The sequence below is a fragment of the Pseudomonas sp. NY15354 genome (genome assembly GCF_048068075.1).
Lineage (GTDB): Bacteria > Pseudomonadota > Gammaproteobacteria > Pseudomonadales > Pseudomonadaceae > Aquipseudomonas > Aquipseudomonas guariconensis_C.
In genome coordinates, this window is record NZ_JBLUPV010000022.1 from 1 (window position 1) to 56,184 (window position 56,184).

A 56,184-nucleotide genomic window follows, 5' to 3' on the forward strand; every position below is an offset into this window, starting at 1 on the left:
CGGCTGGCCGTTCACCGGGGAGGTGTTGGTGAAGTATTCACCCTTGACCGGAGGAACGAACTCACCGCCGATGTAGTTGCCATAGCGGCTCTTGAAGGAAATTTTCGCGCCGTCGGTACCCGGATGTGCGTAACGCATGGTGTGTCTCCTGGCTCTAGCTTGTAGGGGTTGCGAGTGTCGTGTCGTTAGGTACCGCTCAACAGGCTTGCGGTGTTTCACCCCGGGCCAGACGCTGGTTGATGTCATCGATCACCGCCGGCAGGTCCGCGATGGTGTCGATCAGGTAATGCGGGCGGGACGGCTCGAACATCTTGACAATGCGCGCGCGTTCCTCGGCCAGTTTGTCCGCTGGCAACGACTTGTAAGCCGGGTAAGGCAAGCCCAGAGCGTTGCCCGAGCAGGTCAGGGCCACGGTCCACATGCCGGCGCGACGACCTTCGAGGATGCCCGGCCAGGTGTCGTCGACCTTGACGCAGGCGGCGACGTCATCGATGCCCAAGGCGATCACATTGGCCAGTGCCTGGGCCGGCCATGGACGACCGTTGGGGGTCTCGTCGGTGGCCACCACGTGATCGGCGACGTAGCCGTTGTGCTTGGCAAGCTCCACCACTTTGTCCATCACCACTTTCGGGTAACCGGAGCAGGAGCCGACCTTGAGCCCCTTGTCGCGCACCGCAGCGATGGCCTCCAGGGCTCCCGGGATCAACGCCGAGTGCACAGCGATCTTCTCGATCTGCAAAGGCATGAAGCGCTCGTAGATAGCGGTGACATCGTCATCGGTCGGGGTGCGGCCGAACACCTTGCGGTAGCGCTCGGCAATCTCGGGCACATCGCACAGGGTACGGATATGGTCCCACTTGCCCATGCCCATCGGGCCGCGGGCTTCTTCCAGGGAAACGCTCACGCCGAACTCGGCGAACGCTTCGACGAAAATCTGGGTGGGCGCGAACGAGCCGAAATCGACGACGGTACCGGCCCAGTCGAGAATTGCGGCTTGCAGCGAGGAAGGCTGTTCGTAGTGCATCGTGATGGCTCCAGAAATCGCTAATAAGCACCCGGACTCCGCGCGCGGAATCCGGCTCAACGGTAAGGGGGAGCGTCGAGGCGACAAGGCCTGCCGCCTCGACAGGACCGACTCAGGCGGCTGGGCGCTGCATGTCCACGTCCATCAACAAAAGGGTGTCGGCGATGGCGCGCAGCAGTTGGTGAACGATGTGTTCGTCGATCTGGCCGATGCAACCGATGCGGAAGCTTTCGGCCACGGTCAGCTTGCCTGGGTAGATGATGAACTGACGGGCCTTGAGCTCGTCGTAGAAGCGCTTGAAGTCGAAGTTCGGATGTTCGGGGCTGAAGAACGTGGTGATGATCGGCGACAGCCAGCAGTCTTCCAGCAGGGTCTTGAAGCCCAGCTCGCGCATGCCGGCCACCAGCACATCGCGATTGCGGGTGTAGCGCGCCTGCCGGCCCGCCACGCCGCCTTCGGCACGGTGCTGCTCCAAGGCCTTGTGGAAGGCCACCACGCTGTGGGTCGGCGGAGTGAAGCGCCATTGCCCGGTGCGCTCCATGTAGGCCCACTGTTCGAACAGGTCTAGGCTCAGGGAGTTGGCGCGGCCCTTGGCGGCCTCCAGCACACTGCGGCGGATGATCACGAAGCCAAAGCCCGGGATGCCTTCGATGCATTTGTTGGCCGAGGACACCAGCACGTCGAAGGCGATGTCCTGAACGGTCAGGGGCACGGCGCCGAAGGAGCTCATGGCATCGACGATCAGGCTCTTGCCGTGGGCCTTGACCACATCGGCGATGGCGCGCAGCGGGTTGAGGATGCCGGAGCTGGTTTCGCAGTGGACGATGAAGACGTTGGTGACGTCCGGGTTGGCCTTGAGCAGCGCATCGACTTCATCAGGCTCGGGCGGTAGGTAGTCGCCTTTGTCCAGGGTGATGTAGGCGCGATTGAGGTATTCGAGGGTCTTGCTGGCGCGCTGGCCGTAGGCGCCATTCATCAGTACCAGGGCCTTGCCGTCCTTGGGGATGGCCGTGGCCAGGGCGGCCTCCACCGAGTAGCTGCCGCTGCCTTGCAGCGGGACGCAGGCAAAACTGTCATCCTCCACGCCGGCCATGCTCAGCAACTGCTGGCGAACCTCGGCCGTGACCCGATTGAAATCGCCATCCCATGAGCCCCAGTCGCGCAGCATGGCCTCCTTGGTGGCCTTGGAGGTGGTGAGCGGGCCAGGGGTCAGCAGATAGGGCTCACCCAAGGCAGGCTGGGCAAGAGGGAGGGCTTCGGCTTTGGTCATGATCTTCTCCGGCGGTTTTGTTTTTGTGAAGGAGTGATGCATGAGGTGCATGGAAGCAATTCGCGCTAGATAAGAAAAATCGATTTATCGTATTTCACAAATAAGTCCTGTTTATTTGTAGCGATTTTGACTCGCCGCCAGGCCATGGACCGATCGCATTTCGCGATCATCGCCGGGCATATTCTCGATTGCTCCAAACACTCGTCTGCTGCAAGCTGCCCTGCCCTGTCTTTGTACCGAGGAGCCCGTACGTGTCCGCCTGGATTCCCACGCCGTTACGTCATTTGCGAAAGCGCCAGCGCGCCATGGCGCCCGCTGACAATGCGCTGCTGGCGTTTTTCCAGGACAAAGCTGACAGCCGCGGCTACCAACTGAGCGAAGGGCAGCGCCGTGTCATCCAGGCCATGGCCGATCAACTGGCCCTGCTGGAACAGGGCCAGGCGCGCAGCCTTTACCTGCATGGCTCGGTGGGACGCGGCAAGAGCTGGCTGCTCGACGGGTTCTTCGAGGCTGTGCCGATCGAGGCCAAGCGCCGCCTGCACTTTCATGATTTCTTCGCCCGTCTGCACCAAGGGATGCACCGCAACCGAGCGCTGGACGATGCCCTGGGCACAACGCTGAATGAATTGCTCGAACAGTGCCAGATACTGTGTTTCGACGAGTTCCACGTCCACGACATCGGCGATGCCATGCTCCTCACCCGCCTGTTCAACGCCCTGTTCGACCGGGGTGTATTCTTGCTGGTGACCTCGAATTACGCCCCCGAGGGCCTGCTGCCCAACCCGCTGTATCACGAGCGCTTCCTGCCGGTGATACGCCTGATCCGCAGCCGTATGCAGGTGCTGGAAGTGGGCGGCGACACGGATTTTCGCAGCCTGCCGGCCAACCGCGAGCAGCAACGCTTTACCCAAGGGCATTACCTGTGGCCAGGCGATGCCGACCAGCGCCAGGCCCTGGCGCTACCGGTCGCGCAGCCGATCTGCCTGGAAGTGAACAAACGCAACCTGCCCGCGCTGGCCAGCCAGGGACGCCAGGTGATGTTCGCCTTCGCGGACCTGTGCGAACGGGCCACGGCGGTGATCGACTATCTCGCACTGGCCGAGCGTTTCGACCAGTGGATCATCGATGGGCTGGATGACCTGTCCGAATGCTCGCTGGCGGCGCAGCAACGCTTCGTCAACCTGGTGGACGTGCTGTACGACCAGGACAAGACCGTGACAGTGATTGGCAAGCGGCCGCTGGCCCAGAGCCTGGGCGGATCGCTTGCCGACCTGATGCGCACCCGCAGTCGGCTGGGGCAGTTGCATCAGGTCGGGCCGATCTGACCCTGGTGCCCGGCGGGGCTGCTATGCAACCCATCGCCTGTAGGAGCGGCCTTGCGCCGCGAAAGGGCCGCATAGCGGCCCCCGGATCAGACCTGACGCGGCATCAACAAGCCCTCGGCAGATCCGCCAACACCTCTTCAATTTCAACGAGTACCGCCGGATCGTCCAGGGTCGAAGGCGGCACATAATCCTGCCCGTCAGCGATCTTGCGCAGCACCGCGCGCAGGATCTTGCCTGAACGCGTCTTGGGTAGCCGCTTGACCAGGCGCACGCGGTTGAAGCACGCCAAGGCGCCGATGTGCTCGCGCACGCTGGCCACCAGCTCCGCCTGCAACTGCTGCTCGCCAAGCCCCTCGCCGTCCTTGAGCACCACCAGCGCCAGCGGCACCTGGCCCTTGATCTCGTCATGGACACCGATCACCGCGCACTCGGCCACCGCAGGATGGCGGGCGACCAGGTCTTCCATCTCACCCGTGGACAGGCGGTGGCCAGAAACGTTTATCACATCGTCGGTGCGCCCCATGATGTAGACGAATCCGTCTTCATCCAGGTAGCCGCCGTCGCCGGTGTGGTAATAGCCCGGGTGCGGCTGCAGGTAAGCCTGCAGGTAACGTTCGTGGTCGCCCCACAGGGTCTGGCTGCAACCGGGCGGCAAGGGCAAGGCGATGACGATCGCGCCCTGCGCGTTCGGCCCCAAGGGTCGGCCCTCATCGTCGAGCACCTGCACGTTGTACCCCGGCACCGCGCGATTGCTCGAGCCCGGCCGCGCCGCACTGCCCTCCAGGCCCACGCAGGGCGCGGTGACCGGCCAACCGGTCTCGGTCTGCCACCAGTGGTCATGCACCGGTTTGCCGCTGACCCGCTCCAGCCATTGGTGGGTGCTCGAATCCAGCTTCTCGCCGGCCAGGAACAGTTGGCGCAGCGAACTCAGGTCGTGGCGACGGATCAGCTCGCCTTCGGGGTCTTCCTTGCGGATCGCCCGCATGGCGGTGGGGGCGCAGAACAGGCCATTGACCTGGTACTGCTCGACCACCCGCCAGTAGGCCGCAGCGTCCGGGGTACGAATGGGCTTGCCCTCGTAGAACACCGTGGTGCAGCCGTTCATCAAAGGCCCGTAGACGATCAGCGAGTGCCCGACCACCCAGCCCACATCAGAGATGCCCCACCACACATCGCCGGCCTGCATGCCGTAGATATGCCGCATGGCATAGCACAGGGCGACCGCGTTGCCGCCGTTCTCGCGCACGATGCCCTTGGGTTTCCCGGTGGTGCCAGAGGTGTACATGATGTACAGCGGATCACCCGCCTCCAGCGCCACAGGCGGTACCGGGTCGACCCCGGCCAGCGCCTGCTGCCAGTCCAGATCACGGCCCGCTTGCAGGCTGGCGAGGGCTTGCTGGCGCTGCAGCACCAGCACATGACGCGGCTGGTGCCTGGCCAGTTGCAGGGCGCGATCGACCAAGGGTTTGTATTCGATCACCCGGTCGAACTCCAGGCCGCAGGAGGCGGTGAGCAACAGCGTCGGACGGGCATCGTCGATGCGCAGGGCCAGCTCGTTGGCGGCAAAGCCACCGAACACCACCGAGTGCACGGCACCAATGCGCGCGCAGGCCAGCATGGCCATGGCGGCCTGGGGCACCATGGGCATGTAGATGATCACCCCATCGCCCTTGCCCACGCCCAGTTGCCTCAGCAGCCCAGCCAGGCGGGCCACTTCGTCACGCAACTGATGGTAGGTGAAGGTCTGCTGCACGCCGGTCACCGGCGAGTCGTAGATCAGCGCCAGTTGGTCGCCGCGGCCCTGCTCGATCTGGTGGTCAAGGGCCAGGTGGCAGCTGTTCAGCCGGCCATCGGCGAACCAACGGTGGGTGCCGTCAGGGTTCTCCTGCAGGGTCATTGAAGGCTTACGGTGCCAGGCCAAGTCTTCAGCCTGTTCGGCCCAGAAGGCGGCGGGATCGGCAATGGAGCGGGCGTAGCTGTGCTGGTAGGTCATGTCGATGTGCAACCCGGTACTTGTTGTTATTGAAGGGCGAATCTCGAGTATGGACCGGCACCCTGCGCTCGCCATCGGACTTAAGTCGCAACCGATATGCAAGATTGCACGGGGCTGTCGCCCCGCTGCATGGCAAAGGCCTAGAATAGGGCTCCCCGTCAGCCACCGAGCCGTCTCAATGGATATCGATCAGGCCCGTACCTTCCTGGAAATCGTGCGCTGCGGCAGCCTTGTCGCCGCCGCCGAACGCCTGTTCGTATCACAGACGGCCATCACCGCACGGGTGCAACGCCTGGAGCAGCAACTGGGCTGCCAGCTGTTCATCCGCAGCCGCAACGGCGCGACCCTCACCAGCGATGGCGAGGCGTTCGTCGTCTATGCCAACCAGATGGTACAGACCTGGGAGGCTGCCCGACGCGACCTGCCGCTGCCCCAGGGGTGCCAGCAGGTGCTGCATGTAGGCGGCGAGGTGAGCCTGGCCAACCCGATGATGCTCAGCTGGGTCAGCACCCTGCACCGCGAACTGCCCAGCCATGCCATCCGCAGTGAGGTGAGCGATGGCGAGTCGTTGCTGCGCAAGGTAGAAATGGGCTTGCTCGACGCGGCGCTGGTGTACCAGCCGACCTATGGCCCGGGGCTGCAGGTAGAGCAGTTGATGGAAGAAAAGCTGATCCGCGTGCGCCGGGTCGATCAGCCCGAGCCCTATATCTACATCGACTGGGGCGAGGCCTTTCGCCGCCAGCATGATGCCGCCCTGCCCGACTGCGCGCGCCCAGCGCTGAGCTTCAACCTAGGCCCGTTGGCGTTGCAGTTCATCCTCGAGCAAGGGGGCAGCGGCTACTTCCGTACGCGGGTGGTGCAGGCTTACCTGGAAAAAGGCGTGGTCGAACGGGTGCCACAGGCGCCGGAGTTCACCTACCCGACCTTCCTGGTCTACGCCCGCAAGCGCGACAGCGAGGCCTTGCAGCAAGCCTTCAGCGTGCTGCGCCGGCTGGTGGCCGCCGGCGACAGCGATTGGTCACAACGCTGGGACCCGATTATCTGAACGTTGCGCAGCGGCATTGAGCAGGTGCCGCTTCAGGCCGGCGATCAGATCGGTCTGGGTGATCACACCGACCAACTTGCCGTCCTCGAGCACCGGCAGGCAATGCAGGCCCTGCTCGCTCAGCAGCGGCAGCAGGCGATCGAGCGGATGCTGGCTGCTGACGCTGATGACCCGACGGCTCATCACCTGTTCCATGCGCACCACGGGACGACGAAATAGCCCACGCCAGCTGAAGCGCGCTCGGGCCATGGCCGGGCCGACCAGGTCGCTGAGGCTGACGATGCCCACCAGGCGAGCGCCTTCAAGTACCGGCAAGGTCTTGAGGTGGTGGTTGGAAAGCATCTTCCAGGCCTGCTCCAACGTGGTGGCCGGCGAGGCGAACTGCACGTCACGGGACATCACCGACGCCGCGGTGATACCACCCAAGCTACGTTGCAGGGCGTGCTGCTCGGTGGCCAGGATGATGCGCTCGAGCTCATCGCGCGTGACGTCGACGAACTCGCCCAACTCTTCCAGGGCGACATCCAGGTCTTCGCTGTTCACCCCTACCCGCTCGCTGGGCAGTGGGTCGTGAGTGTGGTGCAAGTCTTTGCGCGGCAAAGGTCCCTTGGGGTAGCGCACGCCGGTCAGGCGGTTGTAGAACACCGCCACGGTAACCAGGATCAAGGCATTGAGCACGATCGGCTCGAGCAGGTGATTGCCCAGCGCCGTCAGCCCCGGGTCGGCCAATACCGCACCTGCCGCCACCCCGCCACCGGGCGGGTGCAGGCAGCGCAACAGGCACATCACCACGATCGACAGGCCCAACGCGGTGGCAGCGACCCACAGCTCGGTGCCCAGGTAATGGCGCATCAACAGCCCGACGATGCAGGCCACGGCATAGCTGCCCAGCACGGGCCACGGCTGAGCCAAGGGCCCAGAATGCACCGCGAACACCAGCACCGCCGAGGCGGCCAGGGGGCCCAGCAAGTGCAGGGCGACCGAAGGGCCATAGGCCATGCTGACGAGGGTCCCGGCGAGCAGCAGGCCAAGCAGCGCGCCGATACCGGCACGCAGCCATTCTTTGGGAGGGATGTTCAGGGGCGCAGGCAACAAGCGCTGCAGACGGCTTTCGGGACGCGAGGCAGACATCGGGGCAGTCAATCGTGTTCTTCTGATTTAAAAAGAAAGCCCAGCCAAAGCAGCCTGGGCTTGTATTGCGAATGCAATAGCTTAATGGCTCCGTCCATGGAGATGGAAACACGAAGTTTCATGGCGGCGATTGTGCCGGGTGCGGTGGCCAGGGGGCCAATTCAAAAAAGTGCCGCTGAACTGCAATTTTTTTGCAGTGCCAGGCGCTGCGCTGACCTTGTGACAGTGGGTTTACTTGCAAATACAGGCCTGCGGCGATTCGCGTGGGAGCCTGCGATGGGTCGCAAAGCGGCCCCACTCCCCAGAGCCGATGATGAGTTAATCGAGGTGCGGCCTCATCAACGCCCCTTGCGCGGCAGCGAGATACTCACCCGCAAACCACCCAACGGGCTTTCCAGCAGCGCCAGCGTCCCCTCCCAGGCCTCGACGATATCGCGCACGATGCCCAGGCCCAGGCCATGCCCATCGACCTGCTCGTCCAGTCGCGAGCCCCGCTCCAGTACCTGCAGGCGCGCCGCTTCGGGAATGCCGGGGCCATCGTCGTCAACCCACAGCTGATAACCCTCGACTGTCGGCGCGATGCCCAGGCGCACCTCGCTGTCGGCCCATTTGCAGGCGTTGTCCAGCAAGTTGCCGAGCAGCTCCAGCAGGTCTTCGCGATCCCAAGGCAACAACAACCCCGCAGGCACGTCGCGCTCGAGCAGCAGCCCTTCGCCATGGATCATGCCCAGGGTGCCGAGCAAGCCCGGCAGCTCGGCATCACAGTCGAACTGTGCACCGGGCAGCGCATCACCGGCCAGACGCGCGCGGTTGAGCTCACGGGCCAGGCGTTGCTGGATCTGCTCGAGCTGCTCGCGCAGTTGGTCGCGCACTTCCGGCATGTCTTTCAGGCGCTCGCTGGCGGCCAGGCTCAGGAGCACCGCCAAAGGCGTTTTCAAGGCATGCCCCAGGTTGCCCAAGGCATTGCGCGAGCGACGCAGGCTGTCCTCGGTGTGCGCCAGCAGGTGATTGATCTGGTCCACCAACGGTTGCAGCTCACTGGGTACCTGGGCATCGAGTTGTGAGCGCTGGCCTTGCTGCAACTGAGCGATCTGCTGGCGTGCCCGCTCCAGGGGACGTAGCGAGCGGGTCACGGTCAGGCGCTGCAACACCAGCACCAGTACCAGCGCCACCAACCCCATGCCAAGACCGATCTGCTGCATGCGACGAAAGCCATCACGCACCGGGGAGTAATCCTGGGCCACACTGATCGAGATGTCCTGGCCCAGGCGCCGGTAGTCCGCACGCAAGGTCAGCAATTGCTGGCCCTCCGGCCCAAGTTCAAGGCCGTCCTCAAGCCCTGGAGCCGCAGGCTTGGGCATGTCCAGGTCCCACAGCGAGCGTGAGCGCCAAGTGCCCTGGTCGAAGTCGATGCGAAAGTAATAGCCCGAAAACGGGCGCTGATAGGCCGCCGATATGCGTCGCTCATCCAGCTGCAATCCCGACGGGCCGCGCACCAAGGCCACCAGCAGGTTCTCGCTTTCCTTGCGCAAGCCGGCTTCCAGGTAACGCTGCAAGCCGACCTCGAACAGCCACAGGCTCAGTTGGGCCAGGGCCAGGCCAACCACCACCAGCACGGCCACCAGGCCAAGGCTCAGGCGTGCCTGGATCGACCTCACGCCGCGCTCCCGGCATACACGTAACCCTGGCCGCGCCGCGTCTCGATCACGCTGCGGCCGAGCTTGCGACGCAGGTGGTTGACGTGCACTTCCAGCACGTTGGAGTCGCGCTCGGTCTCGCCGTCGTACAGGTGCTCGGCCAGGTGGCTCTTGGACAGCACCTGCTGCGGGTGCAGCATGAAATAGCGCAGCAGACGAAACTCCGCGGCCGTCAGCTGGATATCGACGCCTTCGCGGGTCACGCATTGACGGCCTTCATCCAGGTGCAGACCGGCCGCCTCCAGCGTCGGCTGGTTGGCCAGGCCCCGGGCCCGACGCAACAGCGACTGAATACGCAGTTGCAGTTCCTCGGGGTGGAACGGTTTGGTCAGGTAGTCGTCGGCACCGGCCTTGAGCCCTTCGATCCGTTCGGCCCAGGAGCCGCGCGCGGTGAGGATCAGCACCGGTGTGGCCAAGTTGGCGGCGCGCCACTGGCCCAATACTTCAAGCCCTGGCAGGCCGGGCAGACCCAGGTCAAGGATGATCAGGTCATAAGGTTCGCTCTGGCCCTGGTACACCGCATCACGGCCATCGGCCAGCCAGTCCACGGCATATCCCTGGCGCTGCAGGCCGGCGATCAATTCGTCGGCCAGAGGGACATTGTCCTCGACAAGCAGCAGGCGCATTCAGTCGTCTTCCTCGTCTTTGAGCAGCTCACCGGTACGCGCGTCGAGCTTGATCTCCCGGACCACGCCAGCCGGCGTCAGCAACTCGACCTCGTACGCGTAGCGGTCGTGTTTTTCCTCAAGCTCCGCCTCCAGCAAACGCGCCCCGGGATAGCGTCCCAGGGCGGATTCGAGCAGGTGTTCCAACGGTAGGATGATGCCCTTCTGGCGCAGCTCGAGGGCTTCATCCTGGTCCAGGTCACGGGCACCTGCCAGCGAACAGGCGGCCATCAGGGCCAGGGCCAGGTAGCGCGCCGTTCGCGGGAGTTCACGCATCAGTTGTCTCGTTCGTCCTTGAGGACTTCACCGGTCTTGGCGTCCAGGTCCACGTCCCACTCGACGTTCTGGGTATCGCGCAGCTCGACCTTGTAGATGTAGCGGCCGTATTCGTTTTCCAGCTCCGAATCGGTCACGGTGGCGCCTGGGTGCTTGGCCACGGCGGCGGCCTTGAGCTCGTCCAGGGACTTGATGGTCTTGGCGTTGACCAACTTCACCACTTCATCAGGTTGCACGTCCTTGGCGAAGGCGGCATTGGCACCGAAAGCGAGGGCGGCGGCAGTGAACAGGGCAGTCAAAGTTTTCATGGGTTCTCTCTCCATCGAGATCAGCAAGTTGTCTACGGGGTTAAGATTACCCCGCGGTCCTTAATCCAACCTGAAAACAGCAGGCGCCATGATAGCGCAGCTTGGGCGCCCGCTTCGCGGGTCTATCCGCGAAACGGCCGGCACGGACAATCCTCTCTATAATCACCCGCTTGTTGCCTGCGAGATCCGTCATGAGCGCCATCCACATCAAGTACCCTGCCCTGACCTTCAAGGCTGGCCAACGCGCCTTGCGCCAGATTCGCGAACGCGGCCTGCGCGCGGCTGATGTGGGCGTACTGCCAGGCGCCGCTGGCGGGCCCAAGCCTCTGGGCATCCAAGGGCTGGACCTGGCGCTGTTCGGGCAGTGGCTGCCCTCGGCTGCGCGCCAACGCGCGCTGATCGGCGCCTCGATCGGCGCCTGGCGCTTCGCCAGTGCCTGCCTAAACGATCCGGTCGATGGCCTGCGTCGCCTGGGTGAGCTGTACACCGAACAGGATTTTGCCAAGGGCGTGACGCCAACCCAGATCAGCCAAAGCTGCACGCGCATGCTCGATGAGCTGCTGCAAGGCCGCGACGGGCAGATCCTCGCCAACCCGCATTACCGCCTGAACATCTTGGTGGTCAAAAGCCACGGGCTGCTCGCCGACGACCATCGCGCTCGCCTGGGTGTGGGCTTGTCTTCGGTGATCGCCAACAACTTGCTCGGCCGGTCACGCCTGGCGCGGTACTTCGAGCGCGTCATCCTGCACGACGGGCGCGCCGCGCCGCCGCTGGACGCGCTGACCGATTTCCCGTCGCGCTGCCTGCCCCTGGACCTCGCCAACCTGCGCCATGCCCTGCTCGCCTCGGGCTCGATCCCCATGGTGATGGAAGGCGTGCGTGACATTCCCGGCGCAGGTGCCGGCACTTACCGCGACGGCGGCCTGCTCGACTATCACCTGGACCTGCCCTATCAGGGCGATGATCTGGTGCTCTACCCGCACTTCACCGACAAAGTGGTACCCGGCTGGTTCGACAAAGCCCTGCCCTGGCGCCGCGGCGATGCCAGGCGCCTGCACAATGTACTGTTGATGACGCCCTCACCCCAGTACCTGGCCGCACTGCCCTACGGCAAGCTGCCGGACCGCAACGACTTCAAGCGCTTCATGGGCGATGCGCCCGCACGCAAGCGCTACTGGTACAAAGCCATTGCCGAGAGCCAGCGCCTGGGTGATGAACTGCTGGAGCTGATCACCACCGGGCGGCTGCACGAACAGCTGCAAGCCTTGTAACGGGCATGCTGATAAACTGCACGCCAGCATTGTTTTCAAGAGTCTCTACAGCGTGGAAATTTTCAAGGAATTTACATTCGAATCGGCCCACCGCCTGCCCAACGTTCCCGTCGGGCACAAATGCGGTCGCCTGCACGGTCACTCGTTCAAGGTCGGCCTGCACCTGACCGGCCCGCTCGACCCTCACACCGGCTGGATCCGCGACTTCGCCGAGATCAAGGCGATCTTCAAGCCGATCTACGAGCAACTGGATCACAACTACTTGAACGACATTCCGGGCCTTGAGAACCCCACCAGCGAAGTGATCGCCAAGTGGATCTGGGACCAGGTCAAGCCTCTGCTGCCGGAGCTGTCGAAGGTCCGTATCCACGAAACCTGCACCAGCGGCTGCGAGTACAGCGGCGACTGACCTCGGTCAACCGGGCGCCTGCAGGGCGCCCATGGGCAAGGCGCTCGCTTAGCCCAGCGCCTGCTTGAGGAAGGACGGTGCGATGTAGCGCTGGTAATGCGCCTCCGACAGCAGGAAGAACTCCCGGTCAATGGCGTCGCGCAGCTGCGGCAGTTCCCAGTCGCGAAATTCCGGAAGCAGGGCCATGCCATAGGCTTCCAGATCCCGGATCATGCGCGCGCCTCGGGCGATCAACTGGTAGGCCCAGCAATATTCGGACTGGTGCGCCAGAAAGCGAATCGAACGCTGCTCCAGTTGCTGGCGCAGGCGTTCTTTGTCGAACACTTCCAGCTTGGCCATCATCACCTGCACCAGCAGTTGCTCCAGGCGCTGCCAGACGGCACGTTTTTCGTCCTCGTCGTAGCTGTTCCAGTGGATCACTTCGTGGTGGAAGCGCTTGCAGCCCCGGCAAACCAGGTCGCCATAGACCGTGGAGCAGAGCCCTACGCAAGGGGTTTTGATGGACTGGTTGGACATGTACAGACAACGGCCTGGCGGTGGAACACCTGGCAATGTTAGCCCTTTGTCTAACCAGGGTCACTCGTTAAAGTCGTGTGTGCCGCCTTACGTTCGCTCTTTTTTTGCCGTAGAATCACACCGCCTTTTCAAGGCACCAATGTCCGTTGGAAGCTGTTTTCAAAGCGTCACGAGCACAGTTCATCCGGTAGAACGGCGTTGGCCGGGGCATGCCACCGTGCATGGCCCGCGCCAGCCCTCATCAGCTCACCGTTCTACAGGCGTAAAACTTTGAAAGCAGCTTCTGTAAGGATTCTCTGCGACCCTGGCTGGGCGGCCCACAAAGCCGTCATTGCGCATGGGTGCAAAGAATGCTGGATGAGCGTCCCGGACTCCCCTTTAGGGACCACTGATGAGGGTAATAACTGTGCTTGAAGCCTACCGCAAACACATCGAAGAGCGTGCCGCCCTGGGCATCGTCCCCCAGCCGCTTAACGCCGAACAAACTGCAGGCCTGGTCGAGCTGCTGAAAAACCCGCCGGCCGGCGAAGAAGCCTTCCTCGTAGACCTGATCACCAACCGCGTTCCCCCAGGAGTCGACGAAGCCGCCTACGTCAAGGCCGCTTTCCTCTCCGCCATCGCCAAGGGCGAAGCCAAATCCCCGCTGATCGACCGCAAGCATGCCACCGAGCTGCTGGGCACCATGCAAGGCGGCTACAACATCGAGACGCTGGTCGCGCTGCTGGATGACGCCGAACTGGGCGCCGTCGCGGCCGAACAGCTCAAGCACACCCTGCTGATGTTCGATGCCTTCCACGACGTGGCTGAAAAAGCCAAGGCCGGCAATGTTCACGCCAAGGCCGTCCTGGACTCCTGGGCTGCTGGCGAGTGGTTCACCGCCCGCCCGGCAATCGCCGAAAAGTACACCCTGACCGTGTTCAAGGTGCCTGGCGAAACCAACACCGACGACCTGTCCCCTGCCCCGGACGCCTGGTCGCGCCCTGACATCCCGCTGCACGCCCTGGCCATGCTGAAAATGGCCCGTGACGGCATCGAGCCGGAGCAACCTGGCTCCGTCGGCCCGCTCAAGCAGATCGAAGCGGTCAAGGCCAAGGGCTTCCCGGTCGCCTACGTCGGTGACGTGGTCGGTACCGGTTCCTCGCGTAAATCGGCCACCAACTCGGTGCTGTGGTTCTTCGGCGACGACATCCCTTACGTGCCGAACAAGCGCGCCGGTGGCTTCTGCTTCGGCACCAAGATCGCCCCGATCTTCTACAACACCATGGAAGACGCCGGCGCCCTGCCGATCGAATTCGACTGCACCAACCTGGCCATGGGCGACGTCATCGACGTCTACCCGTTCAAAGGTGAAGTGCGCCGTCACGGCAGCGACGAGCTGGTCACCACCTTCGAGCTGAAAACCGAAGTCCTGCTGGACGAAGTCCGCGCTGGCGGCCGTATCCCGCTGATCGTCGGCCGTGGCCTGACCGAAAAAGCCCGTGCCGAATTGGGCCTGGGTGCTTCGGACCTGTTCAAGAAGCCAGAGCAGCCTGCCGACAGCGGCAAGGGCTTCACCCTGGCACAGAAGATGGTCGGTCGCGCCTGCGGGCTGCCGGAAGGCCAGGGCGTGCGCCCAGGTGCCTACTGCGAGCCGAAGATGACCACCGTCGGTTCCCAGGACACCACCGGCCCGATGACCCGCGACGAGCTCAAAGACCTCGCCTGCCTGGGCTTCTCCGCCGACCTGGTCATGCAGTCGTTCTGCCACACCGCTGCCTATCCGAAGCCGATCGACGTCAACACCCACCACACCCTGCCAGATTTCATCCGCACCCGTGGCGGCGTGTCCCTGCGTCCAGGCGACGGTATCATCCACAGCTGGCTGAACCGCATGCTGCTGCCTGACACCGTCGGCACCGGTGGCGACTCGCACACCCGCTTCCCGATCGGCATTTCCTTCCCGGCCGGTTCCGGCCTGGTCGCCTTCGCCGCTGCCACTGGCGTCATGCCGCTGGACATGCCGGAGTCGGTACTGGTTCGCTTCAAGGGCAAGCTGCAGCCTGGCATCACCCTGCGCGACCTGGTCCACGCCATCCCTTACTACGCCATCCAGCAAGGTCTGCTGACTGTCGAGAAGAAGGGCAAGAAGAACATCTTCTCCGGCCGCATCCTGGAGATCGAAGGCCTGAACGAGCTGACCGTCGAACAAGCCTTCGAGCTGTCCGACGCCTCGGCCGAGCGTTCCGCCGCCGGTTGCACCATCAAGCTGCCGGAAGAGTCGATCGCCGAGTACCTGAAGTCCAACATCACCCTGCTGCGCTGGATGATCAGCGAAGGCTACGGTGACGCCCGTACCCTGGAGCGCCGTGCCCAGGCGATGGAAGCCTGGCTGGCCAAGCCTCAGCTGCTGGCTGCCGACGCCGACGCCGAATACGCCGCCGTCATCGAGATCGACTTGGCCGACGTCAAGGAGCCTGTGCTCTGCGCGCCGAACGACCCGGACGACGCCCGTCTGCTGTCGACCGTTGCCGGCGACAAGATTGACGAAGTGTTCATCGGTTCGTGCATGACCAACATCGGCCACTTCCGCGCTGCCGGTAAGCTGCTGGACAAGGTCAAAGGTGGTATTCCAACCCGTCTGTGGCTGGCCCCGCCAACCAAGATGGACGCCCACCAGCTGACCGAAGAAGGCTACTACGGCATCTACGGCAAGGCCGGTGCGCGCATGGAAATGCCAGGCTGCTCGCTGTGCATGGGTAACCAGGCTCGCGTACAGACCGGTTCTACCGTGGTCTCCACCTCGACCCGTAACTTCCCGAACCGCCTGGGCGACGCCACCAACGTCTACCTGGCTTCGGCCGAACTGGCCGCGGTTGCCTCGATCATCGGCAAACTGCCGACCGTCGAAGAGTACCTGCAGTACGCCAAGGACATCGACAGCATGGCTGCCGACGTCTACCGCTACCTGAGCTTCGACCAGATCGCCGAGTTCCGCGAAGCGGCGGCCAACGCCAAGATCCCAGTGGTCCAGGCGTAATGAGCGGCAAGCTGTAAGCTACAAGCGGTAAGAAGAAGCCCCGGCAGAGATGCCGGGGCTTTTTTGTGGGCCTTGCATTCACTGTCTTGCCCTCTTGACGGGCTTACCCGCAAAGGGGCCGGCATGGCACGCTCAAATCACAAAGAGATCGACAAACCGCTGCACCGCCGTGCCTTCCAGCCTCGCCTGATCCTTGCACAAGGCAAAGATCTCGTCACAGCGCTGACGCACGAATCGCGTCGCCAGGTTCTCCCAGAACTTGGCCTCCAACAGTGGTATGCCCTCCCCGCGCCGCCGCCGGTGGCCGATCGGGTACTCCACCACCACCTGCGCGGTATGGGTCCCGTCCTTGAAGAACACTTGCAGGCTATTGGCAATCGAGCGTTTGTCGGCCTCCAGGTATTCACGGCTGAAACGTGGCTCTTCGACCACTTCCATCTTCTCGCGCAAACGATCGATGCTGGGATGTGCCGCGTGGAACGCATCCTCGTAATGCTCGGCCACGAGGTTGCCGAAGATCAGCGGCACCGCCGTCATGTACTGCAGGCAATGATCGCGGTCGGCAGCATTGGCCAACGGGCCGACCTTGGAGATGATGCGGATCGCCGACTCATTGGTGGCGATGACGATGCGATCGACTTCGTGCAGACGATTGCGTACCTGCGGGTGCAAGGTCACGGCCGCCTCGCAGGCCGTCTGTGCGTGGAACTCCGCCGGGAAGCTGATCTTGAACAGCACATTCTCCATCACATAGCTGCCAAACGCCTGCGGCAGGCGCAACGTGCGCTGGTCGGCAGGCTTGAGCGCCAGATCCTTGTTGGTATGGCTGAACGAGACATCGTAAAAACCCCATTGCGGCGCCGTGAGCACTCCGGGCACACCCATCTCGCCACGCAGGGCGATATCGGCCAGGCGTACACCTCGGCTGGAGGCATCGCCCGCCGCCCAGGACTTGCGTGAGCCGGCGTTAGGCGCATGACGGTAAGTGCGCAGTGCCTGGCCATCGACGAAAGCATGGGACAGGGCCGAAAGCAACTGCCCCCGGTTGGCCCCCATCAGTTTGGCGCACACCGCCGTGGAGGCGACCTTGACCAGCACCACGTGATCGAGACCAACGCGGTTGAAAGCATTTTCCAGGGCCAGCACCCCCTGGATCTCATGGGCCATGATCATGGCTTCGAGCACAGTGCGCATGGTCAATGGCGGCTCGCCATTGGCCACGCGCTTTTGCGATAGGTGGTCGGCGACCGCGAGAATGCCGCCCAGATTGTCAGAGGGATGAGCCCACTCGGCGGCCAGCCAGGTGTCGTTGTAGTCCAGCCAGCGCACGATACAACCGATGTCCCAGGCGGCCTTGACCGGGTCCAGCCGGTAGCTGGTGCCGGGCACCCGAGCGCCCTGGGGCACCACCGTGCCCTCGACCAAAGGGCCAAGGTGCTTGGTGCACTCGGGAAAACGCAACGCCAGCAAGCCACAGCCCAGGGTGTCCATCAGGCAGTTGCGGGCGGTGTCCAGGGCTTCGGCCGACTCGACCTGGTAATCGAGCACGTAGTCGGCGATGGTCTGCAGGACCCGGTCGTAGTCCGGGCGGTCGTTGAGGTCTACGTTGGCGCTCATTGTCTGCTCCCTTGGATAGGGGGCCGCTCTGCGGCCCCTCTCAACGCAAGCCGAGCGCCGATTGCGTGTTAGAAGCTATCGCCAGGCACGCGCACCCAGCCCTCCATCAACACGCGAGCACTACGGCTCATGATCGCTTTGGTCACGGTCCATTCACCGTCCACCTTGCGCGCCTCTGCCCCCACCCGCAAGGTCCCGGAGGGATGACCGAAACGCACGGCACTGCGCTCACCGCCGCCTGCGGCGAGGTTGACCAGCGTGCCTGGGATGGCCGCCGCCGTGCCGATCGCCACCGCTGCGGTGCCCATCATGGCGTGGTGCAGCTTGCCCATCGACAACGCACGCACCAGCAGGTCGACATCGCCTGCCTCGACAGCCTTGCCACTGGACGCGGTGTACGACACCGGCGGCGCGACGAAGGCGACCTTCGGCGTGTGCTGGCGCCCAGCCGCCTGGTCGACGTCTTCGATCAGCCCCATGCGCACGGCGCCATAGGCGCGGATGGTCTCGAAACGCGTCAGCGCGGCAGGGTCGCCGTTGATCGCGTCCTGCAGCTCAGTGCCGGTGTAACCAATGTCGGCGGCATTGACGAAGATGGTCGGGATCCCGGCATTGATCAAGGTCGCCTTGAAGGTCCCGACGCCCGGTACCTCCAGATCGTCCACCAGATTGCCGGTGGGGAACATCGCGCCACCCTCACCGTCTTCATCGGCGGCCGGATCGAGGAACTCCAACTGCACCTCGGCGGCCGGGAAGGTCACACCGTCGAGCTCGAAATCGCCGGTTTCCTGCACCTCACCTTCGGTGATCGGCACATGGGCGATGATGGTCTTGCCGATATTGGCCTGCCAGATGCGCACAGTGGCGACGCCGTTGCGCGGGATGCGCGCGGCATCCACCAGACCGGCGCTGATGGCGAAGGAGCCGACGGCGGCGGACAGGTTGCCGCAGTTGCCGCTCCAGTCGACGAACGCCTTGTCGATGGAGACCTGGCCGAACAGGTAGTCGACGTCATGCTCAGGGCGAGTGCTACGCGCGAGAATCACGGTCTTGCTGGTGCTGGAGGTAGCGCCGCCCATGCCGTCGATCTGCTTGCCGTAAGGATCGGGGCTACCGATCACCCGCAGCAGCAGCGCATCGCGCGCCGGGCCCGGTTGCTGGGCTCGCTCAGGAAGGTCTTGCAGGCGGAAGAACACGCCTTTGCTGGTGCCGCCACGGATGTACGTGGCGGGAATCTTTACTTGCGGTACATGTGCCATATTCGAATTCCTGTTTGCAGGACCCCGTCGGAGCACGTTCACTCGCGAAAGCGTGAGCACGAGCAACAGTGTTGCCTGATCGAACGCATTCGCGGGTAAACCCGCTCCCACAAGGACCGTGCTGCTCCTGTTTAGGCGGTCGCTTCCAGGAAGTCCTGGGCAAAGCGCTGCAGCACACCACCGGCCTCGTAGATCGACACCTCTTCGGCGGTATCCAGACGGCAGGTCACCGGCACCTCGAGACGCTCGCCATTACGACGGGTCACCACCAGGGTCAGGGTCGCGCGCGGAGTACGCGCTCCGAGCACGTCGTAGGTCTCGCTGCCATCCAGGTCCAGGGTCTTGCGGTTGGTACCCGGGAGGAACTCCAGCGGCAACACGCCCATGCCTACCAGGTTGGTACGGTGGATACGCTCGAAGCCTTCGGCGACGATCGCCTCGACCCCGGCCAGACGTACGCCCTTGGCCGCCCAGTCACGGGACGAGCCCTGGCCGTAGTCGGCGCCAGCGACGATGATCAGCGGCTGCTTGCGCTCCATGTAGGTCTCGATCGCTTCCCACATGCGAGTCACTTTGCCTTCCGGCTCGATGCGCGCCAGCGAGCCCTGCTTCACGCTGCCGTCTTCCTTGCGCACCATTTCGTTGAACAGCTTGGGGTTGGCGAAGGTGGCGCGCTGAGCGGTCAGGTGGTCACCACGGTGGGTGGCGTAGGAGTTGAAGTCCTCCTCCGGCAGGCCCATTTTCGCCAGGTACTCGCCCGCAGCGCTGTCGAGCATGATGGCGTTGGATGGCGACAGGTGGTCGGTGGTGATGTTGTCCGGCAGCACCGCCAGCGGGCGCATGCCACGCAGGGTACGCTCGCCAGCCAGGGCACCTTCCCAGTACGGCGGACGGCGGATGTAGGTGCTCATCGGACGCCAGTCGTACAGCGGCGCAACCTTCGGCCCGGTGTCCTGCTCGATGGCGAACATCGGGATGTAGACCTTGCGGAACTGCTCCGGCTTGACCGCCGCCTGGACCACGGCGTCGATTTCCGCATCGCTCGGCCAGATGTCCTTCAAGCGGATTTCCTTGCCATCAACCACGCCCAGCACGTCCTTCTCGATATCGAAGCGGATGGTGCCGGCGATGGCGTAGGCCACCACCAGAGGCGGGGACGCCAGGAAGGCCTGCTTGGCGTAAGGATGGATGCGCCCGTCGAAGTTACGGTTGCCCGACAGCACGGCGGTGGCGTACAGGTCGCGATCGATGATTTCCTGCTGGATCTTCGGATCGAGCGCGCCGGACATGCCGTTGCAGGTGGTGCAGGCGAAGGCGACGATGCCAAAGCCCAGTTGCTCCAGCTCCTTCTCGAGCCCGGCTTCTTCCAGGTACAACTGCACGGCCTTGGAGCCGGGTGCCAGAGAGGATTTGACCCACGGCTTACGCGCAAGGCCCAGCTTGTTGGCATTGCGCGCCAACAAGCCTGCAGCGATCACGTTGCGCGGGTTGCTGGTGTTGGTGCAACTGGTGATGGCAGCGATGATCACCGCACCGTCGGGCATCTGCCCGGGGACTTCCTCCCAAGCACCGGCGATCCCCTTGGCGGCCAGGTCGCTGGTAGCGACCCGGGCATGCGGGTTGGACGGGCCGGCCATGTTGCGCACCACGCTCGACAGGTCGAAGCTCAGTACACGCTCGTATTCGGCCTTGGCCAAAGTGTCGGCCCACAGGCCAGTGGCCTTGGCATAGGTTTCCACCAGCTTGACCTGCTGCTCTTCGCGGCCGGTCAGCTTGAGGTAATCGATGGTTTGCTGGTCGATGGCGAACATCGCCGCCGTCGCGCCGTACTCCGGTGCCATGTTGGAAATGGTGGCGCGATCCCCCAGGGTCAGCGCGCGGGCACCTTCGCCGTGGAATTCCAGATAGGCGCCGACCACTTTCTGCTTGCGCAGGAACTCGGTCAGGGCCAGTACCAGGTCAGTGGCGGTGATGTTCGGCTGCAGCTTGCCGGTCAGCTCGACGCCGACGATTTCCGGCAGGCGCATCCAGGAGGCGCGACCGAGCATGACGTTCTCGGCTTCCAGGCCACCGACACCGATGGCGATCACACCCAAGGCATCGACGTGCGGGGTGTGGCTGTCGGTACCGACGCAGGTGTCCGGGTAGGCCACGCCACGGTCGTTGTGAATGACCGGCGACATCTTCTCCAGGTTGATCTGGTGCATGATGCCGTTGCCCGGCTGGATCACGTCGACGTTCTTGAACGCTTTCTTGGTCCAGTTGATGAAGTGGAAACGGTCTTCGTTGCGGCGATCTTCGATGGCACGGTTCTTCTCGAACGCCTGCGGGTCGAAGCCACCGCATTCCACCGCCAGGGAGTGGTCGACGATCAATTGCACCGGCACCACCGGGTTGACCTGGGCCGGATCGCCGCCTTTGTCGGCAATGGCATCACGCAGGCCTGCCAGGTCGACCAGGGCGGTCTGCCCGAGAATGTCGTGGCAGACCACGCGCGCAGGGAACCATGGGAAGTCCAGATCGCGCTTGCGTTCGATCAGCTGTTCCAGGGAGGCGTTCAGGGTCGCCGGGTCGCAACGGCGCACCAGGTTCTCGGCGAGCACGCGGGATGTGTACGGCAGGCCATCGTAGGCGCCGGGCTTGATCGCTTCGACTGCCGCGCGGGCGTCGAAGTAGTCCAGGTCGGTGCCTGGCAGGTTCTTGCGAAATGCGGTGTTCATATCGTTATCAGGCTCGGTCACGGTTTACCTAAGCGGGCACCGCCCCAGCAGGAGCGGGCTTGCCCCACTCCTGCTGGGAACGCGCAGCGCCCTGTTTCAGCGCTGCTCGATCGGCACGAACTTGCGCTGCTCGACGCCGACATACTCGGCGCTCGGGCGGATGATGCGGTTGTTGGCGCGCTGCTCGAAGACATGCGCGGCCCAGCCGGTCAGGCGCGAGCAGACGAAGATCGGGGTGAACAGCTTGGTCGGGATACCCATGAAGTGGTACGCCGAGGCGTGGTAGAAGTCAGCGTTCGGGAACAGGCGTTTTTGCTCCCACATGGTCTTGTCGATTGCCTCGGAGACCGGGTACAGCACGGTATCACCCACCTCGTCAGCCAACTGCTTCGACCAGCCCTTGATCACCTCGTTACGCGGGTCGGACTCTTTGTAGATCGCATGACCGAAGCCCATGATCTTGTCCTTGCGCTCGAGCATGCGCAGCAGCTCGGCAACGGCCTCCTGCGGGCTCTGGAAGCGCTCGATCAGCTCCATGGCCGCTTCGTTGGCCCCCCCGTGCAGCGGGCCGCGCAGCGAACCGATGGCGGCGGTGATGCACGAATACAAGTCCGACAGGGTCGAGGCGCAGACGCGGGCAGTGAAGGTCGAGGCGTTGAATTCGTGCTCGGCGTAGAGGATCAGCGAGACGTTCATCACTTTGACGTGCAGCTCGCTCGGTTTCTTGCCGTGCAGCAGGTGCAGGAAGTGGCCACCCAGGGTGTCTTCGTCGCTGGTGCAGTCGATGCGCACGCCATGGTGGGTGAAGCGGTACCAGTAGCACATGATCGCCGGGAAGACGGCCAGCAGGCGGTCGGTCTTCTCGCGCTGGGCCTCGAAGGTCAGCTCAGGCTCCAGGGTCCCCAGCACCGAGCAACCAGTGCGCATCACGTCCATCGGGTGGGCATCGCGCGGGATGCGCTCGAGCACTTCCTTGAGGGCCTGAGGCAGGTCGCGCAGGCCTTTGAGCTTGCGTTTGTACTCGGCTACCTCTGCCTTGCTCGGCAGCTCGCCGTACAGCAGCAGATAGGCGACTTCTTCGAATTCGGCACCGGCGGCCAGGTCACGAACATCGTAGCCACGGTAGGTCAGACCAGCACCGGCCTGGCCAACGGTCGACAGCGCGGTCTGCCCGGCCACCTGGCCACGCAGGCCTGCACCGCTGAGTACTTTTGCTTCGGCCATGGGGTGTTCTCCTTTCTTGAATTTGTTATCGAAATCTTGCTGGCTAATTCGGTTGCCTGTACCGGCCTCTTCGCGGGTGAAACCCGCCCCTACGAGTCCGGCGCATCATTCATGCTTCAGCGAGTACTGTAGGAACGGGTTTACCCATGAACAGGCCACTCGCTCCTGCACAGGGCTCGAACCTTCAGCCTTTCTTCTGGGCGAACAGCGCATCGAGGCTTTGCTCGAAGGCGTGGTACCCGATGGCATCGTAGAGCTCCATGCGGGTCTGCATGGTATCGACAACATTCTTCTGGGTACCGTCGCGGCGCAGCGCGGTGTAGACGTTCTCAGCCGCCTTGTTCATGGCGCGGAAGGCCGACAGAGGGTATAGCACCAACGACACGTCGACCGAGGCCAGCTCTTCGGTGGTGTACAGCGGCGTAGCGCCGAACTCGGTAATGTTGGCCAGGATCGGTGCCTTCACACGATCGGCGAAGGTCTTGTACATCGAAAGCTCGGTGATCGCTTCCGGGAAGATCATGTCGGCACCGGCCTCGATGCAGGCTGCGGCGCGATCCAGCGCGGCGTTCAGGCCTTCGACTGCCAAGGCGTCGGTACGGGCCATGATCACGAAGCTGTCATCGGTACGGGCGTCCACCGCGGCCTTGATGCGGTCGACCATTTCCTGCTGGGTGACGATTTCCTTGTTGGGGCGATGGCCACAACGCTTGGCGCCGACCTGGTCTTCGATATGGATGGCCGCCGCGCCGAACTTGATCATCGAACGCACGGTACGGGCCACGTTGAAGGCCGAAGCCCCGAAACCGGTGTCGACATCCACCAGCAGCGGCAGGTCGCACACGTCGGTGATCCGGCGTACGTCGGTCAGCACGTCATCCAGGCCGCTGATGCCCAGGTCAGGCAGGCCCAGAGAGCCTGCGGCGACACCGCCACCAGAGAGGTAAATGGCCTTGAAGCCGGCACGCTTGGCCAGCAGGGCATGGTTGGCATTGATGGTCCCGACCACCTGCAACGGATGTTCGGCGGCGACCGCGTCGCGGAAACGTTGGCCGGGCGTGCTCTTCAAAGTCATGACTCACCTCGTGGGCTATTGTTGTCGGCGCCTTGGTAGTGACGCTCGATGTTGCGCTTGGACGCGCCGATGTGGCGACGCATCAGGAGTTCGGCCAGCTCGCCGTCACGGTCGGCGATGGCATCGAGGATACGGTGGTGTTCGGCAAACGCCTGGCGCGGGCGGTTGGGCGTCGCGGAGAACTGTATGCGGTACATGCGCACCAGTTGGTACAACTCGCCGCAGAGCATCTTGACCAGGGTCTGGTTGCCGCTGCCCTGGATGATCCGGTAGTGGAAGTCGAAGTCGCCTTCCTGCTGGTAGTAACCCACACCGGCCTGGAATGCCGCATCGCGCTCATGGGTATCCAGCACCCGGCGCAACTCGTCGATGTCGGCTAGGCTCATACGCTCGGCAGCCAGACGACAGGCCATGCCTTCGAGCGATTCGCGGATTTCGTACAGCTCGATCAGTTCGGCATGGTTGAGCGACACCACCCGAGCGCCCACATGAGGGACGCGCACCAGCAGGCGCTGCCCTTCCAGGCGGTGGATGGCCTCGCGCAGCGGACCACGGCTGATCCCGTAGGTGCGCGCCAGTTCCGGCTCGGAAATTTTGCTGCCCGGGGCGATCTCGCCTTTGACGATGGCCGCCTGGATCCGCCGGAAGACGTTCTCCGAGAGCGTTTCCGACTCATCCGACATAGACAGGAGCGCTTGGCTTGCATCCAACATATTGTCGACACCTTGCGTTTCAATAGCGCCAAAGCTAGCTAAACAGCGCAATGGAGTCAAAGACAAAATCAATATTGTCGACAATTGTCTAAGAACGAACTTACTCGACACACCCGCTGTCAGATCGCGGCGCGCTGGCGTCGAACCATTGGCGTGATAGAATGCCGCGCCTCCCAAGGGAGTATGGATAGTGTGTCTGCCAACCTCTTCAGCGTGTTGACAGATGAACGAGGAAGCTTGCGCAGTACTTGCCAGTCGCCTTGCCCCGAACCCGCACAGCACCGCGCCAGGATTTATGAGACTTACACCCGCTTCATTGCTGTTATGCCTCGCTCTGCTGCCGGCCCTTGGCCAGGCGGGAGAAAAGACCGTGTATGGCCTGAACGAATATGCCCGCCTTTCCGACCTCGACCTGGAAGTGGCGGCCAAACTCGACACTGGCGCCAAGACCGCGTCGCTGAGCGCCCGTGACATCAAGCGTTTCAAGCGCAACGGCGAAAGCTGGGTCCGCTTCTACCTGGCCATCGATGCCGCCCATTCGCATCCGATCGAACGCCCCTTGGCCCGCGTCAGCAAGATCAAGCGCCGGGCCGGCGACTACAATCCGGACGAAGGCAAGGCCTACACCGCCCGCCCGGTCATCGAACTGGATATCTGCATGGGCCACGCCCGACGCACCATCGAGGTCAACCTCACCGACCGCAGTGCCTTCCAGTTCCCGTTGCTCATTGGCTCCGAGGCGCTCAAGCACTTTGACGCGCTGGTCGACCCAAGCCTTAAATACGCGGCCGGCAAACCTGCCTGCGCCACCAAAGCTCCCACCGCAGAGTAATTCCGATGCGCTCTCTTACCCTTCACCTGAAAGTCCTGATCACCGTCCTGGTGCTCCTGGGCGTGCTGGTCACGGCCTATCAGATCTTCATTCTCGGCATCCCGGTGACCGAGGACGAGACCGACGATTTGTGGAACATCGACGCCAAGGTCGAGTTCGTCGCCAACCCGAAGGACCCGGTCAAGGTGCAGATGTTCGTGCCACCGCTGAACCGTGACTATGTCAGCCTCAACGAGAGCTTCATCTCCAACAACTATGGGGTGAGCGTCAACCGCGCCGACGGCAACCGCAAGGTGACCTGGTCGGCCCGCCGCGCCAGCGGCAACCAGACCCTCTACTACCGCCTGGTCCTGACCAAGCGCTACAGCAACGAGAAGACCACGGTCAAAGGTCCGACCTTCCGCGACAGCCTGGCCGTCGAAGGCCCGGAGAAGATCGCCGCCGAAGCCCTGATGGCGCCGATCCGCCAGCACTCGGCCGACGTCGAGACCTTCGTCAGCGAGACCATCAAGCGGGTCAACAACCTCAACGACGACAACGTCAAGCTGCTGCTGGCCGGCGATACCTCGTCGATGAAGAAAGCCCAGGTCATCGACCTGCTGCTGTCCATCGCCCACGTGCCGATGGAAAAGGTCCACACCATCCGCCTGGTGGCCGACACCCCGCAAACGCCTGAGCTGTGGCTGCGCAGCTTCAACGGCAACGACTGGCTCTACTTCAACCCCGATACCGGCGAACAGGGCCTGCCCAGCGATCGCCTGCTGTGGTGGACCGGTGACGACAATCTGATCACCGTCGATGGCGGCAAGAAGGCCAACGTCACCTTCAGCATGAACAACAGCGAGATGAACGCCATCCGCCTGGCCAAGCTGACCGACGAGAACACCGACGCCGATTTCCTGGAATACTCCCTGTACGGCCTGCCCCTGCAGACCCAGCAGACTTTCATGATCATGGTGATGATCCCGATCGGCGTACTGGTGATCCTGGTGCTGCGCAACCTGATCGGCATCCAGACCCTCGGCACCTTCACTCCGGTGCTGATCGCCCTGGCCTTCCGCGAAACCCAACTGGGCTTCGGCATCATGCTGTTCACGGTGATCACCGCCCTGGGCCTGTCGCTGCGCTCTTACCTTGAACACCTGAAGCTGCAGATGCTGCCACGCCTGTCGGTGGTGCTGACCTTCGTCGTGGTACTGATCGCCGCCATCAGCCTGTTCAGCCATAAGCTGGGCCTGGAGCGCGGCCTGTCGGTAGCCCTGTTCCCGATGGTGATCCTGACCATGACCATCGAGCGCTTGTCGATCACCTGGGAAGAGCGTGGCGGTGGCCATGCCATGAAGGTGGCCATCGGCACCCTGTTCGCCGCTTCGCTGGCGCATCTGCTGATGATGGTGCCAGAGCTGGTGTACTTCGTGTTCACCTTCCCGGCCGTTCTGCTGATTCTGGTGGGCTTCATGCTGGCGATGGGTCGCTACCGCGGCTACCGCCTGACCGAGCTCGTTCGCTTCAAGGCTTTCGTGAAGGCTGACGCCTGATGTTCGGACTGATCAAGACCTGGAAAGCCCTGGAGGCCCGGGGCATCATGGGTATCAACCGGCGCAATGCGGACTATGTCCTGAAGTACAACAAGCGCCACCTGTACCCGATCGTCGATGACAAGATCATCACCAAGGAGCGTGCGATCAAGGCCGGCATCCATGTGCCGGAGATGTACGGCATCATCGAGACCGAAAAGCAGATCGAAAAACTCGACCAGATCATCGGCAATCGCAACGATTTCGTCATCAAGCCGGCCCAAGGGGCCGGTGGTGACGGCATCATGGTCATCGCCGATCGTTTCGAGGACCGCTACCGCACGGTGTCGGGCAAGATCATCAGCCACGAGGAGATCGAACACCAGATCTCCAGCATCCTCACCGGGCTCTATTCGCTTGGCGGGCACCGCGATCGTGCGCTGATCGAGTATCGGGTCACCCCGGACCAGATCTTCAAGAGCATCAGCTATGAAGGTGTGCCGGACATCCGCATCATCGTGCTGATGGGCTACCCGGTGATGGCTATGCTGCGCCTGCCGACCCGCCAGTCCGGCGGCAAGGCCAACCTGCACCAAGGCGCGATCGGGGTGGGCGTGGACCTGGCCACCGGCCTGACCCTGCGCGGTACCTGGCTGAACAAGATCATCAGCAAGCACCCGGACACCACCAACGCGGTGGACGGCGTGCAACTGCCGAACTGGGATGGCTTCATGAAGCTGGCAGCCAGCTGTTACGAGCTGTGCGGCCTGGGCTACATCGGGGTCGACATGGTCCTGGACCAGGACAAAGGCCCGCTGATTCTCGAGCTCAACGCCCGCCCGGGCCTGAACATCCAGATCGCCAACGACTGCGGCCTGACCCAGCGTACCCATGCCATCGAGGCGCACCTGGAAGCGCTGGCCAAAGACGGCGTGAAGGAAACTGCCGAGCAGCGCGTGCGCGTGTCCCAAGGTCTGTTCGGTCACGTTCATCCGCAATAACCCTCGGGGGCTGCCTTGCAGCCCATCGCAGGTTTCGCCCGCTCCCACAGTGCAAGCGCTTCTTCTGTGGGAACGGGCTACCTGCGAACGAACCAACATCTTCTCGGTCTGGCAGCTTTGCGCTTGTCCCGCAGGCGAATACAATCCCCCTCCTCGCTTTGTCATCGCCGTCCACTCTGATGCCAACCTGTACGCTCCACCCCCTGCCCTACCAGCTCGACCCCGCCGTCCATTTCGCCCGCCTGCGTCAGGCCCCGGGCGCGATCCTGCTCGACAGTGCCCGTCCTGGCGCCGAGCGCGGTCGCTTCGACTTGCTCAGCGCCTGGCCGGTGCAGCACCTGCAAGCCGGGGTCGGGGAAGATGGCCGAGCCTATCTGCAACGCCTGCGCGACGCCCTGGCTGCTCTGGGCCACGCAACGTTGCCCGACGGCGTCCAGCTGCCGTTTGCCGGCGGCCTGATCGGTTATCTGAGCTATGACTTCGGCCGACGCCTGGAGCAACTGCCAAGCCTGGCCCAGGACGATCTCGGCCTGCCCGAGGCACAACTGGGCCTGTATGCCTGGGCCATGGTCAGCGATCACCAGCGCGGGACTACGCAACTGGTGTTCCACCCAAGCCTCGCAGCCGCCGAACGCAGCCGCCTGATCCAGCTGTTCGAAACACCCGACACCACCGAAACAGGCAACTTCACGTTGCTCGCCCCGATGCGCGGTGACCTGCAACCTGCCCAGTACCGCAGCGCGTTCGACAAGGTCCAGCAGTACATCCAGGCCGGCGACTGCTACCAGATCAACCTGACGCAACGCTTCCGCGCTCCCTGCCAAGGCGACCCGTGGCGTGCCTACCAGGCCCTGCGCAAAGCCTGCCCGACACCATTTTCCGGCTATCAGCAACTGGCCGATGGCAGCGCCTTGCTGAGTTTCTCGCCAGAGCGCTTCATCAAGGTCAGCCAGGGCGAGGTGGAAACCCGGCCGATCAAAGGCACCCGCCCTCGTTCCGCCGATCCGCAGGAGGACGCACGCAACGCCGCCGAACTGCAGAACAGCCCCAAGGATCGCTCGGAAAATCTGATGATCGTCGACCTGCTGCGCAACGACCTAGGGCGCACCTGCCAGATCGGCTCGGTCAAGGTGCCCGAGCTGTTCAGCCTGGAGAGCTACCCCAACGTCCACCATCTGGTCAGCAGCATCACCGGCCGCTTGGCCGCCGGCAAAGATGCCCTGGACCTGATCGGCGACAGCTTCCCGGGTGGTTCGATCACCGGCGCTCCGAAGATTCGCGCCATGCAGATCATCGATGAACTGGAGCCGACACGCCGCGCGCTGTACTGCGGCTCGCTGCTGTACCTGGACGTACGGGGCGAGATGGACAGCTCCATTGCCATCCGCAGCCTGCTGGTCAAGGAAGGTCAGGTCTGTTGCTGGGGCGGTGGCGCGGTGGTGGCCGACTCCGAGTGGCAGGCCGAGTACGAAGAATCCATCGCCAAGGTGCGGGTGCTGATGGAGACCCTGCAAGGCTTGTGATCGATGGCGCTTTCTTCGCGGGCAACCCCACTCCCACCGGCGTCCACCGCCCCTGAGAGAACGGCTCTACCCGCGAAGAGGCGCTTCAAGGCAAACGTCTACCCGGCCATTTTTTGTTACCATCGGCTCACTACGAGCGCACAGCGCCACACACACGATGGAAACCGCCTGATGAGCCAACCCTTCGACGTCGCTGCCCTGGCCGCGACCTACGCCAACAAGTCCCCCCAGGACATCCTCAAACTTGCCTTCGAGCATTTCGGCGACGACCTGTGGATTTCCTTCAGTGGCGCCGAGGATGTGGTGCTGGTCGACATGGCCTGGAAGCTGAACAAGCAGGTCAAGGTGTTCAGCCTCGACACCGGTCGCCTGCACCCGGAGACCTACCGCTTCATCGATCAGGTCCGCGAGCAGTACAACCTGCCGATCGAGATCCTCAGCCCCGACCGTGCCCTGCTCGACCCCTTCGTCAAGGAAAAGGGCCTGTTCAGCTTCTACAAGGACGGCCATGGCGAGTGCTGCGGTATCCGCAAGATCGAGCCATTGCGCCGCAAACTGGCCACCGTGAGCGCCTGGGCCACCGGCCAGCGTCGCGACCAGAGCCCCGGCACTCGCAGTCAGGTGGCGGCACTGGAAGTCGACACGGCGTTCTCCACGCCCGAGCACACCCTGTACAAGTTCAACCCGCTGGCACAGATGACCAGCGAGGAAGTCTGGGGCTACATCCGCATGCTCGAATTGCCCTACAACAGCCTGCATGAGCGCGGTTTCATCAGTATCGGCTGCGAGCCGTGCACCCGTCCTGTGCTCCCCAATCAGCACGAACGTGAAGGGCGCTGGTGGTGGGAAGAGTCGACCCAGAAGGAATGCGGCCTGCACGCCGGCAACCTGATCACCAAAGCCTGATTTCACCAGATACAAAAAAACCGGCGCGATGGCCGGTTTTTTTGTGCCTCGAAGACTCAGTGCACGGGCAGCTCGACGCCTTCGAACAACTCCTCGAGCTCTTGTTTGTTATGGCACTGGATGGCCTTGGCCATCACTTCGCGGGTCAGGTGGGGGGCGAACTTCTCGATGAAGTCGCACATGAAGCCCCGCAGGAAGGTGCCACGGCGGAAGCCGATCTTGGTGATGCTGGCCTCGAACAGTTCGCTGGCATCCAGGGCCACCAGGTCGCTGTCAAGCTTGGTGTCCACGGCCATCTTGGCCACGATGCCCACGCCCAGGCCCAGGCGTACGTAGGTCTTGATGACGTCGGCGTCAGCGGCGGTGAACACCACTTTCGGCGTCAAGCCACGATGGTTGAACGCCTCGTCCAGCTTGGAACGCCCGGTAAAGCCGAACACGTAGGTCACGATCGGGTACTCGGCGACCGCCTCGAGGGTCAGTTTCGGCAGCTTGGTCAGCGGATGGCCCTGCGGCACCACCACGCAGCGGTTCCACTTGTAGCACGGCATCATGATCAAGTCGCCGAACAGCTCCAGCGCCTCGGTGGCGATCGCAAAATCGACGGTGCCGTCGGCGGCCATCTCGGCGATCTGCATGGGCGAGCCCTGGTGCATGTGCAGGGCGACTTCCGGGTACTGCTTGATGAAACTGCTGATCACCGGTGGCAGCGCATAACGCGCCTGGGTGTGGGTGGTGGCGATGGACAGGGTGCCCTTCTTCTCGTTGGAGAACTCCTGGGCGATCTGCTTGATGCTCTCGACCTTGCGCAGGATCTCGCCAGCGGTGTTGATGATGCGCTCACCGGCAGGGGTGACGCGTGTCAGGTGCTTGCCGCTGCGGGCGAAGACCTCGACGCCGAGCTCGTCCTCGAGCAGGCGGATCTGTTTGCTGATCCCGGGCTGGGAGGTGTAGAGGCTCTGCGCTGTCGCGGAGACGTTGAGGTCGTGGTGCGCCACTTCCCAGATGTAGCGCAGTTGTTGAAGCTTCATAGGTTTCCCTCGGATCAGCGGTAGGTCACCGGCAGCAGGCAGCGATGAGATATAACTATATTAGTGGTTCTCGAAATAAAACTAGAACTATTTTGTTACATGCCCTGGATTTGACCTACCCCCTGTTTCAACCCTTCCTACGCCCCAAATGCTGCGCCAACGGCACCATGTAGACCGGCACCGGCGACAACTGCAGCAACCGCGCGGCGGTGCGACCGATCGGCACATCCACCCCTGCCCCCTGACTGTGGCTGCCGAAGATCAATAGGTCGACACTCAAGCGCTGAGCCTGTTCGATGATCACCTGGGCCGGGTCTCCTTGACGCACCCTGACCGCTCGGATCAAGGCCAGGTCCGCCTCCTCACCTAATTCGTCACGAAAGTTTTCCAACACCCGCTGTTCGATGTTGGCCATCACTGTATTGACGCCTTCGCTGTGCAGTTCGTCCAGGGTCTGCTCGTCGAGGTAGCTTTGCAGCAGGGATTCGGCGAACTGCCCCATGGGCTCCACCGCATGGATCACGTACAGCTCTGCGTTGAAGGTCCGGGCCAGGGCCAAGGCGTGCTGCATGACAAAAGGCGCGTATACACCGAGGTCGGTGGCATACAGCATGGAATGAATCATTCGACCTCCTCGACTGCCGTTACGGCAGAGCAAGGTTCAGCTTAGCAGCGCCGCGTACAGCCGCTCTGCCGTCCGGCGCGCTGCGCACGTGGCCTGCGCGGAATCAGACGTTGCGATTGTGACGGTCGGTGAAGGCCAGGGCCTGGTACAGCATCTGCATCCGCGGCAACCGGCACCCGACCGCTTGCGCGCGCGCCAGCGGTTCGGCGTAGATCGCCTGCAACTCGAGCGGCCGCCGCAGCACATGGTCGTGGTACATGCTCGGCCAATAGTCGGGCATCTTTTCGGTGAGGTTGAACAGTTGCTCGGCGTAACCTTCCGGCAAGACATGCCCGCAGGCCCGGGCGCCCTGCACGACTTCAGCCATCAGCGCGCGCACCAGGTCACGGCTGTCCGGGTCCGTCATCAGCGCCGTGGTGCTGGCCTGCAGCAGAACCGAGAGACCGTTATAAGGCACATTCCACACAAGCTTCTGCCAACGAGCCTGATCGAGGTCATCCATGGCCTGGGAGTCGATGCCTGCCGCCTGGAACAGCGCCGCCCCTTGGGCAACAACAGCGGCGCCCGCATCCTCGGCCGGGCCACTGTGGTAACCCAGGTTGACGGTGCCCAGCGCCTGGTGGCGCACCACCGCAGGTGCCTGACGGTTGACGCAGATGAAGCACAGGCCGCCAAGCAGGTGCATATCAGCGCGCAGTGACGGGCGCAATTGCGCCTCCACGCCCAGGCCATTTTGCAACAACACCACCTTGGCTCCTGGGGCTGCAGCCTGGATGATCAGCGGTGCAAGCTCTCGGTTGCTGGTGGCCTTGGCCCCTACCAACAACCAGTCGCAGGGTGGCATGTCGGCGGCCGAGGCGTAGGCCTGAACCTTCATATGCAACTGACCGTAAACCGCGCTGTCCACCGCCATGCCTTGCTCATTCACGATGTTGTATTCACTGCGCAGCAGAAAGTGCACATCGAAACCGGCCCGCGCGAGCATGAGCCCATAGAAACCACCGATGGCACCGCTACCGATGATGCCGATACGTGGGTTATGAGTGACCACACACGCTCCTTGTCCGAAATCTGGATACTGGGTTTTTACACCTAAACGCCTCGGGTTTCGAACGCAGAACCATCAGCGCACGTTAGCTTGCCCCTTACCTAGCCGCGCCACCTTGCAAATAAAACGCGCCTTGGCCGTAAAAACCCCGTACCGGCGGGGGAAAGCCCATTGTCGAGCCACCTTGTAACGCGCTAAGGTTCGGCTCCCCGTTGCGAACAATCTTGCTGCTGGGCCGCACGGGGATTGCTGGCGGCCGGCACCCGTGACCTGACGAGTAACACGATGGCTGATTTACCGATCGACGACCTTAACGTTGCCTCCAACGAGACCTTGATCACCCCCGATCAGCTCAAGAAGGAACTCCCCCTCAGCGCCAAGGCCCTGCAGACCGTGACTGCCGGCCGAGAAGTGGTGCGCAACATCCTCGACGGCAAGGACCATCGACTGTTCGTCGTGGTGGGCCCCTGCTCCATCCACGACATCAAAGCCGCCCATGAGTACGCCGAGCGCCTGAAGGTGCTGGCCGAAGAAGTTTCCGACACCCTGTACCTGGTCATGCGCGTGTACTTCGAGAAGCCGCGCACCACCGTCGGCTGGAAAGGCCTGATCAACGACCCTTACCTGGATGACTCCTTCAAGATCCAGGACGGTCTGCACATCGGTCGCAAGCTGCTGCTGGACCTGGCCGAAATGGGCCTGCCCACCGCCACCGAGGCCCTCGACCCGATTTCCCCGCAGTACCTGCAGGACCTGATCAGTTGGTCGGCCATCGGCGCCCGTACCACCGAATCCCAGACCCACCGGGAAATGGCCTCGGGCCTGTCCTCGGCGGTCGGTTTCAAAAACGGCACCGACGGCGGCCTGACCGTGGCCATCAATGCCCTGCAGTCGGTCTCCAAGCCGCACCGTTTCCTGGGGATCAACCAGGAAGGCGGCGTGTCCATCGTCACCACCAAGGGCAATGCCTATGGCCACGTGGTGCTGCGCGGCGGCAACGGCAAGCCCAACTATGACTCGGTCAGCGTCGCCCTGTGCGAGCAGGACCTGGCCAAGGCCAAGATCAAGGCCAACATCATGGTCGATTGCAGCCACGCCAACTCCAACAAGGATCCGGCCCTGCAGCCGCTGGTGATGGAGAACGTCGCCAACCAGATCCTCGAAGGCAACCAGTCGATCATCGGCCTGATGGTCGAAAGTCACCTGAACTGGGGCTGCCAGGCTATTCCGAAAGACCTGGGCGAACTGCAATATGGTGTATCCATCACCGATGCCTGCATCGACTGGAGCGCCACCGAGAAGGCGCTTCGCAGCATGCGCGCCAAGCTCAAGGATGTCCTGCCTCAGCGCCAGCGCGGCTGACTACCGGGCCACAAACGAAAACGCCGGGCAATGCCCGGCGTTTTCGTGTTCGGTGTTCAGCGGTGCCGTTCAGGCCTTGCTCGACTGACGTTGCTGACGCTCCATGTAGCGCTCAACGTAGGAGCAGGATGGGATCACCGTGTAGCCCATTTCCTCGGCGTACTCCAGCGCCTTCTCGGTCAACGCTGCAGCGATGCCTCGCCCACGCAGGGCATTGGGCACGAAGGTACGGTAGATATCCAGCGTCTGCTTGCCCAAGTCCATGTACGTCAGATAGGCACGGTGACCGTCCACATTGGTCTCGAACTGATGACCGGCCTGGTCATGGTGGATGGTCAACGCTTCGCTCATCACTACTCCTCGCAGGTCTATCGGCAGACCCTTACCTTAACCAATGGTGTTTCCGGCGGAGGAACCTCTACGCCACCCCTGCCCCTTGGACCGCAATGCGATCCGAATCGTTCTGCAGCGCGGGCACCTTACAAATAGTAGGCGCCGCAAGCGGGATTGCTCAAGGTGGAACGGGGAAAAAGTGCAAGATCGCCCCAGCCTGTCGCGTCGCAGTCACGAACACAGTGTTCTAGGCCTATGACGCCGACGGACAGTTAAAGTCACCGTTAGTTCAGCAAAAAGTTCCCGCTCTACAAATGCTTGCGGCGGCTGTGCAAAATTTTCACAAATGCCATACAAAGGTTGTCACCTTTTGGGGTCGGCAACATTTTTTTTGCAGTTCTTGCGCTTAGTCAGTTTACTTACTACAAGTAATGGGTACTATGTACGCCGGCCAGTTTCTCTTTTCCGAGAGATGGCTCTTTAATAGAAAGTCCTTGAAGGGGAACACGATGAACAACGTTCTGAAATTCTCTGCTCTGGCTCTGGCCGCAGTTCTGGCTACCGGTTGCAGCAGCGTATCCAAAGAAACCGAAGCTCGTCTGACTGCGACTGAAGACGCAGCAGCTCGCGCTCAAGCTCGTGCTGATGAAGCCTACCGTAAGGCTGATGACGCTCTGGCTGCCGCTCAGAAGGCTCAGCAGACCGCTGACGAAGCCAACGAGCGCGCTCTGCGCATGCTGGACAAAGCCAGCCGCAAGTAATAATCCTCACGGATTGTTATGGAGCCGACCCACTAGTGGGTCGGCTTTTTTATTGCCCACCCGAAAAGCAAACGACAAAAATGAAAAAGGCCTGCACTAAGGCAGGCCCCGATTCAGCTTAACGGGAGCCACCTCCCGTTAGAGACATCCCGCTTACTGCAGCTCCGGCGGAATGCTCGAAACCATCGGCGCTGCCCCACCATTGACCGGTACAGCGATTTCCACTGGCATGCCATCTTCAGCCGCCACCACGTCGCGTACCATGTCCCAGTTCATGCGCAAGTTGTTGGCCAGGTCTTCACGCTTGAGCAAGGCATTGATGACCGCGGTGTGTTTATCGACCACCGACGGATTGCCGTGATCATCGAGCGGCGTGTGTGCCTCGAGATAGACCTTACCGCCACTGATGCCGAACTTGTAAGGCTCGTTGATGATTCGCACTGGCGTACCCACCGGTACCATCTTGGAAAGTTCCAGCACGTTGTTGTTGAGCATGCGGAAGCAGCCATGGCTGGTACGCATGCCGATGCCGAACTTCTTGTTCGAACCATGAATCAGGTAACCCGGCACACCCAGGGTGAACTTGAACGGCCCCAGCGGGTTGTCCGGACCTGCCGGCACCACTGCTGGCAGGATGTCACCGTCGGCAGCGTGCTCAGCACGGATCGAGGCGGGTGGCGTCCAGGTCGGATTGGGGGTCTTGGCGGTGATCTTGGTGTTGGCGATGGGCGAGCCCCAGCCTTCACGACCGATACCCAGCGGGAAGGTGTGCACCACGTTCTGGCCTTTCGGGAAGTAGTACATACGGTATTCGGCCAGGTTGATGACGATCCCTTCGCGCGGGCCTGGCGGCAGGATGTAGCGGGTCGGCAGGATGATCTCGGTGCCTGCGCCCGGCAGCCACGGGTCCACGCCCGGGTTGGCCGCGATCATCTCGAGATACCCCAGGTCATTGGCGGTGCCGATGTCGGCAAAGGTGTCTTCGTACTTGGCCTTGATCACCTGGACCTGGCCGACGATATCTTCACCGGCAGGTGGCAACGGCAATTCCAGCGCAACGGTTGGACCGGCTACCAACAGGGCGGCCAGGGACAAGCTACGGGTGACGGCGGGAAGGCGCGGCAACATCCGGTAAATCCTTCGAAAGATGGGTCAAGAGGATCGATTGTACACCTAGCCCGGGACAAGCGGGAGGCATCGGGTTCATGCTGGGATTTCAGATGATGAAAGGTGCTCAGAGTTCCGGCCATACCGGGCGCATACCCCGGCGCTGGGCATCGAGGATTGCCCGGCACAGTGCACAAAGGCGACCATCGCGGTAAACCGATCGCTCCACTGCGGACCAGCGCGGTTGCGCGGGCAACAGACCACCGCACAGGGTTCGATCGACGGGCACGCCCAGCTCGAGCTGGCGAGCCACCAAGTGAACGCGAACCTCCTGGCAGGCGAACAGGTCGAGCTGTTCATCGGGCTCGATCAGTTGATAGGCGTACAAGGACCAGGCAGGGCGCGGCATTGGGGGCTCTCGAAGCGGGGGGCGCAACATTAGCCGAAAGCAGGCCCCGATAAAAGCGTCACAGCAACGGTTTTATCGCCGGCCAGGCATTTTCCAGCAAGCGCGGCTGGGCCCCGACGGTCGGGTGGATGCCATCGGCCTGCATCATCTGCGGCACACCGCCGACGCCGTCGAGGAAGAACGGTACCAGAGGGACCTGCTTCTGGGTCGACAGGCGTTCATACACCTGAGCGAAGGCGCTGGTGTAGCGCACACCGTAATTGGGCGGCAGTCGCATGCCCAGCAGCACCACCTTGGCGCCCACCTCGCGCGCTTGATCGATCATCGAGGCAAGATTTTGTTGCAATTGCTGAGGGGGCAGCCCGCGTAGCCCATCGTTGCCGCCGAGCTCCAGCACCACCAGGCTCGGCTTGTGCGCCACAAGCAGCGCTGGCAGGCGCGCCTGGCCGCCAGCGCTGGTGTCTCCGCTGATCGAGGCATTGACCACCTGGTCGGCGTATCCCTCGTCCTTTAGACGCTGCTGCAGCAGGGAAACCCATCCCAGGCGGCTATCCAGGCCAAAACCGGCGCTGATACTATCCCCGACGACCAGCAGTGTACCCGCCGCCGCGCTTTGGGCCAGGCAATACAGGGCCAGACCGGCACTCAACCACCACACTCGCATCGGATTCTCCATGGGCCCCAGCATTCTCGTTGCGCAGAACCTTAGCAAAGTGGTCCCCAGCGCGGAAGGCGACCTGACCGTCCTCCACGCGCTGTCGTTGTCCCTCGAGCAAGGCGACAGCCTGGCCATCGTCGGCGCCTCGGGCTCGGGTAAATCGACCCTGCTCGGCCTGCTCGCCGGTCTCGACCGCCCCACCGCTGGCAAGGTCATTCTCGCCGGCCATGATCTGGGCCCTCTCGATGAAGATCAGCGTGCCCAGGTCCGCGCCGAGCATGTGGGCTTCGTGTTCCAGTCGTTCCAGTTGCTCGATAGCCTCAACGCCCTGGAAAACGTCATGCTGCCACTGGAGCTCGATGGCCGCCGCGATGCACGCGAGCAGGCCCGCACCCTGCTGGAGCGGGTCGGCCTGGGCAAACGCCTGAGCCACACCCCACGCCAACTCTCCGGCGGCGAACAGCAACGGGTGGCAATTGCCCGCGCCTTCGCCGCACAACCCGCCGTGCTGTTCGCCGACGAACCGACCGGCAACCTGGACAGCCATACCGGCGAACGTATTAGCGACCTATTGTTCGAATTGAACAAGGAGCGCGGGACGACCCTGGTTCTGGTCACCCATGACGAGCGTCTGGCCCAACGCTGCCGACGCCTGATCCGCTTGGATGCCGGCCGCCTGGTAGCGCCCGTGGAGCCCTGATGACCCGCCTGTCCTTCTCCCGCCTGTGCGGCCTGGCCCTGCGCCAGTTGTCGCGCGATGCTCGCACCGGTGAAGTGCGCGTGCTGTTCTTCGCCCTGCTGGTAGCGGTGGCGGCCAGCACCGCCATCGGCTACTTCGGCGCGCGCCTGAATGGCGCCATGCAACTGCGCGCCAGCGAATTCCTGGGCGCCGACCTGGTGCTGCAAGGCGGCTCACCGGCCCGAGATGTGCAAATCAGCACAGGCGAGGCAGCCGGCTTGCGCCATGCTCGCGTGGTGGAGTTCACCAGTGTGGTAGGCGGTGAGAGCGGCATCCAGCTGTCCAGCATCAAAGCCGCCGACGCTGCCTATCCCCTGCGCGGCCAACTGCGCAGCGCCGCCACGCCCTATGCCCAGGAAACCCCTGGCGGCGGCCCCGCACCTGGCGAGGCCTGGGTCGAGGCGCGCCTGTTGGTGGCGCTGGGGCTGTCGATAGGCGACAGCATCGACGTGGGCATGAAGACCCTGCGCATGAGCCGAGTGCTTACCTACGAGCCTGATCGCGCCAACAATTTCTATAGCCTCACGCCACGCGTGTTGATGAACATCGCCGACCTGCCGTCCACCGGTGTGATCCAGCCAGGTAGCCGGGTCAGCTACCGCGACCTGTGGCGCGGGACGCCCGAGGCGTTGGCGCAGTACCGACAGCATGTGCAAAAGAGCTTGGCCGCCAATCAGCGCCTGCTCGATACCCGTGATGGCAATCGGCAGATCGGCGGCGCACTGGGCAAGGCCGAGCGCTACCTGAACATGGCCAGCCTGGTGGCGGTGCTGCTGGCAGGCGTTGCCGTGGCGCTGTCAGCCAGCCGCTATTCGGCCCGGCGCCTGGATGCCAGTGCCTTGTTGCGTTGCCTGGGGCTTTCCCGGCACCAGGCGCTGGGGATGTATTGCCTGCAACTGGCAGTGCTTGGCCTGATCGCCGCCGCTGCCGGGGCTTTGGTCGGTTGGTTGGCGCAGTTGGGGCTGTTCCGCTTGCTGCACGGCCTGATGCCGAGTCAGGTGCCTCCCGGTGGTATCGCCCCGGCCCTGGCCGGCATCGGGACCGGCCTGGTGGCCCTGGCTGGGTTCGCCCTGCCACCGCTGGCCGCTCTGGGCCGCGTTCCGCCCTTGCGCGTACTGCGCCGGGACTTGTTGCCTGTGCCACCGAGCAGTTGGCTGGTGTATGGCGCCGCCCTGCTCGCTCTGGGGCTGATCATGTGGCGCTTGAGCCTGGATCTTCTACTCACCTTTGCCTTGCTCGGTGGCGGTTTTTTCGCCGCCCTGCTGCTTGGTGGCCTGCTTTTGCTGGGCCTGCGCAGTCTGCGACAGGTGCTAGCCAGTGCTCCCTTGGCCTGGCGTCTGGGCCTGGGCCAACTGCTACGCCATCCTCTGGCCGCCGCCGGCCAGGCCCTTGCCTTCGGCCTGATCCTGCTGGCCATGACCCTGGTCGCCCTGCTCCGGGGTGAATTGCTCGACACCTGGCAAGCCCAGCTACCCCAGGATGCCCCCAACCATTTCGCCCTCAATATCCTGCCTGACGAACGCGACCCTTTCGCCCAGCGGCTACAGGCGATCAACGCCAGCTCGGCCCCCTTGTATCCGGTGATACCGGGACGCCTGACGCATATCAACGGTCAGCCGGTGCAACAGTTGGTCAGCAAGGACTCCACCGGCGAACGCGCTGTGCAGCGCGACCTCAGCCTCACCTGGGCTGCCGAGTTGCCCGAAGGCAACACGCTGAGCGCAGGCCAGTGGTGGCAAGCACCACCGACCGAGGATGAGTTGCCTGGAGTTTCGGTGGAAGCCCAGCTTGCCGACAGCCTGAAACTCAAGCTCGGCGATCTGCTCGACTTCGATATCGGCGGTCAGCAACGCCAGGCGCGGGTGAGCAGCTTGCGTGCGGTGCATTGGGACAGTTTTCAGCCCAACTTCTACATGATCTTCCAGCCCGGCACCTTGCAAGGATTGCCGACGACCTACCTGACCAGCTTCTATCTGGCACCGGGGCATGACCAGGAAGTGGTCGCCCTGTCACGGGCGTTTCCGGCGGTGACCATCCTCCAAGTCGATGCGCTGCTGGCACAGTTGCGCAGCATCCTGGCCCAAGTGACATTGGCGGTCGAGTACGTGCTGTTGTTCGTGCTGGCGGCGGGGCTGGCGGTGCTGTTCGCGGGGCTTCAGGCAACGCTGGACGAGCGTATCCGTCAGGGGGCGCTGTTGCGCGCGCTGGGGGCCGCCAGGCCGTTGCTGGTCAAGGCGCGGCGAATCGAATTCGGGCTGCTCGGGGCGGTGAGTGGTGTGCTGGCCGCTCTGGGCTGCGAGATGATTACCTGGGTGCTATACCGGTATGCGTTTGATTTGGCGTGGGAGCTGCATCCTGGGTTGCTGATGGTGCCGGTGGTGGGGGCGGTATTGGTGGGTGGGGCTGGGATTGTGGGGACGCGGCGGGCTTTGAATGCGAGTCCGTTGGTGGTGTTGCGGGAGGGATAGCTTGGGCTTGGGCTTGGGCTTGCCTGCGATGGGCCGGCGCTTCCGCCTTTACGGCGGGTCACTTGGGTCTCGGGCCGCGCAGCGGCGGCCCCAAGATGAACAACCTCGATCTCGCCGCTCTCAAGCAGCACAGCCTCACTATCCATCAACCCCATAGCGAATACGATTGACGTACCAGGTAGCCTCCCCTGTCGGTGTCTTCACCACCACCTCATCCCCTTCTTCCTTCTTGAGCAGCGCCCGCGCCATGGGCGAGTCGATGGAGATGTAGTCGTTGCGCCCATAGATTTCGTCATACCCCACGATCCGAAACTTGAGCGCCTCACCTTCATCGTTCTCGATCTCCACCCAGGCACCGAAGAACACCTTGCCCTCTTGTTGGGGCGAGTAGGCAACCACTTTGACGTCTTCAAGCCGCTTGCGCAGGTACCGGACCCGGCGGTCGATCTCCCGCAACAGCTTCTTGTTGTACTGGTAATCCGCGTTCTCGCTACGGTCCCCCAGGGACGCAGCCCACGTGACCTTCTGGGTAATCTCAGGACGATAGACCCGCCACAGGTGATCGAGCTCCTTCTTCAGAGCCTCATGACCTTCAGTGGTGATGATGTTGGTGCTCAAGCGGCATTCTCCTCAGTGCATCCCCCGCTGACGCACGCCAGCAGAGGGCCCCGAGCTTAGCGAAAAATGCCGCCGACGACACGCCGCTCAGCGGCGGGTGATCAACCCCTGGCGCGCGATGCGAGTCAATTGGCCGATGACCTCGGCAGCGTCCGCAGCCAAGGGCGCCTGGATCACCGCAAGGTCGAAACGGTCATTGCCAAATTGGGCGAAGCCATCGCAGGTTTCGGCAAATTGCACCAGAAATGCACGCGCCTGCCCCTTGCGTCGCGACAAGCCGTCAAGGTTGCGTAAAAGTGTGGGTTGATGCTGGCCACCGAGCAGGATGCGCGGTGTACGGGAAGCCTGGCTGGCAGGCAATGGACTCAAGCAGACACTGGTACGTGGACAACTCATGGAGATATCTCTGCGCCTCGCAAATCCCGCTGGGCAGCGGTGGGAGGCGTCACCGAACCAGCGCTTTAGCGGTATTTCGGATGAACCCGAAGGGCTATCCCGCGCCCCGCAAGTAGCTGTTTAAATCGGCGCAGTCGGTATGCTAGAGCGTGAAGCGATAAGTTACAAGATACCGATGCCGGCTAAGCGCTAAGACTTTCGCAGGCCTACCCTCTTCCAATGAAAAAACCCGCTTTCCAGCGCACCTGGAAAGCGGGTTTCATGTTGAGCCGGCGAGATCAGTTGCGCGCGATCAGGCGGTCCAGGGAGAAGCGGCCTGCGCCCTCGATCAATACCGCCACGGTACCTGCCAGCAGCGCCAGCGCGAACTCGTAGCCATTGTTGGACATGAACAGACCATTGTTGATGTGCACCGAGAAGATCGCCACCACCAGGGTCACGGTCAGGGCCAGCGCTGCCGGCCGTGCCAGCAGACCCACCACAAGGGCCAAGCCGCCGAAGAACTCAGCGCTGCCCGACAACAGGGCCATCAGGTAACCCGGCGCCAGGCCGATGCTTTCCATCCATTGGCCGGTGCCCTCCAGCCCGTAGCCGCCAAACAGGCCGAACAGTTTCTGGGCGCCGTGAGCCATGAAGATGATGCCTACGAGGATTCGAATGACACTCAGACCAGTACCGGCGCGGGTAACGAACAGAGCGTTGAGGGTGTTGTTCATTTCGATGCTTCCTGAATCAAGGGATGTTGTGTGGAGATGGCGCCATTCTAATCGTAAAAATAGATGCTAAAAGCGCAATAAAGGGCATATTACTATCTATTTTTTTGATTTATTAGCGATTCGCCACCCGCTCCAGCGATTCCCGCTGCCGATTGAATGCCAGGAAGTATTTGTTGACGCTGTTGACGAAATTGACCGGCCCCATGCCTACCTGCTCCATGGCGATGCGTTCGGTCTGGAAGAACCACTGATTGCTATTGAGCCCCCGACGCCGTGCCTCGGCGCGCATGGCCTGGACCCGTTCCGGCCCAAGGTTGTAGGCCGCGAGGATAAACGCCATGCGCTCACGCTCATTGAGCTGGGGGCTGGCGAAGAACTTGCGGCGGATCAATGCCAGGTAGCGGGCGCCGGCCTGCACATTGCCTTCGACCGAGGCGATGTCATTCACGCCTACACGGCGAGCTGCCGCAGGCGTGATCTGCATCAGCCCGTGCGCGCCACCCCCACCGCGCGCCGCCGGATTGAGGGTGGACTCCTTGAATGCCAGCGCCGCCAGGTTCAGCCAGTCGATCTGCTGCGCAGTGCCATGCTTCTGCAGCACCGTGCGCAATGCCTCCAGGCGCTTACGGTCCTTTCTCGCCAGTGGGTCGTGCACCCGATACTGACGGCGATAGATACGCTCGAAGGCCGCGTCCTGGTTCGCCGGCGCGCGGTAGCCTTCCAGAAAGCGATCCACGGTGGCGAGCAACATGCTGGCGTCACGGCGCACATACCAGCGCATCGCCTGAGGCTGGCCCAGGCTCACGCGCGAATCCAGGCGCAGGCGCGGCATCACCCGGGCCCACCGCTCGGCGATCGGGCGCTCCACCACGGTCAGGTGATAGATCCCTGCCTGGACCATCTCCAGCACATCCTCCACCGCCAGGCTGGCATCGACCCACTCCACCTTGATCGGTGCACGCTTTCGCAGCGCCAGTTGCTGGTTGATCTGGGTGATCACCGCACCGGCGGCGCTGGCGCTGGTCAAGGCGACAGTCCGACCAGACAACTGATCCACCCGGCTGAAACTGCGCTCGCCTTTGCGCCCGACCAACATCAACTGCACCTGGTCCCGAACCGCGACGCTGCCACTGACCCCACGCACCAACGCAGGGTCGAGCAACTCGCCAGGGGCCGCCAGGTCGCCCTCACCACGCTGTAGGGCGGCGAGCAGTTGCTCTTTGGCGCGGGGAATGAGTTTGAGGCGGATCTGCTGACCGTCCCGGGCCCGGGCATTGAGGTAGTGCTCGAGACCTCGCAGGCGGTGGTGTTCCACCCCCACCGGCTCGCCTTTGACTTCTCCCGAGCTGTTTCGACTCTGATTGACCAGGACCCTGAGGACCTTGCTGCTGCGGATCTGCGCCAGGTCACGGACCTGGCTGGCCGGCACATGCTGCTGGGGTCCCGGCAGCCGGGCATTGGCCGGTGCGGCCAGGCTCACGCCGACAAGCAGCAGCGGTATCAGCAGCGATCGCAGCATGCGAGAACCTGTCCGAGGGCTGGGAGCGGGTGTCATACAGCGAGGTCCGTCCATGACAAATGACGCTAAAAGACCACGACAACCACTTGAAGTTCTGGGATTTTTTTCGAATTACCCGTTTTTTGCTATGCTGGCCGGCCCGCGGCACGAGGTAGAAAGATGCAACTGATCGATATTGGCGTCAACCTGACCAACAGCAGTTTCCATGACCAGCAGGCCGCCGTCGTCGAACGTGCCGTGCAGGCAGGCGTGGTCCAGATCGTGCTCACCGGCACCAGCCTGCAGGTCAGCGAACAGGCCCTGACACTCGCCTCGCAACTCGACCCCGAGAGCCTGCGCCTGTTCACCACCGCCGGCGTCCACCCTCACGATGCCAGCCATTGGGACAACGCCAGCGAACGCCAACTGCGTGAGCTGCTGGCCCAGGCACGGGTTCGCGCCGTGGGTGAGTGCGGGCTCGATTTCAACCGCGACTTCTCCCCTCGTCCGCAGCAGGAGAAAGCCTTGGAGGCTCAATTGGCGCTGGCTGCCGAGCTACGCCTGCCTGTGTTTCTCCATGAGCGCGAGGCCAGCGCGCGGCTGCTGGAAATCCTCAAGGCCTATCGGGACCACCTGCCTGCAGCCGTGGTGCACTGCTTCACTGGCGAACGCCAAGCCTTGTTCGCCTATCTGGACCTGGACCTGCACATCGGTATCACGGGCTGGATCTGCGACGAGCGCCGAGGCACCCATCTGCACCCGCTGGTGGGCAACATTCCCGAAGGCCGTCTGATGCTCGAAAGCGACGCGCCCTACCTGCTACCGCGCAGCCTGCGCCCCAAGCCCAAGAAAGGTCTCAACGAGCCGGCCTTCCTGCCTGAAGTATTGCGGGAGGTTGCGCTGCACCGAGGGGAATCCCTGGAGCAGACCGCCGCCCACACCACTGCCACTGCCCGAGCGTTCTTCCAGCTGCCCTGATACCGGGGCCAGCCTTTGTTGACGCATATCAAGACGGGCGCTGAGACGAGCGGACACAATGATGGCACCTTGCCAATAATGTTTCCGCTCAACTCAGAGAAGACCTATCCATGGGTGCCTGGCTTAGCAATATTTCCCTGAAGTACAAGTTCTGGGCTGTCAACGCAGTGGCCTTCGTCACGACTCTGCTGCTGGTGCTCTACGCGGTGTACCTGGAGCAACAAGCCCGGGCCGAAGGCGCGCGCAACCAGGCGTTAGCCCAGGCCGAACTCATCGCGGCCTGGCCTGCGGGACAGCCATTGCCCCAGCCATCGCAGGCCGTGGCCTGGCAGGCCGGTCAGACGCCGATCATCGCCAACCAGCCACGCGAGGCCCTGGCGGATGCCCAAGGCTGGATCGCCCTGCCCAATGCCTGGATCCTGGGCAACAATCCCTTGCAGGGCGCCCAGGTGGTCCACCACGGCGAGCAGCGCATCGCCATGCTGGCCGAATCCCCCAGCCTGCGCCAGGTGTTCTTCGAGCGCTTCACCCAGTACGCGGCCTGCGTGCTGGTGCTCATGCTGGCGATGCTTTGCGCTTCGCAGTTGCTGATCCGCTTTCTGCTCAGCCAGCTCAACACCCTCAAAGACGTGATGCTGCATGTGGAGAAGACGGGTGACCTGTCAGCCCGCGTGCCACTGTCCTGTGGCGATGAGGTCGGTCAGATGGCCGGGGCCTTCAATGCCATGCAGGCCACTTACCACCGCGTGGTCAGCACGGTTGCACGCACGGCTGCGCAACTGGACTGCGGCGCGGCACGCCTGGCCGCGAACATGGACGAGGTGCGCCACGGCATGATCGGCCAGCAGAGCGAGACCGACCAGGCTGCCACCGCCATCAACGAGATGTCCGCCACAGTCCATCACATCGCCCAGCACGCGGGTGCCACCCGTGACCTGTCGCAGACCGCCGACACCCTGGCCGGCAGCGGCCAGGCGGTGGTCAGTCGTGTGCAGGACTCCATTGCCGGCCTGTCCAGCGGCGTCCAGCAAACCGCCGAAATGATTCGCCAGCTCGCCGAAGACAGCCAGCGCATCAACGGCGTGGTAGGCGTCATCCACAGCATTGCCGAGCAAACCAACTTGCTGGCCCTCAACGCAGCCATCGAGGCGGCCCGCGCAGGCGATCTGGGACGTGGTTTTGCCGTGGTGGCGGACGAGGTGCGCAACCTGGCCAAGCGCGTGCAAAGCTCCACCGATGAAATCACCGGCATGGTGTCCGCCCTGCAAGCCGGCACCCGCGATGCAGTGGATTTCATGCAGGAGAGTTCCTATAAGGCCGACGATTGCGTCAAGCAGGCCCAAGAGGCCGGCGAGGCGTTGCTCGAGATCACCAGTGCGGTGGCACAGATGCGCGAGAGCAATACACAGATCGCCGTCGCCGCCGAACAGCAAAGCCAGGTAGCCGAAGAGATGAACCGGGCGGTGGTGAGCATTCGTGACGTCACCGAGGAAACGGTCCAGCAGACCGTCGGATCGGCCACCACCAGCAACGAACTGGCAACCTTGGCAGGCGAGCTGAACAAGGCCATCGGCCAACTCAAGCTATAAGGTCGATAACCTGCCTCGATTGGCCCTGACCCGAGGGCCACACTAAGCTTTGGGCATGACCGAGAGGAAATGCCCATGAGTAAACGCCTGCCCAATCTGCACGCCTGGCAATGGCGTGGCTACCATCATAATCACCGGCACCCGACCAATCTGGTGTTGCATCTGATTGCCGTCCCGCTGTTCATCCTGGGCGCACTGCTGGTGCTCGGTGGCGTGTTCGGCCTGGACCTTAGCCAACTGGCGATCGGCCTGATCGCCCTGGCAGCGGGGCTGGGCTTGCAGCGCCACGGGCATCGCCTGGAAGCCGAACAACCCGAACCCTTCGCCAGCCGCAAGGATGCCGTGCAGCGCCTGCTGACCGAGCAGTTCATCACCTTTCCGCGCTTTCTGCTAAGCGGTGCGTGGTGGCGTGCCTGGCGCGAGCGCCACAAGCATCGCCGCTAGCGCCAAGGACCTAACCGAACACCGTCACGGTCTGTCGGCTCAAGGCAATCAGCTCATTCTCGGCTGTCCAGAGGGCGGCCGAGGCATGCCCGTAGCCATCACGGGCGTGCTCGGTCTCGACACAGTAGCGACACCAGTCCAAGGTCGACAGCTTGGGCGCTGGCTGGATGAACTCGATCGTCCAGGTCAAGGTGCTGCCTGCCGCCGGTTGCTTCAGGTGCGGTAGCAGGCTGGGTGGCCAGGCATCGACCAACGCCAGCAGGTGCGCTTCGTTCACCGGCTCGTCGGCCATATCGCGAAGGCGCACCCAGCCGCCCATACGGCGATCGGTGTTGCCGCTAAATGGCAGGCCGCCAATGGCCCAACGCAATGCCACATGACGCATGAACTCAGGCGTCACGCCTTTGATACAAGGCAGTTCGGCGGCCGCCTGCTCGAGCGGCTTCATGTCCACAGCAGGCCGTGCCTTGACCTCGATCGCCGACGGTCGACCATCCCCGAAGCTACCCTGCACCAGGGTCACCACCTGCCCTTCCTGCACGGCGCGCCCGAGCAGCGTGCTGACGGCTTTGCCCTCGCGCAACACCTCGACCTCGAAACTGATGGGCACCTCAGGCGCCGCCGGCCCCACAAAGGTGATGGCCAATGAGCGCACCGGACGCCCCTCACCAAGCTTGGTACGCATCGCCTCATGCATCAGCGCCACCATCAGCCCGCCAAACACCGCGCGTCCCTGGCCCCAACTGGCCGGTACGCTGACAGACTCGGGGCACTCGCGCACCGCGCTCAGCAACTGCGTGAAATTCATGTTTGGCTCCTGCACAAGGGCTTGATTGGCTGCCACGGGGCGGGCCCGTGTCAGAAACGTGCCCCGGATCTTAGCCAGCGAGCGCGCGACTGACAGCCCAAATAATGGCCATTCCCTAAGGCTATCGACGCGCCAAAGCTGCCTGCAAAGCCTCCAGGGTAGCGTCAGCCTTCTGCTCGGCCTCATGCAGTTCGCGTTCCCATGCCTTCTTGAACGGCGCCAGATCGGCGTGATCACGCGCCGACAAAAGCCATTGCACCCGGTCGTGCCAATCGCCCAGGTCCCCCTGAGCGCACCTGAGCACGCGTTGCAGTTTCTTTCCCGCGTGCTTCAGCTGTGGGTACGCCTCATCGCCATAGCGCACCCGCTTGATCAGCAGGCGCAAGCGATGGCGGTCGTGGCTGGGATCGGCCAATGCCTTCTGGAGCTTGCGCCATTGCTTGGCCAGACGTTTGTCGATGCGCTTACCCAGGCCACTGGCCAGGCCTTCACGCGCACAGGCCCGCAGGAACAACGGGAAGGTGTCGATGATCGCCAGCACCCGGGTGAGCTGGCGGCTGACGGCCACGCTGGCGAAGATACCCGCCCTGCCCTCCAGGCGCCGCGCCCCGGCTTGCTCGTGCCCTTGGCTGATCAGATGGGCCGCCAGCACCTCGCGATCACGTAAGGGCGTCGTAAGAGCCCCCAGGGCCCGCGCCGCCTCCTCCAACTGCTCTACCCCGGGCAGCCCGCGCAGAGGCCGCAGCAAGCTACGCAAGCGTCGCAGGGTCGTGCGCAGGTCGTGCAGCGCTTCGCTGTCGACATCGCCCGCCAGCCGCTCCCGACAAGCCAGCAAACGGACCTGCAAGGCCAGCACCTGGGCGATGACATGATCGAGCATGGCGGCCATACGACCCTCCTGGGTCAACGACCCGCGCGGGACTCACGAATGTAGAAACGTGCCTTCTCGGCCTTGCGGCTGCAGCCTTCGAAGGCCTCGAATTGCTGCTGGGTCTTGGCGCCGGTCAACAGCGAAAGCGCCTTGGAATAGCTGACAGTGCCGGCAAAACCTTCGGCCTTGGCCAGGTCCAGTTCCTTCCACGCAGCATCGAGCTGAGTCGCACAGCTGTCACGGTACGCCGTCTTGCCCGCGCAACCAGTGAGGACAAGGGCGATCAAGGGAAGGCAGATCCAGGCTTTCATCAGTCAGTAACCTCAAGTTTGAACAAACGAGTGGCCGTTCGACGCTCGGGCAAACGAAAAGTGCCCTGCTCAGCGTAGCCCAGCGCGGTCTACATTGAAGCACAGGCAGCAATGGGTGCATTGTTGGACCATGGTTGCACAGCAGTAGGGGGACGGTCATGAGCAAACGCGTGGCATTGGTACTGGGATCAGGGGGTGCGCGGGGGTATGCGCACATCGGCGTGATCGAAGAAATAGAGCGGCGTGGCTACGAGATCGCCTGCATCGCCGGCTGTTCGATGGGCGCAGTGATTGGCGGCATCTACGCCGCCGGCAAGCTGGACGAATACCGCAGCTGGATCGAGAGCCTGGACTATCTCGACGTGCTGCGCCTGGTGGATGTGAGCTTTCGCCTGGGCGCGATCCGTGGCGACAAGGTGTTCGGCCAGATCCGCAAGATCGTCGGCGAGGTGAACATCGAGCAACTGTCCATCCCCTACACGGCAGTGGCAGCGGACCTCACCAACCAACAGGAAATCTGGTTCCAGGAAGGCTGCCTGCACCAGGCGATGCGCGCCTCAGCGGCGATCCCCAGCCTGTTCACGCCGGTGATGCAGGGCAACCGCATGCTGGTCGATGGTGGCATTCTCAATCCGTTGCCGATCGTCCCGGTGGTATCCAGCCATTGCGACCTGATCATCGCCGTCAACCTCAACGCCACCAACCAGAAGCAATACCAATTGCCGGTGATCGAGCGGCCAGCGGCGTTCAAGATGCGTTTCGATGCCGTCATCAGCTCGCTGGGCTCACGCCTGCCCTTTCGCCGTAAACCGGCCGAACAACTGATACGCATCGAGCAGGAAATCGTCGCAGAGGGGCTGACTTCGAGCGAACCCTGGCTTGGCGAATCTGCCGACCCGGAAGGCCAGCAACCGGCAGCGGCCCCCGAGCGTGGCGGCGCACCCAGATCCGCCACCGGCTCCTTCATCGTCGATAACGTGGGGCCTGCGTCATTGCTCGATCTGATCAACCAGAGCTTCGAGGTCATGCAGACCTCCCTGGCCCAGTACAAGATTGCCGGCTATCCGCCAGACGTACTGATCAACGTGCCCAAGCGGGTCTGCCGATTCTTCGAGTTCTACAAGGCGCCGGAACTGATCGCCTTGGGGCGGGAAATTGCCCGGGATACCCTGGACAGTTACGAGGGTGAACGGCGCTAGCGCCGAATGCCAAAAACAAGAAAGGCCGCATGAGCGGCCTTTCTTGTTGCGGGCGCACACTCAGTAGCGAGTGACGTCAGCAGCGGCTTCCAGTTGCTTGCGATAGGCCGCGAAGTCCTGCTGGCCTGCACGCGAAGCGAGGTAACGGCGGATCTGCGCTTTCTCCTCGTCGGTGGCCGCAGCGCCTTCGTTGACCCCCTTGAGCTGCAACACCACCAGGCTGCCATCGCCCAGGACCACGCTGCCGTAGACCGGCTTGTCCTTGGACTCGGGCTTGGCCAGGCGGAATACCGCTTGCAGCTCGGCCGGGTCGATACCGTCCTGGCCGCGGGTGACCGCTTCCTGGGTCTTCCACTTCTGGCCGTCCTGCTCGGAGGTCAGCGGGATGGCGCCATCACGCAGGCCAGCGATCAGCTTGTCGGCCTTGGTCTTGAGCTCGGCAGTCGCCTTCTCCTTGGCCAGGTGCTCGCGGATGTTCTTGGCCACGGCCTCCAGCGGTAGTTGCTCAGGCTTGCGGTGCTCTTTGACGCGCAGAACGACCACGGTTTCCGGATCGAGCTCGATGGCGTTGCTGTTAGCCCCCTCTTCCAGCACTTCCTCGCTGAACGCTGCCTGGACGACCGAACGGTTGGCAGTGATGCCCTCTCCACCTTCACGACCGAAGGCAGCGGAAGTCTGCACTTTCAGACCCAGGTCCTGGGCCGGTTGGGCCAGATCAGAGGCTTCGAACGCTGCGTCTTCCAGTTGCTTGGTCACTTCCACGAAGCGTTGCTCGACCTGCTGGGTCTTGAGCTCGCGGGTCAGCTTGTCCTTGAGGCTGGCGAAGGTCGGGACTTGCGGTGCCTGCACGCCCAGCAGCTTGATCAGGTGGTAACCGTACTCGGTGCGTACCGGGGCGGAGACCTGGTCCTTGTTCAGCTTGTACAGAGCGTCTTCGAAGGCTGGGTCATAGACGCCTGGGCCTGCGAAGCCCAGATCGCCACCATTGCTGGCCGAACCTGGGTCCTTGGAGAACTCCTTGGCCAGCGCGGCAAAGTCCTCTCCCTTGGCCAGACGCTGCTGGATCTCTTCGATACGGGCCTTGGCCTGTGCGTCGGAAACCTTGTCGTCGACCTCGATGAGGATATGCGCGGCATGGCGCTGCTCGGCCAGGTTGGCGATTTCCTTCTCGTACAGGGCCTTGAGCTCATCCTCGTTGACCTGTACCTGGTCGAAGAAGGCCGACTTCTTCAGCTCGATGTAATCAATGACCACCTGATCAGGCGTCATGAATTCCTTGGCGTGCTGATCGTAGTGCGCCTTGACCTGGTCGTCGCCTACCTTGACGGCTGCCGGGTCGGCCTTGAAGGTCAGCGAAGCGAAGTCGCGGGTTTGCTTCTCCAGACGAGCGAAGGCTTCGACCTGTTTGTCGGTGACGAAGCTGCTACCGGCAAGACCGGTGCGCAGTTGCCCGATGAGCATTTCCTCGGCCAGCATCTCGCGGAACTGCATGCGGCCATAGCCCATCTGGCGAATGACCGCATCGAAACGTTCGGCGCTGAACTTGCCATCGACCTGGAACTCCGGCGTTTGCAGGATCAGTTGATCCAGCGCGGCCTCGGAGAAGGCGAACTTGGCGTCCTCGGCACCCTGCAACAGCAGCTTGCGCTCGATCAGCCCTTTGAGCGCGGCTTCACGCAGCATCTTTTCATCCAGCAGCGCTGGGTCAAAATCCTTGCCCAGCTGTTGCATCAGCTGGCGGCGCTGCATGTCGACGGCCTGGCTCAGCTCGTTCTGGCTGATGGTCTGGCCGTTCACCTTGGCGGCGTCCTGGCTATGACTGGTGGCCTGGAAAATGGCCTCGAAGCCGGTCAGCGCCATCAGCACGACGATAAGGCCGATGATGGTCTTGGCAATCCAACCTTGTGAATTGTCCCTGATATTCTGCAGCATGCGTCCCCCAGAAACGGTTGTACCACTGCGTCGACAACCGCGGAGCGTGGGTAGAGTCCTGATAGAAGAAAGGCGCATCCTGTGGGATGCGCCTTTTCAAAGCGAGCGTGCCAACGGGAACGTTTGCGGCCCCGCCGTCACGCGGTCGGGCCTGGTGTGACCAGGTCCGGCTGAAAGAGACGACTTAGTTGACGGCGTCTTTCAGGCCTTTGCCAGCCTTGAAGCCTGGAACCTTGGCAGCAGCGATCTTGATCGCTTTGCCGGTTTGCGGGTTGCGGCCGGTGCGCTCAGCGCGCTCCTTGACCGAGAAGGTACCGAAGCCAACCAGTACAACATCGTCACCTTGCTTCAGGGCGCCGGTGACGGATTCGATGACTGCGTCCAGCGCACGGCCAGCTACAGCTTTCGGAATGTCAGCGGATGCGGCGATAGCGTCAATCAGTTCCGACTTGTTCACTCTAAGTCCCCTTATATCTCTATTGAGTTTGTTTCTAAGTATGTAATGAAAAGCTTATGAAACGAGCACTGGGCGGCCTATTGACACTGGCGTGCCGTTTTATAGCAAGGCCCCGAAAAAACTGTCAAGGAAAGCCCCCCAGCGAAATACGTACTAGTGCGTGCTGATTCTTTCCTTAGCATCGCCGTCGCGCTTTTCATCTTTCGCGACAATCTCCGGAGCCACATCTGGCAAGGGCTCCGGGGCGTATTGCAGCGCAATTTGGAGGACTTCGTCAATCCATTTGACCGGTTTGATCTGAAGATCCTGTTTGATATTTTCCGGAATCTCCTTCAGATCACGAACGTTTTCCTCTGGAATGATCACCGTCTTGATCCCACCGCGGTGTGCCGCGAGGAGTTTTTCCTTCAGGCCACCGATAGCCAGAACCTGGCCACGCAGGGTGATTTCACCGGTCATGGCCACATCGGCGCGTACCGGAATCTGGGTGAGCGCAGAGACCAGCGCGGTGCACATGCCGATACCCGCACTCGGGCCGTCCTTGGGCGTGGCGCCCTCGGGCATGTGGATGTGCACGTCGTGCTTCTCGTGGAAGTCAGCGGCGATACCCAGGCTGCGGGCACGGCTGCGTACCACGGTCTGCGCGGCGGTGATCGACTCGACCATGACGTCGCCCAGGGAGCCGGTCTTGATCAACTGGCCCTTGCCTGGGATGACCACGGCTTCGATGGTCAGCAGTTCACCGCCCACCTGGGTCCAGGCAAGACCGGTGACCTGACCGATTTGATCCTGCTGCTCGGCCAGGCCGTAGCGGAACTTACGCACGCCCAGCAGATGCTCGAGCTGCTCGCCGGTTACCTTGACCTTGAGCTGCTTCTCGCCGGTGTGCTCCTTGACCACCTTGCGGCAGACCTTGGCGATCTGGCGCTCCAGGCCACGTACACCGGCCTCGCGAGTGTAGTAACGAATGATGTCGCGGATCGCCGTGACATCGATCTCCAGCTCGCCCTTCTTCAGGCCATTGGCCTTCACTTGCTTGGGCGTCAGGTACTTGACCGCGATGTTGATCTTCTCGTCTTCGGTGTAGCCCGGCAGGCGGATGACTTCCATCCGGTCAAGCAGCGCCGGCGGAATGTTCATCGAGTTCGAGGTGCACAGGAACATCACATCCGAGAGATCGTAGTCGACCTCCAGGTAATGGTCGTTGAAGTTGTGGTTCTGCTCGGGGTCGAGCACTTCAAGCAATGCCGAGGCCGGGTCGCCACGCATGTCGCTGCCCATCTTGTCGATCTCGTCCAGCAAGAACAGCGGGTTGCGTACGCCCACCTTGGTCATTTTCTGAATCAAACGACCCGGCATGGAGCCGATGTAGGTACGACGGTGGCCACGGATCTCGGCTTCGTCACGCACACCGCCCAGGGCCATTCGCACGAACTTGCGGTTGGTGGCGGCTGCAATCGATTCAGCCAGCGAGGTTTTACCCACGCCAGGAGGACCTACCAGGCAGAGTACTGGGCCGCGAATTTTCTTCACGCGCTTCTGCACGGCGAGATACTCGAGGATGCGCTCCTTGACCTCTTCCAGGCCATAATGGTCAGCATCGAGGATCTCCTCGGCCTTGGCCAGGTCCAGACGCACCTTGCTCTGGGCTTTCCATGGTACCTGCACGAGCCAGTCCAGGTAGGAGCGGACCACGGTGGCTTCAGCGGACATCGGCGACATCTGCTTGAGCTTGTTCAGCTCGGCCTGAGCCTTGGCCAGGGCGTCCTTGGGCAGACCAGCGGCTTCGATACGCTTTTTCAGCTCCTCGACTTCGTTGTGGCCTTCGTCACCATCACCGAGCTCTTTCTGAATGGCCTTCATCTGCTCATTCAGGTAGTACTCGCGCTGGCTGCGCTCCATCTGCTTCTTGACCCGGCCGCGGATGCGCTTCTCGACCTGCAGCAGGTCGATTTCCGCGTCCAGCAACGCCAGGACATGCTCGACCCGGGTAGGCAGGTCGACGATTTCGAGGATTTCCTGTTTCTGCTCGATCTTCAGGGCCATGTGGGCAGCCATCGTATCGACCAGACGGCCAGGCTCTTCGATGCTGTTGAGCGAGGACAGGACTTCAGCCGGCACCTTCTTGCCCAACTGAACGTATTGCTCGAACTGCGATAGCAGCGTGCGCACGAAGACTTCCGACTCGCGCTCGGCAGCTTCGACTTCATCGATCAGGGTGACTTCGGCACGGACGTGCCCTTCCACTTCCGTAAAACGCTCGACGGCGCCGCGCTGCTCGCCCTCGACCAGCACCTTGACGGTACCATCGGGCAGCTTCAGCAATTGCAGGACAGTGGCAATGGTGCCGACGCGGTACAGGGCATCTTCGCCTGGATCATCGTCGGCAGGATTCTTCTGGGCCAGCAGGAGGATCTGCTTCTCGCCCGTCATCGCGGCCTCAAGGGCTTCGATGGACTTCTCGCGTCCCACGAACAGCGGGATGACCATATGCGGATAAACGACGACATCGCGCAATGGCAAAAGAGGCAAGTCGAGGGTGGTCTTCATGATTTCGCCTCTACAGCGGCCTTATGGCCGGAAACCAGTGGAAATGATGCTTGGACCTAATGTGGGGGCAGGTCCGTAAAATTACAAGCGTTGAGATCGGAAAAGCAGAAAGGGGCCCGTAGGCCCCTTTCATGCTCGACTTGGCTTACCCGACTCAGGCGTCAGGTGCAGCCTTGGCTTGCGGCTCGCTGTTCTCGTAGATCAGCAACGGCTGCGAAGTGCCATCGATAACGCTCTCATCGATCACCACCTTGCTGACTTCCTTCTGCGAAGGAATCTCGTACATGGTGTCGAGCAGCACGCCTTCGAGGATCGAACGCAGGCCACGGGCGCCGGTCTTGCGCTCGAGCGCTTTGCGAGCAACCGCCTTGAGCGCGTCGCTGCGGAACTCGAGGTCCACGTCTTCCATCTCGAACAGCTTGGCATACTGCTTGGTCAAGGCGTTCTTCGGCTCGGTGAGGATCTGCATCAAAGCAGCCTCGTCGAGCTCATCGAGGGTTGCCAGCACTGGCAGACGGCCGACGAACTCCGGAATCAGGCCAAACTTGACCAGATCGTCCGGCTCGACCTCACGCAGCGACTCGCCAACCTTCTTGCCTTCTTGCTTGCTACGCACCTCAGCACCAAAACCGATACCACCTTTGGTGGAGCGGTTCTGAATGACCTTTTCCAGGCCCGAGAACGCACCACCGCAGATGAACAGGATATTGCGGGTATCGACCTGCAGGAACTCCTGTTGTGGATGCTTGCGACCACCCTGAGGCGGCACGGAAGCCACGGTGCCTTCGATCAGCTTCAACAGCGCCTGCTGCACGCCCTCGCCCGACACGTCGCGGGTGATGGACGGGTTGTCCGACTTGCGGGAGATCTTGTCGATCTCATCGATGTAGACGATACCCATCTGGGCCTTTTCTACGTCGTAGTCGCACTTTTGCAACAGTTT

The 56,184-nt window shown here is 62.8% G+C and carries 52 protein-coding genes (1 of these 52 only partly in view); 18 read left to right on the forward strand and 34 right to left on the reverse strand.

The features are described 5' to 3' along the window. From ACNFCH_RS18780 to ACNFCH_RS18790, 3 genes are all read right to left on the reverse strand, one after another. The coding region (locus ACNFCH_RS18780; protein WP_337160412.1) for a hypothetical protein at positions 1-138 on the reverse strand (138 nt) is incomplete at its 3' end. Between the two features lie 58 nt (positions 139-196). Further along, positions 197-1,024, reverse strand: coding sequence for a phosphonoacetaldehyde hydrolase (phnX, locus tag ACNFCH_RS18785; RefSeq protein ID WP_196165175.1), 828 nt, complete (start codon positions 1,022-1,024; stop codon positions 197-199). 112 nt (positions 1,025-1,136) lie between these two features. Next, a complete protein-coding gene (locus ACNFCH_RS18790; protein WP_416743289.1) occupies positions 1,137-2,294 on the reverse strand; it encodes a 2-aminoethylphosphonate--pyruvate transaminase in 1,158 nt (385 codons plus the stop codon). 251 nt (positions 2,295-2,545) lie between these two features. Here ACNFCH_RS18790 and zapE point away from each other — a divergent pair, with 251 nt between their 5' ends. Then, positions 2,546-3,619: a cell division protein ZapE gene (gene zapE / locus ACNFCH_RS18795; RefSeq protein WP_416743290.1), complete on the forward strand. Its 1,074-nt coding sequence runs from the start codon at positions 2,546-2,548 to the stop codon at positions 3,617-3,619. A gap of 103 nt (positions 3,620-3,722) precedes the next feature. On the opposite strand, the gene ACNFCH_RS18800 is transcribed toward zapE, so the two are convergent. Next, positions 3,723-5,612, reverse strand: a complete 1,890-nt coding sequence (locus ACNFCH_RS18800; RefSeq protein ID WP_416743291.1) for a propionyl-CoA synthetase — start codon at positions 5,610-5,612, stop codon at positions 3,723-3,725. A gap of 178 nt (positions 5,613-5,790) precedes the next feature. Between ACNFCH_RS18800 and ACNFCH_RS18805 the strand changes: the two genes are divergently transcribed. Beyond that, the gene (locus ACNFCH_RS18805; RefSeq protein ID WP_196165171.1) at positions 5,791-6,657 is read left to right on the forward strand and encodes a LysR family transcriptional regulator; all 867 of its coding nucleotides are present in this window, start codon (positions 5,791-5,793) and stop codon (positions 6,655-6,657) included. On the opposite strand, the gene ACNFCH_RS18810 is transcribed toward ACNFCH_RS18805, so the two are convergent. From ACNFCH_RS18810 to ACNFCH_RS18830, 5 genes are all read right to left on the reverse strand, one after another. Continuing rightward, positions 6,631-7,788, reverse strand: coding sequence for an HPP family protein (locus ACNFCH_RS18810; protein ID WP_416743292.1), 1,158 nt, complete (start codon positions 7,786-7,788; stop codon positions 6,631-6,633). The two genes, ACNFCH_RS18805 and ACNFCH_RS18810, sit on opposite strands and share 27 nt — an antisense overlap. Before the next feature lie 338 nt (positions 7,789-8,126). Further along, complete coding sequence (locus tag ACNFCH_RS18815) at positions 8,127-9,446, reverse strand: sensor histidine kinase (protein ID WP_337160056.1); 1,320 nt, start codon at positions 9,444-9,446, stop codon at positions 8,127-8,129. Continuing rightward, a complete protein-coding gene (locus ACNFCH_RS18820; protein ID WP_196165168.1) occupies positions 9,443-10,111 on the reverse strand; it encodes a response regulator transcription factor in 669 nt (222 codons plus the stop codon). Before ACNFCH_RS18820 ends, ACNFCH_RS18815 begins: the two co-directional genes overlap by 4 nt. Then, a complete protein-coding gene (locus ACNFCH_RS18825; RefSeq protein ID WP_070093959.1) occupies positions 10,112-10,426 on the reverse strand; it encodes a PepSY domain-containing protein in 315 nt (104 codons plus the stop codon). Continuing rightward, on the reverse strand, positions 10,426-10,734 hold the full coding sequence (locus ACNFCH_RS18830; protein WP_043213984.1) for a PepSY domain-containing protein: 309 nt from the start codon (positions 10,732-10,734) through the stop codon (positions 10,426-10,428). The genes ACNFCH_RS18825 and ACNFCH_RS18830 overlap by 1 nt, the downstream gene beginning before the upstream one ends. Before the next feature lie 191 nt (positions 10,735-10,925). Here ACNFCH_RS18830 and ACNFCH_RS18835 point away from each other — a divergent pair, with 191 nt between their 5' ends. Together ACNFCH_RS18835 and queD are read left to right on the forward strand one after the other, a co-directional pair. Beyond that, positions 10,926-12,005: a patatin-like phospholipase family protein gene (locus ACNFCH_RS18835; protein WP_416743293.1), complete on the forward strand. Its 1,080-nt coding sequence runs from the start codon at positions 10,926-10,928 to the stop codon at positions 12,003-12,005. Positions 12,006-12,057: 52 nt separating this feature from the next. Continuing rightward, positions 12,058-12,414: a 6-carboxytetrahydropterin synthase QueD gene (gene queD / locus ACNFCH_RS18840; protein ID WP_416743294.1), complete on the forward strand. Its 357-nt coding sequence runs from the start codon at positions 12,058-12,060 to the stop codon at positions 12,412-12,414. Positions 12,415-12,462: 48 nt separating this feature from the next. Here the strand turns inward: queD and ACNFCH_RS18845 are convergent, their stop codons facing one another. Beyond that, positions 12,463-12,930 (reverse strand): DUF1289 domain-containing protein, encoded by a 468-nt coding sequence (locus ACNFCH_RS18845; RefSeq protein WP_196165165.1) that lies wholly within the window; start codon positions 12,928-12,930, stop codon positions 12,463-12,465. Between the two features lie 406 nt (positions 12,931-13,336). Between ACNFCH_RS18845 and acnB the strand changes: the two genes are divergently transcribed. Beyond that, complete coding sequence (gene acnB, locus ACNFCH_RS18850) at positions 13,337-15,946, forward strand: bifunctional aconitate hydratase 2/2-methylisocitrate dehydratase (protein ID WP_070093964.1); 2,610 nt, start codon at positions 13,337-13,339, stop codon at positions 15,944-15,946. A 132-nt stretch (positions 15,947-16,078) separates the two neighbouring features. On the opposite strand, the gene prpD is transcribed toward acnB, so the two are convergent. From prpD to ACNFCH_RS18880, 6 genes are all read right to left on the reverse strand, one after another. Further along, the gene (gene prpD, locus ACNFCH_RS18855) at positions 16,079-17,563 is read right to left on the reverse strand and encodes a 2-methylcitrate dehydratase (RefSeq protein WP_337160058.1); all 1,485 of its coding nucleotides are present in this window, start codon (positions 17,561-17,563) and stop codon (positions 16,079-16,081) included. Between the two features lie 68 nt (positions 17,564-17,631). Then, on the reverse strand, positions 17,632-18,822 hold the full coding sequence (gene prpF, locus ACNFCH_RS18860; protein ID WP_337160059.1) for a 2-methylaconitate cis-trans isomerase PrpF: 1,191 nt from the start codon (positions 18,820-18,822) through the stop codon (positions 17,632-17,634). A 131-nt stretch (positions 18,823-18,953) separates the two neighbouring features. Continuing rightward, positions 18,954-21,542 carry a Fe/S-dependent 2-methylisocitrate dehydratase AcnD gene (acnD, locus tag ACNFCH_RS18865; RefSeq protein WP_337160060.1) on the reverse strand — a complete coding sequence of 863 codons (2,589 nt, stop codon included), beginning with the start codon at positions 21,540-21,542 and terminating at the stop codon, positions 18,954-18,956. 96 nt (positions 21,543-21,638) lie between these two features. Further along, positions 21,639-22,766, reverse strand: a complete 1,128-nt coding sequence (gene prpC, locus ACNFCH_RS18870) for a bifunctional 2-methylcitrate synthase/citrate synthase (RefSeq protein ID WP_337160061.1) — start codon at positions 22,764-22,766, stop codon at positions 21,639-21,641. Between the two features lie 184 nt (positions 22,767-22,950). After that, a complete protein-coding gene (gene prpB / locus ACNFCH_RS18875; protein ID WP_043214002.1) occupies positions 22,951-23,841 on the reverse strand; it encodes a methylisocitrate lyase in 891 nt (296 codons plus the stop codon). Next, positions 23,838-24,554 (reverse strand): GntR family transcriptional regulator, encoded by a 717-nt coding sequence (locus ACNFCH_RS18880; RefSeq protein WP_196165160.1) that lies wholly within the window; start codon positions 24,552-24,554, stop codon positions 23,838-23,840. The genes prpB and ACNFCH_RS18880 overlap by 4 nt, the downstream gene beginning before the upstream one ends. Before the next feature lie 295 nt (positions 24,555-24,849). On the opposite strand from ACNFCH_RS18880, the gene ACNFCH_RS18885 reads away from it, so the two are divergent. The 5 genes from ACNFCH_RS18885 (at position 24,850) to ACNFCH_RS18905 (ending at position 30,333) form a co-directional block, all read left to right on the forward strand. Beyond that, a complete protein-coding gene (locus ACNFCH_RS18885; protein ID WP_337160062.1) occupies positions 24,850-25,386 on the forward strand; it encodes an ATP-dependent zinc protease in 537 nt (178 codons plus the stop codon). A gap of 5 nt (positions 25,387-25,391) precedes the next feature. Next, entirely contained in the window at positions 25,392-26,924 is a 1,533-nt protein-coding gene (locus tag ACNFCH_RS18890) for an inactive transglutaminase family protein (RefSeq protein ID WP_070574016.1), read from the forward strand. Then, a complete protein-coding gene (locus tag ACNFCH_RS18895) occupies positions 26,924-27,904 on the forward strand; it encodes an alpha-L-glutamate ligase-like protein (protein ID WP_043214012.1) in 981 nt (326 codons plus the stop codon). Before ACNFCH_RS18890 ends, ACNFCH_RS18895 begins: the two co-directional genes overlap by 1 nt. A 179-nt stretch (positions 27,905-28,083) precedes the next feature. Continuing rightward, a complete protein-coding gene (gene pabB, locus ACNFCH_RS18900; protein WP_416743295.1) occupies positions 28,084-29,427 on the forward strand; it encodes an aminodeoxychorismate synthase component I in 1,344 nt (447 codons plus the stop codon). Positions 29,428-29,598: 171 nt separating this feature from the next. Continuing rightward, positions 29,599-30,333, forward strand: a complete 735-nt coding sequence (locus ACNFCH_RS18905) for a phosphoadenylyl-sulfate reductase (RefSeq protein ID WP_416743296.1) — start codon at positions 29,599-29,601, stop codon at positions 30,331-30,333. 56 nt (positions 30,334-30,389) lie between these two features. Here ACNFCH_RS18905 and cysB read toward each other — a convergent pair whose 3' ends face one another. From cysB to ACNFCH_RS18920, 3 genes are all read right to left on the reverse strand, one after another. After that, positions 30,390-31,364 (reverse strand): HTH-type transcriptional regulator CysB, encoded by a 975-nt coding sequence (gene cysB, locus ACNFCH_RS18910; RefSeq protein ID WP_027593928.1) that lies wholly within the window; start codon positions 31,362-31,364, stop codon positions 30,390-30,392. 127 nt (positions 31,365-31,491) lie between these two features. Next, positions 31,492-31,989 carry a universal stress protein gene (locus ACNFCH_RS18915; protein ID WP_070093974.1) on the reverse strand — a complete coding sequence of 166 codons (498 nt, stop codon included), beginning with the start codon at positions 31,987-31,989 and terminating at the stop codon, positions 31,492-31,494. A 103-nt stretch (positions 31,990-32,092) separates the two neighbouring features. Next, positions 32,093-33,040: a putative 2-dehydropantoate 2-reductase gene (locus ACNFCH_RS18920; protein ID WP_337160065.1), complete on the reverse strand. Its 948-nt coding sequence runs from the start codon at positions 33,038-33,040 to the stop codon at positions 32,093-32,095. A gap of 282 nt (positions 33,041-33,322) precedes the next feature. On the opposite strand from ACNFCH_RS18920, the gene ACNFCH_RS18925 reads away from it, so the two are divergent. Beyond that, the gene (locus tag ACNFCH_RS18925) at positions 33,323-34,399 is read left to right on the forward strand and encodes a 3-deoxy-7-phosphoheptulonate synthase (RefSeq protein WP_196165155.1); all 1,077 of its coding nucleotides are present in this window, start codon (positions 33,323-33,325) and stop codon (positions 34,397-34,399) included. A gap of 69 nt (positions 34,400-34,468) precedes the next feature. Here ACNFCH_RS18925 and ACNFCH_RS18930 read toward each other — a convergent pair whose 3' ends face one another. Further along, on the reverse strand, positions 34,469-34,750 hold the full coding sequence (locus tag ACNFCH_RS18930) for a GNAT family N-acetyltransferase (RefSeq protein ID WP_043215814.1): 282 nt from the start codon (positions 34,748-34,750) through the stop codon (positions 34,469-34,471). Positions 34,751-35,241: 491 nt separating this feature from the next. On the opposite strand from ACNFCH_RS18930, the gene oprI reads away from it, so the two are divergent. Continuing rightward, positions 35,242-35,493, forward strand: a complete 252-nt coding sequence (gene oprI / locus ACNFCH_RS18935; RefSeq protein ID WP_003259780.1) for an outer membrane lipoprotei OprI — start codon at positions 35,242-35,244, stop codon at positions 35,491-35,493. 153 nt (positions 35,494-35,646) lie between these two features. Here oprI and ACNFCH_RS18940 read toward each other — a convergent pair whose 3' ends face one another. From ACNFCH_RS18940 to ACNFCH_RS18950, 3 genes are all read right to left on the reverse strand, one after another. Beyond that, positions 35,647-36,621: a L,D-transpeptidase family protein gene (locus ACNFCH_RS18940; RefSeq protein ID WP_337160066.1), complete on the reverse strand. Its 975-nt coding sequence runs from the start codon at positions 36,619-36,621 to the stop codon at positions 35,647-35,649. Positions 36,622-36,727: 106 nt separating this feature from the next. Next, positions 36,728-37,009, reverse strand: coding sequence for a hypothetical protein (locus ACNFCH_RS18945; RefSeq protein WP_043215816.1), 282 nt, complete (start codon positions 37,007-37,009; stop codon positions 36,728-36,730). Positions 37,010-37,067: 58 nt separating this feature from the next. Then, positions 37,068-37,673 (reverse strand): arylesterase, encoded by a 606-nt coding sequence (locus tag ACNFCH_RS18950; protein ID WP_416743297.1) that lies wholly within the window; start codon positions 37,671-37,673, stop codon positions 37,068-37,070. Positions 37,674-37,683: 10 nt separating this feature from the next. Between ACNFCH_RS18950 and ACNFCH_RS18955 the strand changes: the two genes are divergently transcribed. Both ACNFCH_RS18955 and ACNFCH_RS18960 read left to right on the forward strand, forming a co-directional pair. After that, complete coding sequence (locus tag ACNFCH_RS18955) at positions 37,684-38,367, forward strand: ABC transporter ATP-binding protein (RefSeq protein ID WP_196165151.1); 684 nt, start codon at positions 37,684-37,686, stop codon at positions 38,365-38,367. After that, positions 38,367-40,874 carry an ABC transporter permease gene (locus ACNFCH_RS18960; protein ID WP_416743298.1) on the forward strand — a complete coding sequence of 836 codons (2,508 nt, stop codon included), beginning with the start codon at positions 38,367-38,369 and terminating at the stop codon, positions 40,872-40,874. Before ACNFCH_RS18955 ends, ACNFCH_RS18960 begins: the two co-directional genes overlap by 1 nt. A gap of 138 nt (positions 40,875-41,012) precedes the next feature. Here ACNFCH_RS18960 and greB read toward each other — a convergent pair whose 3' ends face one another. The 4 genes from greB to ACNFCH_RS18980 all read right to left on the reverse strand — a co-directional run bounded on the left by greB (position 41,013) and on the right by ACNFCH_RS18980 (position 44,123). Continuing rightward, positions 41,013-41,492: a transcription elongation factor GreB gene (gene greB / locus ACNFCH_RS18965; protein WP_196165149.1), complete on the reverse strand. Its 480-nt coding sequence runs from the start codon at positions 41,490-41,492 to the stop codon at positions 41,013-41,015. Between the two features lie 87 nt (positions 41,493-41,579). After that, entirely contained in the window at positions 41,580-41,888 is a 309-nt protein-coding gene (locus ACNFCH_RS18970) for a hypothetical protein (protein WP_043213510.1), read from the reverse strand. 278 nt (positions 41,889-42,166) lie between these two features. Continuing rightward, complete coding sequence (locus tag ACNFCH_RS18975) at positions 42,167-42,604, reverse strand: DoxX family protein (protein WP_337160069.1); 438 nt, start codon at positions 42,602-42,604, stop codon at positions 42,167-42,169. 112 nt (positions 42,605-42,716) lie between these two features. Beyond that, positions 42,717-44,123, reverse strand: coding sequence for a transglycosylase SLT domain-containing protein (locus ACNFCH_RS18980; protein ID WP_416743299.1), 1,407 nt, complete (start codon positions 44,121-44,123; stop codon positions 42,717-42,719). A 159-nt stretch (positions 44,124-44,282) separates the two neighbouring features. On the opposite strand from ACNFCH_RS18980, the gene ACNFCH_RS18985 reads away from it, so the two are divergent. The 3 genes from ACNFCH_RS18985 to ACNFCH_RS18995 all read left to right on the forward strand — a co-directional run bounded on the left by ACNFCH_RS18985 (position 44,283) and on the right by ACNFCH_RS18995 (position 47,113). After that, positions 44,283-45,080: a TatD family hydrolase gene (locus ACNFCH_RS18985; RefSeq protein ID WP_416743300.1), complete on the forward strand. Its 798-nt coding sequence runs from the start codon at positions 44,283-44,285 to the stop codon at positions 45,078-45,080. A gap of 110 nt (positions 45,081-45,190) precedes the next feature. Beyond that, positions 45,191-46,669, forward strand: coding sequence for a methyl-accepting chemotaxis protein (locus tag ACNFCH_RS18990; RefSeq protein ID WP_416743301.1), 1,479 nt, complete (start codon positions 45,191-45,193; stop codon positions 46,667-46,669). Between the two features lie 75 nt (positions 46,670-46,744). Continuing rightward, the gene (locus ACNFCH_RS18995) at positions 46,745-47,113 is read left to right on the forward strand and encodes an Mpo1-like protein (RefSeq protein ID WP_337160073.1); all 369 of its coding nucleotides are present in this window, start codon (positions 46,745-46,747) and stop codon (positions 47,111-47,113) included. A 10-nt stretch (positions 47,114-47,123) separates the two neighbouring features. Here the strand turns inward: ACNFCH_RS18995 and ACNFCH_RS19000 are convergent, their stop codons facing one another. The 3 genes from ACNFCH_RS19000 to ACNFCH_RS19010 all read right to left on the reverse strand — a co-directional run bounded on the left by ACNFCH_RS19000 (position 47,124) and on the right by ACNFCH_RS19010 (position 49,103). Beyond that, positions 47,124-47,921: a thioesterase family protein gene (locus ACNFCH_RS19000; RefSeq protein ID WP_337160074.1), complete on the reverse strand. Its 798-nt coding sequence runs from the start codon at positions 47,919-47,921 to the stop codon at positions 47,124-47,126. A 121-nt stretch (positions 47,922-48,042) separates the two neighbouring features. After that, complete coding sequence (locus ACNFCH_RS19005; protein WP_337160075.1) at positions 48,043-48,810, reverse strand: CHAD domain-containing protein; 768 nt, start codon at positions 48,808-48,810, stop codon at positions 48,043-48,045. Positions 48,811-48,824: 14 nt separating this feature from the next. Further along, a complete protein-coding gene (locus ACNFCH_RS19010) occupies positions 48,825-49,103 on the reverse strand; it encodes a hypothetical protein (protein ID WP_070093988.1) in 279 nt (92 codons plus the stop codon). A 158-nt stretch (positions 49,104-49,261) separates the two neighbouring features. Here ACNFCH_RS19010 and ACNFCH_RS19015 point away from each other — a divergent pair, with 158 nt between their 5' ends. Beyond that, a complete protein-coding gene (locus ACNFCH_RS19015; protein ID WP_416743302.1) occupies positions 49,262-50,302 on the forward strand; it encodes a patatin-like phospholipase family protein in 1,041 nt (346 codons plus the stop codon). A 60-nt stretch (positions 50,303-50,362) separates the two neighbouring features. Here the strand turns inward: ACNFCH_RS19015 and ACNFCH_RS19020 are convergent, their stop codons facing one another. From ACNFCH_RS19020 to clpX, 4 genes are all read right to left on the reverse strand, one after another. Continuing rightward, positions 50,363-52,234 carry a SurA N-terminal domain-containing protein gene (locus tag ACNFCH_RS19020; RefSeq protein WP_337160077.1) on the reverse strand — a complete coding sequence of 624 codons (1,872 nt, stop codon included), beginning with the start codon at positions 52,232-52,234 and terminating at the stop codon, positions 50,363-50,365. A gap of 184 nt (positions 52,235-52,418) precedes the next feature. Further along, the gene (hupB, locus tag ACNFCH_RS19025) at positions 52,419-52,691 is read right to left on the reverse strand and encodes a nucleoid-associated protein HU-beta (protein ID WP_011533117.1); all 273 of its coding nucleotides are present in this window, start codon (positions 52,689-52,691) and stop codon (positions 52,419-52,421) included. A 153-nt stretch (positions 52,692-52,844) separates the two neighbouring features. Next, complete coding sequence (lon, locus tag ACNFCH_RS19030; protein ID WP_070573988.1) at positions 52,845-55,241, reverse strand: endopeptidase La; 2,397 nt, start codon at positions 55,239-55,241, stop codon at positions 52,845-52,847. Positions 55,242-55,395: 154 nt separating this feature from the next. Beyond that, positions 55,396-56,184 carry the 3' portion of an ATP-dependent Clp protease ATP-binding subunit ClpX gene (gene clpX, locus ACNFCH_RS19035; RefSeq protein WP_196165137.1) on the reverse strand. The gene runs 495 nt beyond the window's last position, so only the last 789 of its 1,284 coding nucleotides appear in the window; the start codon falls outside the window, past its right edge — the gene reads right to left on this strand; the stop codon is at positions 55,396-55,398.

Excerpts from the sequence above, each read along its gene's own strand:
- phnX (WP_196165175.1), bottom strand. The coding sequence starts at position 1,024 with ATGCACTACGAACAGCCTTCCTCGCTGCAAGCCGCAATTCTCGACTGG.
- ACNFCH_RS18790 (WP_416743289.1), bottom strand. The coding sequence starts at position 2,294 with ATGACCAAAGCCGAAGCCCTCCCTCTTGCCCAGCCTGCCTTGGGTGAG.
- ACNFCH_RS18800 (WP_416743291.1), bottom strand. The coding sequence starts at position 5,612 with ATGACCTACCAGCACAGCTACGCCCGCTCCATTGCCGATCCCGCCGCC.
- ACNFCH_RS18805 (WP_196165171.1), top strand. The coding sequence starts at position 5,791 with ATGGATATCGATCAGGCCCGTACCTTCCTGGAAATCGTGCGCTGCGGC.
- ACNFCH_RS18810 (WP_416743292.1), bottom strand. The coding sequence starts at position 7,788 with ATGTCTGCCTCGCGTCCCGAAAGCCGTCTGCAGCGCTTGTTGCCTGCG.
- ACNFCH_RS18820 (WP_196165168.1), bottom strand. The coding sequence starts at position 10,111 with ATGCGCCTGCTGCTTGTCGAGGACAATGTCCCTCTGGCCGACGAATTG.
- ACNFCH_RS18825 (WP_070093959.1), bottom strand. The coding sequence starts at position 10,426 with ATGCGTGAACTCCCGCGAACGGCGCGCTACCTGGCCCTGGCCCTGATG.
- ACNFCH_RS18830 (WP_043213984.1), bottom strand. The coding sequence starts at position 10,734 with ATGAAAACTTTGACTGCCCTGTTCACTGCCGCCGCCCTCGCTTTCGGT.
- ACNFCH_RS18835 (WP_416743293.1), top strand. The coding sequence starts at position 10,926 with ATGAGCGCCATCCACATCAAGTACCCTGCCCTGACCTTCAAGGCTGGC.
- ACNFCH_RS18845 (WP_196165165.1), bottom strand. The coding sequence starts at position 12,930 with ATGTCCAACCAGTCCATCAAAACCCCTTGCGTAGGGCTCTGCTCCACG.
- prpD (WP_337160058.1), bottom strand. The coding sequence starts at position 17,563 with ATGAGCGCCAACGTAGACCTCAACGACCGCCCGGACTACGACCGGGTC.
- prpF (WP_337160059.1), bottom strand. The coding sequence starts at position 18,822 with ATGGCACATGTACCGCAAGTAAAGATTCCCGCCACGTACATCCGTGGC.
- acnD (WP_337160060.1), bottom strand. The coding sequence starts at position 21,542 with ATGAACACCGCATTTCGCAAGAACCTGCCAGGCACCGACCTGGACTAC.
- prpC (WP_337160061.1), bottom strand. The coding sequence starts at position 22,766 with ATGGCCGAAGCAAAAGTACTCAGCGGTGCAGGCCTGCGTGGCCAGGTG.
- prpB (WP_043214002.1), bottom strand. The coding sequence starts at position 23,841 with ATGACTTTGAAGAGCACGCCCGGCCAACGTTTCCGCGACGCGGTCGCC.
- ACNFCH_RS18880 (WP_196165160.1), bottom strand. The coding sequence starts at position 24,554 with ATGTTGGATGCAAGCCAAGCGCTCCTGTCTATGTCGGATGAGTCGGAA.
- ACNFCH_RS18885 (WP_337160062.1), top strand. The coding sequence starts at position 24,850 with ATGAGACTTACACCCGCTTCATTGCTGTTATGCCTCGCTCTGCTGCCG.
- ACNFCH_RS18890 (WP_070574016.1), top strand. The coding sequence starts at position 25,392 with ATGCGCTCTCTTACCCTTCACCTGAAAGTCCTGATCACCGTCCTGGTG.
- ACNFCH_RS18895 (WP_043214012.1), top strand. The coding sequence starts at position 26,924 with ATGTTCGGACTGATCAAGACCTGGAAAGCCCTGGAGGCCCGGGGCATC.
- pabB (WP_416743295.1), top strand. The coding sequence starts at position 28,084 with ATGCCAACCTGTACGCTCCACCCCCTGCCCTACCAGCTCGACCCCGCC.
- ACNFCH_RS18905 (WP_416743296.1), top strand. The coding sequence starts at position 29,599 with ATGAGCCAACCCTTCGACGTCGCTGCCCTGGCCGCGACCTACGCCAAC.
- cysB (WP_027593928.1), bottom strand. The coding sequence starts at position 31,364 with ATGAAGCTTCAACAACTGCGCTACATCTGGGAAGTGGCGCACCACGAC.
- ACNFCH_RS18915 (WP_070093974.1), bottom strand. The coding sequence starts at position 31,989 with ATGATTCATTCCATGCTGTATGCCACCGACCTCGGTGTATACGCGCCT.
- ACNFCH_RS18925 (WP_196165155.1), top strand. The coding sequence starts at position 33,323 with ATGGCTGATTTACCGATCGACGACCTTAACGTTGCCTCCAACGAGACC.
- ACNFCH_RS18930 (WP_043215814.1), bottom strand. The coding sequence starts at position 34,750 with ATGAGCGAAGCGTTGACCATCCACCATGACCAGGCCGGTCATCAGTTC.
- oprI (WP_003259780.1), top strand. The coding sequence starts at position 35,242 with ATGAACAACGTTCTGAAATTCTCTGCTCTGGCTCTGGCCGCAGTTCTG.
- ACNFCH_RS18940 (WP_337160066.1), bottom strand. The coding sequence starts at position 36,621 with ATGTTGCCGCGCCTTCCCGCCGTCACCCGTAGCTTGTCCCTGGCCGCC.
- ACNFCH_RS18945 (WP_043215816.1), bottom strand. The coding sequence starts at position 37,009 with ATGCCGCGCCCTGCCTGGTCCTTGTACGCCTATCAACTGATCGAGCCC.
- ACNFCH_RS18950 (WP_416743297.1), bottom strand. The coding sequence starts at position 37,673 with ATGCGAGTGTGGTGGTTGAGTGCCGGTCTGGCCCTGTATTGCCTGGCC.
- ACNFCH_RS18955 (WP_196165151.1), top strand. The coding sequence starts at position 37,684 with ATGGGCCCCAGCATTCTCGTTGCGCAGAACCTTAGCAAAGTGGTCCCC.
- ACNFCH_RS18960 (WP_416743298.1), top strand. The coding sequence starts at position 38,367 with ATGACCCGCCTGTCCTTCTCCCGCCTGTGCGGCCTGGCCCTGCGCCAG.
- ACNFCH_RS18970 (WP_043213510.1), bottom strand. The coding sequence starts at position 41,888 with ATGAGTTGTCCACGTACCAGTGTCTGCTTGAGTCCATTGCCTGCCAGC.
- ACNFCH_RS18975 (WP_337160069.1), bottom strand. The coding sequence starts at position 42,604 with ATGAACAACACCCTCAACGCTCTGTTCGTTACCCGCGCCGGTACTGGT.
- ACNFCH_RS18980 (WP_416743299.1), bottom strand. The coding sequence starts at position 44,123 with ATGCTGCGATCGCTGCTGATACCGCTGCTGCTTGTCGGCGTGAGCCTG.
- ACNFCH_RS18985 (WP_416743300.1), top strand. The coding sequence starts at position 44,283 with ATGCAACTGATCGATATTGGCGTCAACCTGACCAACAGCAGTTTCCAT.
- ACNFCH_RS18990 (WP_416743301.1), top strand. The coding sequence starts at position 45,191 with ATGGGTGCCTGGCTTAGCAATATTTCCCTGAAGTACAAGTTCTGGGCT.
- ACNFCH_RS18995 (WP_337160073.1), top strand. The coding sequence starts at position 46,745 with ATGAGTAAACGCCTGCCCAATCTGCACGCCTGGCAATGGCGTGGCTAC.
- ACNFCH_RS19000 (WP_337160074.1), bottom strand. The coding sequence starts at position 47,921 with ATGAATTTCACGCAGTTGCTGAGCGCGGTGCGCGAGTGCCCCGAGTCT.
- ACNFCH_RS19005 (WP_337160075.1), bottom strand. The coding sequence starts at position 48,810 with ATGGCCGCCATGCTCGATCATGTCATCGCCCAGGTGCTGGCCTTGCAG.
- ACNFCH_RS19010 (WP_070093988.1), bottom strand. The coding sequence starts at position 49,103 with ATGAAAGCCTGGATCTGCCTTCCCTTGATCGCCCTTGTCCTCACTGGT.
- ACNFCH_RS19015 (WP_416743302.1), top strand. The coding sequence starts at position 49,262 with ATGAGCAAACGCGTGGCATTGGTACTGGGATCAGGGGGTGCGCGGGGG.
- ACNFCH_RS19020 (WP_337160077.1), bottom strand. The coding sequence starts at position 52,234 with ATGCTGCAGAATATCAGGGACAATTCACAAGGTTGGATTGCCAAGACC.
- lon (WP_070573988.1), bottom strand. The coding sequence starts at position 55,241 with ATGAAGACCACCCTCGACTTGCCTCTTTTGCCATTGCGCGATGTCGTC.